Annotated in this window: 48 protein-coding genes, 11 tRNA genes and 1 rRNA gene (1 of these 60 running past the window's edge); 43 read left to right on the forward strand and 17 right to left on the reverse strand. The window is 51.6% G+C overall.

Annotation, left to right across the window (positions count from 1 at the left end; translation table 11 throughout):
* The 31 genes from BM412_RS21170 to BM412_RS21320 form a co-directional block, all read left to right on the forward strand.
* A 23S ribosomal RNA gene (locus BM412_RS21170) occupies nt 1-86 on the forward strand; the annotation flags it as partial.
* A gap of 106 nt (nt 87-192) precedes the next feature.
* Nucleotides 193-268, forward strand: a tRNA-Asn gene (locus BM412_RS21175).
* 4 nt (nt 269-272) lie between these two features.
* Nucleotides 273-348 (forward strand) — tRNA-Thr (locus BM412_RS21180).
* A 17-nt stretch (nt 349-365) separates the two neighbouring features.
* Nucleotides 366-440: transfer RNA gene (locus BM412_RS21185), tRNA-Glu, on the forward strand.
* A gap of 17 nt (nt 441-457) precedes the next feature.
* Nucleotides 458-533: transfer RNA gene (locus tag BM412_RS21190), tRNA-Val, on the forward strand.
* A 6-nt stretch (nt 534-539) separates the two neighbouring features.
* Nucleotides 540-614 (forward strand) — tRNA-Gln (locus BM412_RS21195).
* Between the two features lie 9 nt (nt 615-623).
* Nucleotides 624-699: transfer RNA gene (locus BM412_RS21200), tRNA-Lys, on the forward strand.
* 32 nt (nt 700-731) lie between these two features.
* Nucleotides 732-811 (forward strand) — tRNA-Leu (locus BM412_RS21205).
* 301 nt (nt 812-1112) lie between these two features.
* Nucleotides 1113-1955, forward strand: coding sequence for an ABC transporter ATP-binding protein (locus tag BM412_RS21210; protein WP_091223017.1), 843 nt, complete (start codon nt 1113-1115; stop codon nt 1953-1955).
* A 162-nt stretch (nt 1956-2117) separates the two neighbouring features.
* Nucleotides 2118-2192: transfer RNA gene (locus BM412_RS21215), tRNA-Gly, on the forward strand.
* Nucleotides 2193-2195: 3 nt separating this feature from the next.
* A tRNA-Arg gene (locus BM412_RS21220) sits at nt 2196-2272 on the forward strand.
* A 25-nt stretch (nt 2273-2297) separates the two neighbouring features.
* Nucleotides 2298-2374, forward strand: a tRNA-Pro gene (locus BM412_RS21225).
* Between the two features lie 9 nt (nt 2375-2383).
* A tRNA-Gly gene (locus BM412_RS21230) sits at nt 2384-2457 on the forward strand.
* A gap of 327 nt (nt 2458-2784) precedes the next feature.
* Nucleotides 2785-5592 carry a phosphoenolpyruvate carboxylase gene (gene ppc, locus BM412_RS21235; RefSeq protein ID WP_091223019.1) on the forward strand — a complete coding sequence of 936 codons (2808 nt, stop codon included), beginning with the start codon at nt 2785-2787 and terminating at the stop codon, nt 5590-5592.
* Between the two features lie 212 nt (nt 5593-5804).
* On the forward strand, nt 5805-6728 hold the full coding sequence (locus BM412_RS21240; protein WP_091223021.1) for an EamA family transporter: 924 nt from the start codon (nt 5805-5807) through the stop codon (nt 6726-6728).
* Nucleotides 6725-7291, forward strand: coding sequence for an RNA polymerase sigma factor SigW (sigW, locus tag BM412_RS21245; RefSeq protein ID WP_090986482.1), 567 nt, complete (start codon nt 6725-6727; stop codon nt 7289-7291). Before BM412_RS21240 ends, sigW begins: the two co-directional genes overlap by 4 nt.
* Before the next feature lie 125 nt (nt 7292-7416).
* Nucleotides 7417-8040: a zf-HC2 domain-containing protein gene (locus BM412_RS21250; RefSeq protein ID WP_091223023.1), complete on the forward strand. Its 624-nt coding sequence runs from the start codon at nt 7417-7419 to the stop codon at nt 8038-8040.
* Nucleotides 8041-8179: 139 nt separating this feature from the next.
* A complete protein-coding gene (cdaA, locus tag BM412_RS21255; RefSeq protein ID WP_091223025.1) occupies nt 8180-9019 on the forward strand; it encodes a diadenylate cyclase CdaA in 840 nt (279 codons plus the stop codon).
* Nucleotides 9012-10442 (forward strand): CdaR family protein, encoded by a 1431-nt coding sequence (locus tag BM412_RS21260; protein ID WP_091223027.1) that lies wholly within the window; start codon nt 9012-9014, stop codon nt 10440-10442. The genes cdaA and BM412_RS21260 overlap by 8 nt, the downstream gene beginning before the upstream one ends.
* Nucleotides 10443-10494: 52 nt before the next feature.
* Complete coding sequence (gene glmM / locus BM412_RS21265) at nt 10495-11841, forward strand: phosphoglucosamine mutase (RefSeq protein ID WP_091223031.1); 1347 nt, start codon at nt 10495-10497, stop codon at nt 11839-11841.
* Nucleotides 11842-12622: 781 nt separating this feature from the next.
* Nucleotides 12623-14455 carry a glutamine--fructose-6-phosphate transaminase (isomerizing) gene (gene glmS / locus BM412_RS21270; RefSeq protein ID WP_091223033.1) on the forward strand — a complete coding sequence of 611 codons (1833 nt, stop codon included), beginning with the start codon at nt 12623-12625 and terminating at the stop codon, nt 14453-14455.
* 106 nt (nt 14456-14561) lie between these two features.
* Nucleotides 14562-14750 carry an acetylxylan esterase gene (locus BM412_RS21275; protein WP_256256544.1) on the forward strand — a complete coding sequence of 63 codons (189 nt, stop codon included), beginning with the start codon at nt 14562-14564 and terminating at the stop codon, nt 14748-14750.
* A 374-nt stretch (nt 14751-15124) separates the two neighbouring features.
* Nucleotides 15125-15433, forward strand: coding sequence for a PadR family transcriptional regulator (locus tag BM412_RS21280; RefSeq protein ID WP_305728725.1), 309 nt, complete (start codon nt 15125-15127; stop codon nt 15431-15433).
* On the forward strand, nt 15430-15777 hold the full coding sequence (locus BM412_RS21285; RefSeq protein WP_091223039.1) for a DUF1048 domain-containing protein: 348 nt from the start codon (nt 15430-15432) through the stop codon (nt 15775-15777). Before BM412_RS21280 ends, BM412_RS21285 begins: the two co-directional genes overlap by 4 nt.
* A gap of 11 nt (nt 15778-15788) precedes the next feature.
* Nucleotides 15789-16109, forward strand: a complete 321-nt coding sequence (locus BM412_RS21290; RefSeq protein ID WP_091223040.1) for a DUF1048 domain-containing protein — start codon at nt 15789-15791, stop codon at nt 16107-16109.
* A gap of 36 nt (nt 16110-16145) precedes the next feature.
* Entirely contained in the window at nt 16146-16904 is a 759-nt protein-coding gene (locus BM412_RS21295; RefSeq protein WP_091223043.1) for an ABC transporter ATP-binding protein, read from the forward strand.
* Between the two features lies 1 nt (nt 16905).
* Nucleotides 16906-17664: an ABC transporter permease gene (locus tag BM412_RS21300; protein ID WP_177245995.1), complete on the forward strand. Its 759-nt coding sequence runs from the start codon at nt 16906-16908 to the stop codon at nt 17662-17664.
* Between the two features lie 283 nt (nt 17665-17947).
* Nucleotides 17948-18586: an FMN-dependent NADH-azoreductase gene (locus BM412_RS21305; protein ID WP_091223047.1), complete on the forward strand. Its 639-nt coding sequence runs from the start codon at nt 17948-17950 to the stop codon at nt 18584-18586.
* Nucleotides 18587-18608: 22 nt separating this feature from the next.
* Nucleotides 18609-19292: an NAD(P)H-dependent oxidoreductase gene (locus BM412_RS21310; protein ID WP_371264845.1), complete on the forward strand. Its 684-nt coding sequence runs from the start codon at nt 18609-18611 to the stop codon at nt 19290-19292.
* A 174-nt stretch (nt 19293-19466) separates the two neighbouring features.
* Nucleotides 19467-19670: a hypothetical protein gene (locus tag BM412_RS32605; RefSeq protein WP_091223049.1), complete on the forward strand. Its 204-nt coding sequence runs from the start codon at nt 19467-19469 to the stop codon at nt 19668-19670.
* Between the two features lie 296 nt (nt 19671-19966).
* A complete protein-coding gene (locus tag BM412_RS21320) occupies nt 19967-20740 on the forward strand; it encodes a TerC family protein (RefSeq protein ID WP_091223051.1) in 774 nt (257 codons plus the stop codon).
* Between the two features lie 119 nt (nt 20741-20859).
* Here the strand turns inward: BM412_RS21320 and BM412_RS21325 are convergent, their stop codons facing one another.
* Together BM412_RS21325 and BM412_RS21330 are read right to left on the reverse strand one after the other, a co-directional pair.
* Nucleotides 20860-21336, reverse strand: a complete 477-nt coding sequence (locus BM412_RS21325) for a GyrI-like domain-containing protein (protein ID WP_091223053.1) — start codon at nt 21334-21336, stop codon at nt 20860-20862.
* A gap of 13 nt (nt 21337-21349) precedes the next feature.
* The gene (locus tag BM412_RS21330) at nt 21350-21829 is read right to left on the reverse strand and encodes a hypothetical protein (RefSeq protein WP_091223055.1); all 480 of its coding nucleotides are present in this window, start codon (nt 21827-21829) and stop codon (nt 21350-21352) included.
* Nucleotides 21830-21937: 108 nt separating this feature from the next.
* On the opposite strand from BM412_RS21330, the gene BM412_RS21335 reads away from it, so the two are divergent.
* Both BM412_RS21335 and BM412_RS21340 read left to right on the forward strand, forming a co-directional pair.
* Nucleotides 21938-22906 carry a helix-turn-helix transcriptional regulator gene (locus BM412_RS21335; RefSeq protein WP_256256504.1) on the forward strand — a complete coding sequence of 323 codons (969 nt, stop codon included), beginning with the start codon at nt 21938-21940 and terminating at the stop codon, nt 22904-22906.
* Between the two features lie 116 nt (nt 22907-23022).
* The gene (locus tag BM412_RS21340) at nt 23023-23976 is read left to right on the forward strand and encodes a phosphotransferase enzyme family protein (protein ID WP_091223057.1); all 954 of its coding nucleotides are present in this window, start codon (nt 23023-23025) and stop codon (nt 23974-23976) included.
* Nucleotides 23977-24054: 78 nt separating this feature from the next.
* Here BM412_RS21340 and BM412_RS21345 read toward each other — a convergent pair whose 3' ends face one another.
* From BM412_RS21345 to BM412_RS21365, 5 genes are read right to left on the reverse strand one after another with little or no spacing between them, the layout of a single operon-like run.
* Nucleotides 24055-25119 carry a BtaManbiosPhlase gene (locus BM412_RS21345; protein WP_091223059.1) on the reverse strand — a complete coding sequence of 355 codons (1065 nt, stop codon included), beginning with the start codon at nt 25117-25119 and terminating at the stop codon, nt 24055-24057.
* Nucleotides 25120-25139: 20 nt separating this feature from the next.
* Nucleotides 25140-26099, reverse strand: a complete 960-nt coding sequence (locus BM412_RS21350) for an MTP-1 family protein (protein WP_091223061.1) — start codon at nt 26097-26099, stop codon at nt 25140-25142.
* A gap of 32 nt (nt 26100-26131) precedes the next feature.
* Nucleotides 26132-26971, reverse strand: a complete 840-nt coding sequence (locus BM412_RS21355) for a carbohydrate ABC transporter permease (RefSeq protein ID WP_091223063.1) — start codon at nt 26969-26971, stop codon at nt 26132-26134.
* The gene (locus tag BM412_RS21360) at nt 26958-27833 is read right to left on the reverse strand and encodes a carbohydrate ABC transporter permease (RefSeq protein ID WP_091223065.1); all 876 of its coding nucleotides are present in this window, start codon (nt 27831-27833) and stop codon (nt 26958-26960) included. Before BM412_RS21360 ends, BM412_RS21355 begins: the two co-directional genes overlap by 14 nt.
* Before the next feature lie 14 nt (nt 27834-27847).
* The gene (locus tag BM412_RS21365) at nt 27848-29173 is read right to left on the reverse strand and encodes an ABC transporter substrate-binding protein (protein ID WP_091223067.1); all 1326 of its coding nucleotides are present in this window, start codon (nt 29171-29173) and stop codon (nt 27848-27850) included.
* A 269-nt stretch (nt 29174-29442) separates the two neighbouring features.
* Between BM412_RS21365 and BM412_RS21370 the strand changes: the two genes are divergently transcribed.
* Both BM412_RS21370 and BM412_RS21375 read left to right on the forward strand, forming a co-directional pair.
* Nucleotides 29443-30474 (forward strand): LacI family DNA-binding transcriptional regulator, encoded by a 1032-nt coding sequence (locus tag BM412_RS21370; RefSeq protein WP_091223069.1) that lies wholly within the window; start codon nt 29443-29445, stop codon nt 30472-30474.
* On the forward strand, nt 30464-31099 hold the full coding sequence (locus BM412_RS21375) for a peptide-methionine (S)-S-oxide reductase (RefSeq protein ID WP_091223071.1): 636 nt from the start codon (nt 30464-30466) through the stop codon (nt 31097-31099). The genes BM412_RS21370 and BM412_RS21375 overlap by 11 nt, the downstream gene beginning before the upstream one ends.
* A 39-nt stretch (nt 31100-31138) precedes the next feature.
* Here the strand turns inward: BM412_RS21375 and BM412_RS21380 are convergent, their stop codons facing one another.
* From BM412_RS21380 to BM412_RS21410, 7 genes are all read right to left on the reverse strand, one after another.
* Nucleotides 31139-31471: a winged helix-turn-helix transcriptional regulator gene (locus BM412_RS21380; RefSeq protein ID WP_256256505.1), complete on the reverse strand. Its 333-nt coding sequence runs from the start codon at nt 31469-31471 to the stop codon at nt 31139-31141.
* Nucleotides 31472-31597: 126 nt separating this feature from the next.
* Entirely contained in the window at nt 31598-32119 is a 522-nt protein-coding gene (locus tag BM412_RS21385) for a nuclear transport factor 2 family protein (RefSeq protein ID WP_218163171.1), read from the reverse strand.
* A 46-nt stretch (nt 32120-32165) separates the two neighbouring features.
* On the reverse strand, nt 32166-32828 hold the full coding sequence (locus BM412_RS21390) for an NAD(P)H-dependent oxidoreductase (RefSeq protein WP_091223072.1): 663 nt from the start codon (nt 32826-32828) through the stop codon (nt 32166-32168).
* Nucleotides 32829-33412: 584 nt separating this feature from the next.
* Nucleotides 33413-34150 (reverse strand): PHP domain-containing protein, encoded by a 738-nt coding sequence (locus tag BM412_RS21395; protein WP_091223074.1) that lies wholly within the window; start codon nt 34148-34150, stop codon nt 33413-33415.
* A gap of 51 nt (nt 34151-34201) precedes the next feature.
* A complete protein-coding gene (locus tag BM412_RS21400) occupies nt 34202-35026 on the reverse strand; it encodes an energy-coupling factor transporter transmembrane component T family protein (RefSeq protein ID WP_091223076.1) in 825 nt (274 codons plus the stop codon).
* On the reverse strand, nt 35013-36764 hold the full coding sequence (locus tag BM412_RS21405; RefSeq protein WP_091223078.1) for an ABC transporter ATP-binding protein: 1752 nt from the start codon (nt 36762-36764) through the stop codon (nt 35013-35015). Before BM412_RS21405 ends, BM412_RS21400 begins: the two co-directional genes overlap by 14 nt.
* Entirely contained in the window at nt 36757-37605 is an 849-nt protein-coding gene (locus BM412_RS21410) for a DUF8171 family membrane protein (protein ID WP_256256506.1), read from the reverse strand. Before BM412_RS21410 ends, BM412_RS21405 begins: the two co-directional genes overlap by 8 nt.
* Before the next feature lie 214 nt (nt 37606-37819).
* On the opposite strand from BM412_RS21410, the gene BM412_RS21415 reads away from it, so the two are divergent.
* The 7 genes from BM412_RS21415 (at nt 37820) to BM412_RS21445 (ending at nt 50240) form a co-directional block, all read left to right on the forward strand.
* Entirely contained in the window at nt 37820-38653 is an 834-nt protein-coding gene (locus BM412_RS21415) for a MurR/RpiR family transcriptional regulator (protein WP_091223082.1), read from the forward strand.
* Between the two features lie 350 nt (nt 38654-39003).
* Nucleotides 39004-42720 carry an S-layer homology domain-containing protein gene (locus BM412_RS21420; RefSeq protein ID WP_091223084.1) on the forward strand — a complete coding sequence of 1239 codons (3717 nt, stop codon included), beginning with the start codon at nt 39004-39006 and terminating at the stop codon, nt 42718-42720.
* A gap of 114 nt (nt 42721-42834) precedes the next feature.
* Complete coding sequence (locus tag BM412_RS21425; RefSeq protein WP_091223086.1) at nt 42835-44547, forward strand: extracellular solute-binding protein; 1713 nt, start codon at nt 42835-42837, stop codon at nt 44545-44547.
* 108 nt (nt 44548-44655) lie between these two features.
* Nucleotides 44656-45555, forward strand: a complete 900-nt coding sequence (locus BM412_RS21430; protein ID WP_091223088.1) for an ABC transporter permease — start codon at nt 44656-44658, stop codon at nt 45553-45555.
* Between the two features lie 19 nt (nt 45556-45574).
* Nucleotides 45575-46456 carry a carbohydrate ABC transporter permease gene (locus BM412_RS21435; RefSeq protein ID WP_091223090.1) on the forward strand — a complete coding sequence of 294 codons (882 nt, stop codon included), beginning with the start codon at nt 45575-45577 and terminating at the stop codon, nt 46454-46456.
* A gap of 32 nt (nt 46457-46488) precedes the next feature.
* Nucleotides 46489-47526, forward strand: a complete 1038-nt coding sequence (locus tag BM412_RS21440) for a glycoside hydrolase family protein (protein ID WP_091223092.1) — start codon at nt 46489-46491, stop codon at nt 47524-47526.
* Nucleotides 47527-48074: 548 nt separating this feature from the next.
* Entirely contained in the window at nt 48075-50240 is a 2166-nt protein-coding gene (locus BM412_RS21445; protein ID WP_091223094.1) for a galactose-binding domain-containing protein, read from the forward strand.
* A 45-nt stretch (nt 50241-50285) separates the two neighbouring features.
* Here the strand turns inward: BM412_RS21445 and BM412_RS21450 are convergent, their stop codons facing one another.
* Entirely contained in the window at nt 50286-51917 is a 1632-nt protein-coding gene (locus tag BM412_RS21450; protein WP_091223096.1) for a response regulator transcription factor, read from the reverse strand.
* Between the two features lie 4 nt (nt 51918-51921).
* The gene (locus BM412_RS21455) at nt 51922-53646 is read right to left on the reverse strand and encodes a sensor histidine kinase (protein ID WP_091223098.1); all 1725 of its coding nucleotides are present in this window, start codon (nt 53644-53646) and stop codon (nt 51922-51924) included.
* 263 nt (nt 53647-53909) lie between these two features.
* Between BM412_RS21455 and BM412_RS21460 the strand changes: the two genes are divergently transcribed.
* The gene (locus BM412_RS21460) at nt 53910-56843 is read left to right on the forward strand and encodes a carbohydrate-binding protein (RefSeq protein WP_091223100.1); all 2934 of its coding nucleotides are present in this window, start codon (nt 53910-53912) and stop codon (nt 56841-56843) included.
* A gap of 358 nt (nt 56844-57201) precedes the next feature.
* Here BM412_RS21460 and BM412_RS21465 read toward each other — a convergent pair whose 3' ends face one another.
* Nucleotides 57202-57671 carry the 3' portion of a cache domain-containing sensor histidine kinase gene (locus BM412_RS21465; protein WP_177245997.1) on the reverse strand. It continues 1285 nt past the right edge of the window, so only the last 470 of its 1755 coding nucleotides appear in the window; its start codon lies beyond the right edge, outside the window; it ends in the stop codon at nt 57202-57204.

Genomic DNA, 57671 nt, shown 5'->3' on the forward strand with positions numbered 1-57671 from the left:
GAAAGACGACCAGGTTGATAGGTTCGAGGTGGAAGTGCAGCAATGCATGCAGCTGACGAATACTAATCGGTCGAGGGCTTATCCTACGAACATTCGCTCGGATGTTCAACTTCGGACAAGATCAGCTAAACAAGACCTTCGCAAAGGTTCGTATCCAGTTTTCAGGGTGTTAAATTTCCTGAATAACACTGTTCCCTGATAGCTCAGTTGGTAGAGCACTCGACTGTTAATCGAGTTGTCACAGGTTCGAGTCCTGTTCGGGGAGCCATTACGCTCTCATAGCTCAGTCGGCAGAGTGCATCCATGGTAAGGATGAGGTCACCGGTTCGATTCCGGTTGAGAGCTCCAGTGATTTTTTGCAAGATGGCCCGTTGGTCAAGTGGTTAAGACACCTCCCTTTCACGGAGGTAACAGGGGTTCGAGTCCCCTACGGGTCACCATTATTTTTCTTTATCCCGGAGGCTTAGCTCAGCTGGGAGAGCATCTGCCTTACAAGCAGAGGGTCGGCGGTTCGATCCCGTCAGCCTCCACCAGTATACTGGGGATTAGCCAAGCGGTAAGGCAACGGACTTTGACTCCGTCATCCCTAGGTTCGAATCCTAGATCCCCAGCCATTTTAGTTTGAGTCATTAGCTCAGTTGGTAGAGCACCTGACTTTTAATCAGGGTGTCGTAGGTTCGAATCCTACATGACTCACCATTTTCACCTTATGAGAATGGAATTGAATATGCGCGCGTATGGCGGAATTGGCAGACGCACCAGACTTAGGATCTGGCGGGCGACCGTGGGGGTTCAAGTCCCTCTACGCGCATTACAAACAGAAGGCCCTCGTTGAGGGCTTTTTTGTGTATAACTCTGTAGATAACTATGGCATAAGTGGCGAAACGCTTGCTATCACTGCGTTACTTATCCACAATTCCGCCTGAATGTTGTGACAATTTAAACGATGAATAGATGGTTCTTCACAGATTTGTGCATGGTGTGGGGATATAAATGTAATGACCCCCCGTTAACACTTGACGGATCAACTGAGAATGATTATCATGGTATAGAACGTAATGAGAAATATTATCACAAAGCGGAACAGTCTGTTCTGCAAGGAGCTGTAAACGATGAATTCTTTCATGACATCCAAACTTAATATCGGCTATGAGGAACGCCTTATTGTCGAGAATTTAAATATTATTATTCCTAAAGGTAAAATCACTGCCCTGGTGGGTGCCAACGGATCGGGCAAATCGACGATTCTGAAGACGATGGCTCGTTTGATGTCCCCATCTGCCGGAACGGTGCTTCTGGACGGCAAATCGGTACATAAACAATCCACGAAGGAAGTGGCGAAGCAGCTTGCTATCCTGCCGCAGAATCCTACGGCTCCGGATGGTCTGACAGTGGCTGAGCTTGTCTCCTACGGGCGTTTCCCTTATCAGAAGGGTTTTGGCTCGCTCAGCAAGGAAGACCGCTCTGTAATCCAATGGGCGGTTGAGAAAACGGGGATGACGGAGTTTGCCGATCGGCCTATCGACCGTCTATCCGGTGGTCAGCGTCAACGTGCGTGGATTGCGATGGCATTGGCTCAGCAGACGGATATGCTGTTCTTGGATGAGCCTACGACGTTCCTCGATATGACGCATCAGCTGGAAGTACTGGAGCTCTTGCAGCATTTGAATGAAACGGCTGGCAGAACCATTGTCATGGTTGTTCATGACTTGAACCATGCATCGCGTTATGCCCATCATATGATTGCTATTAAGAACGGTAATGTGGTTGGTGAAGGAACACCGGTTGCCGTTATGAATAAGGATGTCCTCCGTGAGGTGTTCAGCATCGAAGCGGATATCATTCTGGATCCTCGTTCCGGCGTGCCGCTCTGCTTACCGTATGCACTGGCTCGTACCGGAGCTCCTGCGGCGGTTCAGCAAGAGATTCCAAAACCGCTGAGCATGTCGGTATAGCAGCTGCGAGAGCAGCGTAATAAGCGCAGTTCATCGCCGGCCATAGCAGTATGGCCGGCGATTGCAAAGGTATCATATTTTTTTTAGCAAAAGGGTTGCATTTCATAATTCTGCATGATATATTATTACTTGTCGCGCTTGAGAAAAAGCGACTGACACAATGCGGAAGTGGCTCAGCGGTAGAGCATCGCCTTGCCAAGGCGAGGGTCGCGGGTTCGATTCCCGTCTTCCGCTCCATTAGTGCCCTTAGCTCAGCTGGATAGAGCATTTGACTACGAATCAAAAGGTCGGGAGTTCGAATCTCTCAGGGCACGCCATTCTTTAATTGCATTAGATACATAACGGGATGTAGCTCAGCTTGGTAGAGCACCTGGTTTGGGACCAGGGGGTCGCATGTTCAAATCGTGTCATCCCGACCATCTTCTTCTGCGGGTGTAGTTCAATGGTAGAACTTTAGCCTTCCAAGCTAATAGCGTGGGTTCGATTCCCATCACCCGCTCCATAAACGACATTCAAAGCCTTGGATTTCCAAGGCTTTTTATTTTTATATAGTTCGACCCTTATTCTTCCAAGCGTGAAAAAGCTTCAACCGATTGTTAATTTGTAGTATGATGGTTAAAGTTAAAAACCGACAATACGGGTTAAATGGGCTTATGTTGATGATTTTACGACCTGGATTCCGAAAGTAAGTCGTATAAATACACAGTGTAGGTAGAATTCATACGTTAAATCCGAAGATTTGCTTACGAGTGGTTTTGCTCCGTTAAACACAAAGACTATGCTTACGAGGTGGTTTTGCATCATGCGAAACCTGGAGGAGGATTAGGGAATGTCGGAACATGCTGGAACGACTGTCACAACCACAAGGCCGCAATCAAACAACTTGCTTCGCCGAGACGTTCGGTTCTTGGGGAACATTCTTGGGGATGTGCTTGTCCACCAAGGCGGTCACGAGCTGCTGGAGAATGTAGAGAAAATCCGTGAGATGAGTAAAGCGCTGCGCGCGCAATTCCTGCCGGAGCTGTATGATGAATTCACTGCAGTCATTGATGCTTTGAATCCGGAGACGCGCCATCAGGTTATTCGTGCATTTGCGATTTATTTTCAACTCGTTAATATTGCGGAACAGAATCACCGTATTCGCCGTAAACGCGATTATGAGCGTTCAGCCGGAGAAACGGTACAGCCGGGATCGATCGAGAGCGCTATTCAAGTGCTCAAGGATCAAGGTATCGATGTAGACAATGTTAGAAGCATTATTGAAGATATTTCGCTTGAGCTCGTTATGACGGCTCATCCAACCGAAGCTACGCGCCGCGCCGTGCTTGATATTCATCAGCGCATTGCAGCGGATGTCGTGGAGCTGGACAATCCGACGCTGACTTATCGCGAGCGCGAGAAATTGCGTGAGAAGCTGCTTAATGAAGTACTGACACTGTGGCAAACGGATGAGCTTCGCGACCGCAAGCCTACGGTTATCGATGAAGTGCGCAATGGCATGTACTATTTTGACGAGACCTTGTTCGAAGTGCTTCCAAGCGTGTATGAAGAGCTTGAGCGCTGCTTGGACAAGTACTACCCTGAAGAGCGCTGGCATGTGCCTACGTATCTCCGCTTTGGTTCGTGGATTGGCGGCGACCGCGACGGTAACCCTTCGGTAACGGCTAAAGTCACTTGGGAGACTTTAACGCTGCAGCGCGGACTTGTACTGGAAAAGTATGAGGAGCTGCTGAAAGAAGTAATGAGCCAGCTCAGCTTCAGCACGAATATCATTGAGGTTTCACAGGAATTGCTGGATTCGATTAAGAGTGATCGCGAGAAGATCGACACACGCAGTGTAGATCTATGGCGTAACGATAAAGAACCATATCGGGTTAAACTCGGCTATATGCTGGAGAAGCTCGCGAATACATCGAAGGATGCGCTTAAGGGCTCGGTCAAGCGCTATAACAGCGCGGATGAGCTGAAAGCGGATCTTTGCATCATCGACAGAAGCTTGCGTAATCATTTTGCCGACTATGTTGCAGATACGCATATTCGTAAATTGATTCGCCAAGTGGAATTGTTTGGATTCCATCTCGCAGCACTGGACGTTCGTCAGCACAGTAAAGAGCATGAGAATGCGATGACTGAAGTGCTTGCGAACATGAACATTGTGGATAATTATGCGTCATTGACTGAAGACGAGAAGATCGAGCTGCTGCACAAATTGCTGAACGATCCGCGTCCGCTTACTTCGCCGCATTTTGAATATTCCGAGAGCACGCGCGAGTGCTTGGATGTTTACCATACGATTTACCGTGCGCAAGCTGAATTCGGCGTGAACTGTATTTCCAGTTACCTGATCAGTATGACGCAGGGTGCCAGCGATATGCTCGAAGTGATGGTGTTTGCCAAAGAGGTTGGCTTATTCCGCAAGGAGTCAAACGGTCAAGTTCGCTGCACACTGCAGGCAGTACCTCTATTCGAAACCATCGATGATTTGCATGCCGCGCCTGGCATTATGGAGCAGCTGTTTGCATTGCCAATCTATCGTCAATCTGTTGAAGCGCGCGGTAATCTGCATGAAATCATGCTTGGTTACTCCGACAGCAACAAAGACGGCGGCGTGGTTACGGCGAACTGGGAGCTGCGCGTAGCGCTTAATGCGATTACAAGCGCAGCTAAGAAATTCGACGTGAAGCTGAAGTTCTTCCACGGTCGCGGCGGAGCGCTTGGCCGCGGCGGCATGCCGCTGAACCGCAGTATTCTTGCTCAGCCTCCACATACGGTTGGCGGCGGCATTAAGATTACGGAGCAAGGGGAAGTGCTATCGTCCCGTTACTCGATGAAGGGCATTGCTTACCGCAGCTTGGAGCAAGCGACTTGGGCGCTGGTTACAGCTTCGCGTTTGGCGAAGTATCCGGAGCAAGAAGCCGGTGCAACTGCAGAGTGGGATGAGATTGCACGAGGCATCTCGGAGACGGCGCTTACGAAGTATCAGGATCTGATTTTCCGCGATCCGGACTTCATGACGTTCTTCAAAGAGTCGACACCTCTTCCGGAGGTTGGCGAGCTGAATATCGGTTCCCGTCCTGCAAAACGCAAAGGCAGCGATCGTTTCGAGGATCTGCGCGCTATTCCATGGGTATTCGCATGGACGCAAAGCCGCTACTTGCTGCCTGCATGGTATGCAGCCGGAACGGCACTGCAAGGATATGTCGCAGGTGACGAGAAGCGTATGAACACGCTGCGCGTCATGTACGAGAAATTCCCTTTCTTCACCACATTAATTGACAACTTGCAAATGGCGCTTGCGAAAGCCGATCTGCAAATTGCGAAAGAATATGCCGGCATGATTTCAGACACGACGATCCGTGACCGCATCTTCACTCAAATCGAGGAAGAGTACGCCATGACATCTTCGTTCATTCTGCAAATCACAGGCCAAGCGGATATTCTGGACAACGTACCTGTTATCCAAGAATCGATCCGTCTGCGTAACCCGTACGTAGATCCGCTGAGCTACATGCAAGTGCAGCTCCTGAAGGAGCTGCGCGAGAAACGTGCCAACGGCGAAGCTGACGATCCGGAGCTGCTGCGTGAAGTGCTGCTCACGATCAACGGAATAGCGGCGGGACTACGGAATACGGGCTGATCTCGCTGATTGGCTTGCATAAGCCTACGGCTTGTGCAGCATTCAGCGCTCGACCATTTGCTTGCACGCCCCTTAGGGGACAGCAGCATGTCTTTGCCAACTAGCGCATAACATTCATAAAAAGGGCTGGACGCCCGGACAGCTGTTGTCCGCCCGGGGTCCGGCTCTTTTTTCGTTGTGATCCGGTCATCTGGCAAGGGAGGCGGCTGCACATGAAGCGGGATCCGGTCTATTGGTTTTCCCTACTCTGTGTGCTGATGGGGGCTGCGAGCTACGGCTTGCTGTCGGTTATTATTAAGATGGCGTACGAGGATGGCTTTACGCAGGGGCAAGTGACCGTCCATCAGACGGGGATAGGCATGGCGATGTTATGGCTGATCGCGCTGGCGCGGTGGAGGAGATGGCAGAATCCTCTTCGCGGATCATGGCTGAAGCTTGCACTAATCGGCACATGCGGACTCGCGATGACGACAATTCTATATAATGCGGCGCTGCAGCGGTTGGATGCTTCGCTTGCGATAGTATTGCTTTTTCAGTTTACATGGATTACCATCTTGCTAGACAGCATTCAGAAACGGACATGGCCCGGCAAATTTCGTTTGCTTGCGATTGTCATCGTGATGATCGGTACGGTGCTTGCCGCCCAGCTGCCGGAGAGCGGATTAACTAAGGTGAGCATCATCGGTGTCCTAGCCGGATTCTTATCTGCCGTGTCTTACAGCCTGTTCATATGGTGGACGGGGCAGCTTGAGGGGCAGCAGGATGCTGTTATACGCTCCGCTGTCATGGTCAGTGCGGGATTTGTGCTCATTACGCTTCTTTATGGCTCTGAGGCCTTCTCAGCAAGTCGAGAAGCTGCGCTGGTTGGCTGGGGATTGCTGCTTGGTACATTGGCCCAAGTAGTCCCCACCTTGTTGTTTAATATCGGCATTCCCCGGATTGGCAGCAGCTTGTCTGCTTTGCTTGGTGCCGTGGAGCTGCCGGTAGTGATTTTAACGGCATGGACCATCCTGGGAGAGCCGCTTAGCGTATGGCGGGTAATTGGTATCTTGCTTATTGTAGCAGGGATCGGAATAGCCGAATTGCCGACCGGTAAACGGAAGGGGAACTCGGCGCGTTTGGAGGAGAAGCATTGAAATCAGTTGAGGCGAGATTAGCCAAGTTAGCTTTGAAAGGCGATCAACGGGCTTTCGCAGAGCTCGTGGAGCTTTATCAGGACAAGCTTTATCATATGTCTTATCGAATGCTGTACAACCGTCAGGAAGCCGAGGACGTCGTACAGGATGTCTTTTTGCGTGTATACAAAAATTTAGAGCGTTACGATGATACGATGAAATTCTCCACTTGGATTTATCGGATCGCCACGAATTTATGTATCGACCGACTGCGGAAGAGAAAACCCGTGTATTCGCTGGATGCGGAGTCAGGTGAACATGAGGGGCTCGATGGTTATGCCATGATCCCAAGTGATAACCGCACGCCGGAGAGCGAGATGCTGCTGTCGGATACGCAGCGCATCATTCATCAAGCCATTGAGACGCTGCCGGCTAAGTATAAGTCGGTTATGGTGCTTCGCTATTTAGAGGAGCTTTCCTTGCAGGAGATCGGCGATGTGCTCGACATGCCCGTAACGACGGTGAAAACCCGTGTCCATCGCGGCCGGGAGTTCCTTCGTAAGAAATTGGAGCATAAACTGTAGGCAGAAGCGGATGGATCGCAGATGTTAAATATTGGACAGGTGCGGATCTTCAAAAAAAGTGAAACATCGCCGCCTTGAACACGTAACGTATATTACCGTAACTAACGAAGAAAGGAATGGCTGCTATGAATTGCAACGTCGCCGTCATGCTGATGCATGATTATTTGGATGATGAGCTGCCTCACGATGATCTGGCTGAATTGAAACTTCATATAGATTCCTGTGAATCATGCTGCAGAAGGCTTGAGCAACTGGAACGGACGGAAGCGCTGACACATTCGATGATGGACACTCGCGTAACGATTTCGCCGCAACAATCCGCGCAGCTCACCAACCGCATTATGAGCTCGCTGCCCGTGAAACGCCGCAGAATCGGTTTTGCCAGCTGGATTCGCAATCATCCCGCCGTCTCGGTTGCCGCAGTATTTGCCCTTGTGATGTTCTCGAGCTTCCTCGCCATGTGGCAGCAGGATAATGATCTTACCGTACGCGGTGGAGATCTGGCACAGGTTATCATTGAAGGCGATACGGTTACTGTACCGGAAGGTGCCCATTTAAAGGGAGACCTTACGGTTGAGAACGGCAAAGCAAACGTACTAGGCGATGTGGAAGGCGATGTAACCGTGATTTCTGGTTCGTTGTATCAAGCCTCCACCGCACATATATCCGGAGAAGTGAAGCAGATTGACCAGGCGCTGGACTGGTTTTGGTACAAAGTTACGCATTCCATCAGCAGTTTGGCCTATTGATTTTTGACTGCCTCCTCTTGCGGGAGGTTTTTTTTGTGAAAAAAAAAGGATTTGCATCCCCGGTTCTAGAAAATAATAAAGTTAGAAATCCGATAAAAGAATTAAAATGCCCAGGCATTTGGTCTTTGGGGGTTGGCAGATGAACTATTTTGCAGATTTGACTTGGAAAGAATGGATCAAAGATCTCATTGATATTTCCGTTGTTAGCTATATTATCTATAAATTGATTCTGCTTGTCCGAGGAACAAGAGCGGTTCAGCTGTTGAAAGGAATCATTGTCCTGGTTGCGACGTGGGCCATCAGCACCTGGTTTAATTTGTATACGCTCAAGTGGCTGATGAATCAAATGTTTACGTTCGGGGTCGTTACGATTCTGATTATTTTTCAGCCGGAGCTTCGCAGGGCGCTGGAGCAGCTCGGACGAGGCAGTTTGTTTAGTCGGTCCTCTGTCGTGGAGCGGGATATCAGTGAGCGCATTGGTGAGATCATTAAGTCGCTTAATTATATGGCCAAACGCAAAATCGGCGCATTGATCGTCTTTGAACGTAACACCGGGTTGTCGGACTACATTGAGTCCGGGATCCAAATGGAATCCATCGTGAGCTCGGAGCTGCTTATCAATATTTTCATCCCGAATACGCCGCTTCATGACGGAGCTGTTATTATTCGGGGTAGTCAGATTATGGCGGCGGGCTGCTATTTGCCGCTGTCGGAGAATCCTTTTATCAGCAAGGAATTAGGGACAAGGCATCGTGCTGCAATCGGCGTTACCGAGGTGTGTGATGCCGTGTCTATCGTCGTCTCGGAAGAGACGGGGCAGATTTCGCTTGCGGTCGGCGGGATGATTGTTCGCGACATTAAAGAAGAATCGCTGATCTCGAAGCTGTTCGAGGAGCTGAATCCGAACTCCAAAGCGCGTGAGCGTCAAGGCGTGAAGAAACCTTTCTGGAAACGGAAAGGAGGCAAGCAGCATGGATAAGTGGCTTAGCCATCCGACGGCGATTAAGATCCTTTCATTGATGATCGGGATCCTGATGTGGGCCGTTGTGCATTTCGATTCGGAGAAAACGCCCAATACGGTGGCTAACCTGACGGAAACGCAGGAGATCGATGCGGTTCAGGTGACGCCGATTGGAATGGATGATAAGAACTATGCGCTGCGGCTTCTGGATCCGGAAGTCGTTCATTTGACGGTACAGGGCTCGAAGTCGGATTTTCTAATCGCTTCGCGCAACAATGATTATCAAGTCACGGTTGATCTCAGCCAAGCAACGGAAGGGCGCAAGGTGCTTCCGGTTAAGGTGAATTTGCCGCGCGGACTGGAGCTTATTGAAGTGCGACCAAGCAACGTGACGGTCGTATTAGAACGTATCGTTACGAAAGAATATGAAGTTACGGTTAAGACCGACGGTATTCCGGGTAAAGGGTACAAGATCGGACAACCTGTTGTGAAGCCGAACAACCGCGTGCATGTGACACTGCCGAAGGATCAGATGGATTTGGTCGCATCGGTCGGAGGAACGGTATCGGTTGAAGGGGAAGAAGAGACGGTCAACGATAAGAAGATGAAGCTTGTCGCCTACGATAAGGAAGGCAATGAGCTGACTGACGCGGTCATCAGTCCGAGTGTGGTGGAAGTGGAAATTCCGATTACGAAACCGTTCAAGAAGCTGCCGCTGCAAATTGGATTTAAGGGTAAGCTGACGGATGGTTATGCGATTGCTTCCTTTACGCAGAGTGTGGATCAGATTACGGTATACGGACCTCAGGACGTGCTGGACAAGTATGATTACTATGACGGCATTACAATTGACTTGTCGAAGCTGACAGAATCAGGTACGATGGAGCTCGATATTCCACAACTAGAAGGAATTGCCACCGTTGATCCGCTGACAGTCACGTTCGAGTATAAGATTGTGCCTGCAGAGACGAGAGTGATGTCGCATTTGCCGGTGAAGATGATTGGTCTGTCCGAAGGTTTGAACGCCAAAGTAACCGTGCCTCCAAACGGCATGGTGGATGCCATTGTCAAAGGCGCCTCGAACGTTCTGGCCGCGCTTGAATCCAAGGATGTTCAGCTGATTGCGGATTTAAGCGGGTTAGGGCCGGGCATTCATGACGTTCCGCTTGAGGTCCATCTGCCGCGGTTCGTCGATCAAGCTCCAAATGCGCCGATTACGATTACGGTGGAGATTACGGACAGTACGGAGACGCTCGCCGATCCGGGAGGAGCGGGAGATAACGGTGGAGATTCGAATGCAACCGCTCCTGATTCCGAGCCTGTGAATGGTGGGGAAGACGCGATAGCCGGAAACGAGTCTGCCGGTGATGCTAAAGGAAACAGCGACGGCGGCGCAACAAATTCGAGTACAAACTCGAACACGGGAACATCGGTGCCATAGTGCCCGATTGTTGCTTTATGCATATAGAATAGATAAAGGGGATTTTGGAACAATGGGAAAATATTTTGGAACAGACGGTGTACGCGGTGTCGCAAACCGCGAGCTCACGCCTGAGCTTGCTTATAAAATCGGTCGCTGCGGCGGCTACGTACTTGCCGGTCAGGCTGAGAAGCCGAAGGTCGTTATCGGGCTCGATACCCGTATTTCAGGTCCAATGCTGGAGGCATCGCTGATCGCGGGTCTGCTGTCCATCGGGGCAAGCGTTGTACGTATCGGCGTTGTATCGACGCCTGCAGTTGCTTATTTAACACGTGTGCTGGGCGCAGATGCGGGTGTCATGATCTCCGCATCGCATAACCCGGTTGAAGATAACGGCATTAAATTCTTTGGCGGAGACGGCTACAAGCTCTCCGATGATACAGAGCTTGAAATCGAGCGCTTGATGGATGCGGAAGTGGATGAACTGCCGCGTCCGGAAGGCGGAGATATCGGTACGGTTACGGTGGATGAAACGGCAAAACGCCAATTTATCGACTTCTTGAAAACAACGGTTACCCATTCCTTCACAGGATTAAAGATTGTGCTCGACTGTGCGAACGGTTCCGCGCATTCCATTGCGCCGACGGTGTTCCGTGAGCTTGGTGCAGAGATCATTACGGTCGGCGCGGAGCCGAACGGCTTGAACATCAATGACGGCGTAGGTTCGACGCATCCGGAATATTTGCGTGAAGAAGTGTTGAAGCATGGCGCGGATTTCGGTCTTTCCTTCGACGGTGACGCGGATCGTTTGATCGCGATTGACGAGAATGGCGAAGAAGTCGACGGCGACTACATTCTGTGCATCTGCGGCGATGCCATGAAGCGGGCAGGCAAGCTGAAGAACGATACGGTCGTAACGACAGTTATGAGCAACATCGGCTTCTTCAAGGCTGCCGGCAAAATCGGTCTGAACACGGCACAAACGGCGGTCGGTGACCGTTACGTGATGGAAGAGATGCGCCGCGGCGGATTTAACTTGGGCGGCGAGCAATCCGGCCATGTTATTTTCCTCGATTACAATACGACCGGCGACGGTATTCTGACTGCCCTGCAGTTGACGGATACGCTCGTTGGCTCCGGCAAGAAACTTAGCGAACAGAAAACATTGATGCGCAAATATCCGCAAGTGCTGATTAATGTTCGCGTTGCAGATAAGAGCACGTACAAGGACAATCCGGCGATTGCCGCGGTTATCGCTGAAGTGGAGCAGGAGCTTGGCGACAACGGCCGCGTGCTGGTGCGTCCATCAGGCACGGAATCGCTTATCCGCGTCATGGCTGAAGGTCCGGATAAAGAGCAAGTTGAAGCTTACGTAGCTCGTATCGTGGATACGGTGCGCGCAGAGCTTGGTGCAGAGTAGTAAACATCGGCATTATCGTTCATAACTAACTTTATGTGATCGGGCAACCCTAGACATACGCAGCTACTGCGGGCATCTGGGGTTGCTTTTGTCATGGATAGCGTCTTCGAAGCGGAGTAAGATGAGCTATTGGAAAATATGCACCAATTGTAAACGGTTCCCTCAATTATTTGTTGCACCTCAGCATAAAAATGAATATAGTAGGAGAAGTATCATTCAGGAAGCGAAAGTGAGGACAGAGGTTGTAAGCAAGACAAAGCGCCAGAGCTTGCAAGGGTTTCATGCAATTGCTGCACGGTCCATTCGGAAATGGCCATGCGGGTAATCGGTTGTATAAAGCGGCAAGCTGACGAGGTGGAGGTGTTCGGAATGTTCGGCGGGGACCTCCCGGTATTGCATTTAACCGTAAGCCGATACTCAAATAGACCGGGCGACCGGGCTGACAAAGGGTCGGTAAAATGCTCCATAGGATTTTTTGAAGCACCTGCGGCAACGGAGGCCGGAGTGTGTCGATTTTAGAGTATTCATGTGTTTAAGTCTCAGTCACGGGCAGTGGCAGCAACCCATAGAGGGGCTGTCTCTATTGCGTTGTGTTCGGACTCATTGCTTATTATTTTTCAAAACGCACGGATGGTGCGCTTTCTTTCTTATTGTCTTTTTTGATATTTCGAACCTTAGCAGGGACGATGCCGGCGAACCGAGGCGGCTTTGTGCCGACCAATTCAGTAGTCATGGCAACCGTTGAAGCGGGGTAAACTACCCAATACGGAGGTCTATTCATATGTGTGGAATTGTAGGATATATTGGTAAACGGGATTCGCAGGATATTTTGATCGAGGGCTTGAAGAAGCTGGAGTACCGCGGTTATGACTCGGCGGGTATTGCTGTATTCACGAAGAATGGTCTTGAAGTGCGCAAGTCGATTGGCCGTCTTGCAAACCTGGAGCAGAAGTTAGACGGACAGCCGCTTGAAGGATCGGTTGGTATCGGTCATACACGTTGGGCTACCCACGGTAAGCCGTCGGATGCTAACTCCCATCCGCATACAGACAACACGCATAAGTTCTCTGTCGTGCACAACGGCATCATCGAGAATTATCTGGATTTGAAGGATGAGCTGATTGCAAAAGGCTGCAAGTTCGTATCGGAAACGGACACGGAGGTTATTTCCCACCTTGTTGCCGATGAGTACGATGGCGATATCGTGAAGGCTGTACAGCGTGCAGTTAAACGGATGCGCGGTGCTTTTGCGCTTGGCGTATTGACTGAGTATGAGCCGGAGCGTTTGGTTGCCGTACGTTTCGCTAGCCCGCTCGTTATCGGTATCGGCGAAGGCGAGAACTTCATCGGTTCGGACATCCCGGCAATTCTGGAGCATACGCGCAATGTGTACATTCTGAATGACGGTGAAATGGCGATTTTGACGAAAAACGGTGTCGAATTGATGACGACCGAAGGCGAATTTATTTCCAAGGAAATATTCCATGTCGATTGGGACTTGGTAACGGCGGAGAAAGCCGGATTCGATCACTTCATGCTGAAAGAAATATACGAGCAGCCAAAAGCATACCGCGACACGATGATGGGCCGTATTTCGGATGATGGACGTTCCGTTGAATTGACCGAAATCGGCATGACTGCCGACGAGATTCGCGCAATCCGTAAGATCCATATCGTGGCTTGCGGTACGGCGATGCATGCTGGTTTGGTTGGTAAAACCGTTCTTGAGAGCCTGGCTCGCATTCCGGCTGAAACGGATGTGGCGTCGGAGTATCGTTACCGTTCCCCAATCATTACGCCTGACACGCTTGTTATCGTGGTCAGCCAATCCGGTGAGACGGCGGATACGCTGGCTGCACTGCGTGAAGCTAAACGCTGCGGCGCACGTGTTCTGGCCATTACGAATGTCGTTGGCAGCTCGGTTTCCCGCGAAGCCGATGATGTCATCATCACGCAAGCCGGACCTGAGATTGCGGTTGCTTCGACGAAAGCATACACTTCTCAATTGATCGCGTTCTACCTGCTCGGCCTGTTCTTGGCGGAAACGCTGGGTACGAAGGACAGCGCGTTTATCGCTGAAGTAGTTACGGCGATGCACCAGCTGCCTGAGCAAGTGGAAAGCATTCTGGATAACGCGCCTGTGCTGAAGCAAGTGGCAGAGAGCCTTTCCAAGCACAACAACCTGTTCTTCATCGGCCGCGGCGTTGACTTTGCAGTGGCACAAGAAGGCTCGCTGAAGCTGAAAGAAATCTCCTACATTCACTCCGAGGCTTATGCAGCGGGTGAGTTGAAGCACGGTACGCTTGCTCTGATCGAAGAGGGTATTCCGGTAATCTCGCTGATCACGCAAGAAGATCTGTACGAGAAAACACTTAGCAACATTAAAGAAGTGAAAGCTCGCGGCGCGCATGTACTTGGCGTAGTGAACGAAGGTTTCGAAGGAGAAGTTGCGAAGTCCGTAGATGAGCTCTTCGCGATTCCGAAGACGCTGCCGCTTCTATCGCCGGCATTGTCGGTTGTTCCACTTCAGTTGATCGCATACTATGCGTCGCTGGCACGCGGTAATGATGTGGATAAACCGCGTAACCTGGCGAAGTCGGTTACGGTGGAGTAGGGATTACAGGTCGTTTATTTCATAACTGAAGCACTGCACATATGTAAAGGCCTGGGCGTACATTCCCGGGCCTTTTTTGTAATGTAAAAGAATTTGGCGGATCCGAATTCCGGTATTCGTTAGCGTTGGCTTGAAGGATCTGACAACGATGCCGGAAACGATATACGCGGCATACAACCGGATCGCTTCCGACAAAAGGATCGTGCCGTCGCCGTTCTCCGGACATACGGTCACCGGAGACCAAAACCGCAAAGCGATGCAGTTCATCGCGGAGCGATTGGTACGTAATAAGTAATGATGATCCTGCAGAGTGATCTGGGTACTATTTTGCTCTTTAAAAAGTACCACATTCACATATGTCCGTTGGAACCGGAAAAAAGTGCGGAACTACGGAGAGGCCGTGAGTTGTGCGAAAAACAAACAGTGAAATAGTTAAACGATAGTTGTATGTACTACAAGAGGGCAACCAGGAATTCATTCCGGGTGCCCTTTTTTTAATTCGAATAACGAAATCTGTTGACACGCACACTACTACGTGTTACTTTATAGATGTAGTCAGTAACACTGAATACAAGTAACACTGAATACCAGTAACACTGAATACCAGTGATACAGAATACCAGTGATACAGAATAGCGAGAGGTGATCGTGTTGGATAATCTGACGGAAATGCTCAAAGGGGTGCTCGAGGGCAGCGTCCTCGAAATTATAAGCCGCGAAGAAACGTACGGGTACGAAATCACGCGGCGGCTGAACACCCTCGGTTTTACGGATGTGGTGGAGGGTACGGTGTACACGATCCTGCTTCGGCTGGAGAAGAACAAGTTGGTGGAGATCACCAAGAAGCCGTCTGATATGGGACCGCCGCGAAAATTCTTCTTGATCAACGAAGCGGGGCGCGAGGAGTTGCGGAAGTTCTGGGAGAAGTGGGCGTTCGTCAATTCGAAAATGAGCGAGTTAAAGGAGAGAAAACAATGAACTTCTGGGACAAAATTACCGGCAACGACATGAAGAAGGAAATGAAAGCTTTTGAAGCGCGAGTCCACAAGCTTCCGGCCGATTATCAAGCGGCATGGAAAGAAATCAATGTTCAGCTGTGGCCGCACACGGACTTCACCGGTCGCAATCTGATGCCCATCTTCGACGGCGTGCTTGGCTTGCTCGAAGAAACGGCGGCGGACGGCCAGAGCGTGCAAGAGGTTCTGGGCGACGATATCAAAGGCTTCTGCTCGGCGCTGGCCGGCAATGAAGGAGCCAAGTCATATCGCGACAAGTGGCGCAAGCAGCTCAACGATAACATCGCCAAAAAATTAGGCAAATAGGAGTGATTGATATGGGAATCCGAGAGATCATCGAAGGTAAAAAAGAATGGCGCGCACACGTGGCGCGCGTCAAAGCGCTCCCTAAGGATTATCAGATCGTGTATAAGGAAATTCAAAAATATCTGTTCAAAGTCGGACCTGTCGATCTCACCGAAGGGGGGTTGCTCTCGGACATCGTCGACCTGTTCGAAGAAGGCGCGGCATCTGGGAAGGGCGTGCTTGAAGTGACGGGCAACGACGTGGCGGCGTTCTGCGACGAACTCATCAAAGATTCGAAGACATACGCCGACCTCTATCAAGAGTCGGTTGACCAGAAGAAGAACAAGCACTAAGTTGCGGCTTATAAATTAAAAGGAGGGATATCCGGTATGGAAAAAGCAATCGAAGTGAAAGGCTTGCGAAAGTCTTACAAGGACACGGAAGTGCTAAAGGGCGTAGATTTTGAAGTGAAGCGGGGCGAGATCTTCGCCCTGCTGGGCTCCAACGGCGCGGGTAAGACGACGATTGTCAGAATTCTAACCACTCTGCTTAAGCAAGACGGAGGCACCGCCGCCGTTCATGGCTTCGACGTCGCATCGAAACCCGAGAAGGTACGGCAAGCGATCAGTCTGACCGGGCAATTCGCCGCCGTGGATGAGATCTTGACCGGCCGCGAAAATCTGGTCATGATCGCCAGGCTGCGCCACCTGCCCAATCCGCGAGCTGTCGCGGATGAGCTGTTGAATCGCTTCGGCTTGAATGACGCCGCCGATCGCAAGGCATCCACCTATTCGGGAGGCATGCGCCGCAGGCTCGACATCGCGATGAGCCTGATCGGCAACCCGCAGCTGATCTTCCTCGACGAGCCGACCACGGGACTAGATCCAGAGGCGCGCATCGAGACTTGGAAGATCGTCAAGGCACTGGCTGACGGCGGCACGACGGTGTTTCTGACGACGCAGTACTTGGATGAAGCTGAACAGCTTGCCGATCGAATTGCCATTTTGCATAAGGGTACCATAATCGCGAACGGCACGCTCGAGGAGCTGAAGAAGCTGTTCCCGCCCGCCAAGAAGGAGTACGTGGAGAAACAACCTTCTTTGGAAGAGATCTTCCTCGCAATCATCGGTTATAAGGAGGGTGCATAAGATGAATGAACATTTCTTCAGCGACATGAGCGTCATGCTCGGACGATCCATGCGCCACATTATGCGAAGCATGGATACCATCATCACGGTGTGCATCACGCCGATCGCCATGATGCTGCTGTTTGTCTACGTGCTCGGCGGCGCCATCCAGGCCGGTACGGACAACTACGTGAACTACCTCTTGCCCGGCATCTTGCTGATGGCGATCGCTAGCGGAATATCTTATACGGCTTACCGCCTGTTCCAGGATAAGCAACGGGGCATAATCGAACGATTCCATTCCATGCCGATCGCGCGTTCCGCCGTGCTGTGGGGACACGTGCTGACCTCTCTGGTATCAAACGCCCTATCGGTTGTCGTAATCATTCTCGTCGCGCTCATCATGGGCTTCCGCTCGTCGGCGGGGGTACCGGAATGGCTGGCCGTAGCCGGCATACTCATGCTGTTCACGTTGGCTCTGACTTGGGTCGCGGCGATTGCCGGACTGGCCGCGAATTCGATGGAAGGCGCTACCGCGTTCTCCTATCCGCTGATCTTCCTGCCGTTTATCAGCTCGGCGTTCGTTCCGACCGAATCGATGCCTGCGGTCGTACGCGCCTTCGCCGAGAATCAGCCGGTGACCTCGATCGTCGAGTCCATTCGCGCGTTATTATCGAATCAACCGGTTGGCGATGAGATCTGGGTCGCTCTCGCGTGGTGCTTAGGGATTCTGGTAGTCGCTTATTTCTTCGCGGTGCGCGCCTACAAGAAGAGAAATTAAACGAATAGAACAAATGCCGCAGTAGAATTAGCACTGCACTTGTAAAGGCCTGGGAGAGCATTCCCGGGCCTTTTTTGTAATTTAGATAAGTCGAAAACACCTAAATTCGTAAAAGAGTCAAACCTGGTGTTTTTGCGGTAAGGAATAAATTTGTAATTGACCGATTTATATATTATATAGTAACATACAAAAAGTAAGAAGCTTAACAAAAGAAAATACGTTCTATAAGTAATGGACGTGAACGGATAAATTCCGAATAAAAAATGAAAGAAGGATTATGATTATGTCCACTGTTTTGTATATCACCGCACATCCGAATGAAACCGAAGCCTCGTATAGCTTGGCGGTTGGCAAACAATTTCTCGAGGCCTATACGGCTGCCAATCCGAACGATGAAATCGTCCATCTCGACCTGTTCAATATGGACATCCCGCGCATCGATGCTGACGTATTTAGCGCTTGGGAGAAGCTGGGTTCCGGTACGGCATTCGATCAATTAACAAGCGAGGAACAAGCGAAAGTCGCTCGACTTGGCGAGTTGGTGGATCAATTCGTAGAAGCAGACAAATATGTATTCGTGAACCCAACATGGAACTTCTCGTACCCTCCGGTCCTGAAAGCATACATTGACTCGATTTGCGTTGCCGGAAAAACCTTTAAATATACGGAAAAAGGTCCTGTCGGTCTTCTGGACAACAAAAAAGCCATCCACATTCAAGCTAGCGGAAGCGTGTTGTCCCCAGGCTCCGATTATGCTGATTTCGAAATCGGCCATCGTCATTTGGACGTGATTATGAAATTCATCGGTGTCCCGAGCTTTGAGGCTATCTTCGTAGAAGGCATGGCGGCTGCAGCGGACCAAGCTCGCCAAATTAAAGAAAATGCCATTCAACAAGCTTGGAAGCTGGCAAAAACATTCTAAGTATTGAAGGAGTCAAGTTAACGTGATTCAACTTCTAAAAAAAATATTCAGCTCTAACAATGGCAATGGCCGAAAAGAAAAAGTGTTGTATATAACGGCTCATCCCAAAAATGAAGACACTTCATATAGTATGTCCGTTGGCGCTGCATTTATAGAGACTTACCGAAAAGCAAATCCTAACGATGAAGTGATTCACCTTGATCTTTATAAATCGAACATACCGGAGATCGATGCCGATGTAATGAACGGTTGGAAGAAAGCGGGGGAAGGCAAGCCATTATCCACTGCAGAACAAACCAAAATCGATCGTCTGAACGAGCTCGTTAATCAGTTTGTGGAAGTAGATAAATATGTTTTTGTGAATCCGATATGGAACTTTTCATTTCCGCCTGTGTTAAAGGCTTATATCGATTCCATCTGCGTAGCAGGGAAAACATTTCAGTATGTCCCCGGAAAAGGGCCGGTTGGATTATTAAACGATAAAAAAGCGGTTCATATCCAAGCCAGCGGAAGCGTATTGTCGCCGGGATCGGACTTTGCCGCTTTCGAAATGGGGCATCGCCACCTGAACGTGATCATGAAATTTCTTGGTGTCCCGACCTTGGAAGGGATCTTTGTGGAGGGCACGGCATCAGCTTCCAGTCAAGCGAAGATGATTATTGACAAAACGATACGAAAAGCGCGCGAAATAGCAAAGACGTTCTGACCGCAACTGAATATTCGAGCTTCTGTACCAGAAATCAGAATCAAGCCGGGTCGACCTAGTCGATCCGGCTTATTCTTAAACTCTAGCATTTTTGTGCGATCAGCTCGTTTATTCATGCCATAATTCGGTAACTCTAGTAGTAATACCAAAATGCCAAGAAAGGAGCACTTTCCAATGAAATGTATTAATTGCAACTCAATCGATATCGGAAGGATTGGTCCTCATCAATATTTCTGCTGGAATTGTTGTATCGAAATGAGCCTCCACGGCGAGAAGCTCGATGTGTATCAGGTTGAAAAGGATGGATCGCTAAGTTCATTGAATGATTTATTCCTGCCGCAAGAGGTTGACTTGCCAACACATTCTACGACCACCTGAACCTGCCAACCTGAATATTGTGCAGTAAATAGTAATAGTAACTGAAAATAGTCCGGATGATGCGTTACGATCATCGGGACTTTTTTCGTGCTGTCCGGTGAAAATGGAATGATGCGAAATCATGGCTAAGGATTGAACATGTTGGCTAAAATAGGTGAAATGTTTAAAACGATCGTCGAAGGTTTTTGGATCGTTTTTATGAAAAAGTTGAAATCAATCGGCGACTTTTACGTATAGCTATTGCACATATATCTTTGGTGGTTGAAAATTGACCATGGTTTAGGGGGAGAATCAAGTTGGACTCATTGTGGTTGGAGTATGCATGGGCGTTACTCATTCTTATCGGTTTGGAAGGTTTGTTGTCGGCCGATAATGCTCTCGTGTTGGCGGTCATTGCAAAGCAGTTGCCGGAAGAACAGAAGAAACGAGCGATCAATTATGGGATCATTATGGCGTTTGTTTTTCGTTTTGCCGCTTTATTCGCGATTTCCTTTATTGCTAATGTGTGGCAGGTGCAGGCGATCGGCGCAGCCTATCTGTTATACCTGGGCCTAAAGCACATCATTCAGGCGAGATTCGGTAGAAAGAATGAAAGCATGCACAAGGAAGAAAAGAAAGAAGCAGCAGGGAAAGGCTTCTGGCCGACGGTAGGAAAGATTGCGCTGGCCGATCTCGCGTTTGCGATTGATTCCATTCTCGCCGCTGTCGCGCTTGCACTTGGCCTGCCGGATTCCCCGCTCAGAGAGTTTGGAGGCATGGACGGAGGGCAATTTATTGTAGTGCTGCTTGGCGGAATTGCCGGATTGGTATTAATCAAATATGCGGCTACTTGGTTTGTAAAACTGCTCGGTCAACGGCCGGCGCTGGAGACAACGGCTTATGTGATCGTAGCTTGGGTGGGGGTAAAGCTTGCTGTAATTACGCTGGCCCATGACGATATTGGCGTTTTCGATCACGATTTCCCTCATAGCACGGGGTGGACTTTAACCTTCTATGCTGTCTTGGTTGCAGTCGCCGTTATTGGTTGGTTTGCACCCGGCAACAAAGCTACAGAGACGAGCCATACTTAAGGCATTAAGGAAGACAAGAGCATAGATGAAGAAAAAAGTATGGAACCAGCGTATTATTCGCACTGGTTCCATACTTTTTTTCGGATAGATACGATTTCGATCATCGAAGGTCGCGGAACTTATTTTTTAACCACAGGCACCCAAAATTCGCCGTAGAACGTGCCATCGCCGTTATCTTTGCGATAAGTTGCATTTGGACCGCCGATGTAAGCATAATCAGTGATTTGCGCCAAGACTTCGCCAAACGCACGGTAGGTCAGCTGATCAAACAACGTTTCCTTGTCGCCATTTCCTGCGAGCACGATATACTCGCTCTCCGGAAACTCGATGATGCGCGTTGCGTCAACCACGGATTTGCCGGCTTCTACCGCGAAATAATTCCACGGTTTGCCTTGATACACCTCGTTGACGGACCATTCGCGATCGTCTTTTGCGGCGTCTTTGAGCTTATTGAAACGCCCGTCGGCTTTGAGTTTGCCCCAAAACTCGGCTTTTTCCTTTTGCATAGCCGGCATATCTTGAAAATTCGACTGGATTGAAAACCCATAGGCGGTCAATGTGAATGATTTTTTGTGTTCAAGTGTGTATGCTGCCATACGTGTGCTCCTTTTACTCTTCGACTTTTTTTACGCGAAGCCACATCTCGCCGTAGAATTCACCGTTTTCATCTGTTTTGACGAACGTCGAGTTACCGGGACCAACGTATTTGTATGCTGTGATCTCTTGCAGCATGCCGCCGAAAACGCTGCCTGTAATTTCGTCTGCAAGGCGATCTCTGTCGGCGCCGGTGCCAGGCACGACGAGGTAGTCGCCGGCGAGGAAATCGAGGACGACCGCGCCTTCCACGTCGAACTCGCCCATCACGCCGAATCCGCGCCAAGCCTTGCGGTCGATGGCGTAGTTGATTTGGTATTCTTGCCCGTCGGCGAGCGCGAGAAGTTCAGCAAGCTTGCCGTTTTCCGTGATTTCAGCTTTTTTCGCCGCGGTCTTTGCTGCATTGCCTGCCCAATCGTTGTAGTCTTCAAGTGTAACACCGAAAGCAGTCATTTTGTAGTTTTCTGATATGGTTCGGATGGAGTAGTTAGTCATATTGTTCTCTCCTCTGTGGGATTTATTTTCTACAAGACTGATTCTATTTCCCGAATGTATCAAAAAGTGATACATTTAATTTTGCTACATTTTTGCTACAATAAAATCATGAAGAAAACAGAACGAGTGAACCTGATCATGCGCTACATCAATAACCGGGCGCATTTTACGATTGCCGAGATTCAGCGGGAGTTCAAGATTTCCCGTGCGACGGCGATCCGCGACGTTAACGAGATACAGGCGATGGGTTTCCCGCTGACGACCGAGCTTGGGCGCGGCGGCGGTTACAACGTCCTGCAAAATCAGTATCTGCCCGCAGCCCGCTTTACGACGGAAGAGCTGAAAGCGATATTCATCAGCTTTATGGCCTCGAAGAATTCACAGCTGCCTTATCTGCAGAACCGTCGCTCCATCACTGAAAAACTCATTGGCATCGCATCGCAAACCCAGCAAGACGAGCTGATCGAGCTGAATAATATCTTGCTTTTTGAAAATACAAACCCTGCCAATCCGCACCTGTTGGAACTCGATGACGCGGCGCCTGCGGAGCTGAACCAGCTGATTTCGCTTGCTGTGCGGGATAAGCATTTGCGCGTGACCTATGAGCTGAGTCTGGGCTGGCCGCAGCTGCTGGACGTTTATTTGCTGCATATCTTCAACTCGAACGCGCAGTGGCTGGTCGAGGTTTACGATTTGGATACGGACGAGTTTCGCTATTTGCCTGTTGAGATGCTCCGGGATTCGGCTATTTCCGAGCGGGAGATGAAGTGGTCCGAGCAAGAAATTTTGAACAAAAAACGGCTTCGCGCGCGCGAGGCCAATCTTGCTGTGAAGCTTGATGCGACCGGGATTCAGCGCTTTAAGCGTATGCACCCGCCGGGGATCATTTTATCTCTTACCGGGATGTTTCAGTCGAGCGGGAATTTCAATGTTCAGCTGGATGTGACGGATGACGAGGCGCTGGCGTATTATGCGGATTGGCTTTTGTTTCTGGGGAAAGGGGTCGAGTTTATGCGGATTCCTAAGGAACTGCGCGTGATTCTGGAAGAGCGTTTAGGCAATTTGAAATTTCATTGATTTTTGACGAAGGGCAGCCTTCTCCGGCAGGCAATAAACTGTATCTTACCTATACGTGGAAGCGGGATCGGATCGTATTTTGGGAAATAGTGTTACAGGAAGGGATAAACTAAGCAATGCGAAATTCACCGAGGCTTTCAGAGGAACACCTTCTATCCTGTCTAAAGGAGCAGTATGATTGGACTCCCGCGACAATAGCGTTCCTTCCACGGGGACTTGATTACAGTTCCGCAGTATATCAAGCGGTTAGCGAGCAGGGGGCTGCCTATCTGGTCAAAGTCACGTCCAGATCGTTATATGAACCGCAATATCTCGTTCCTCGCTATCTCAACGATCAGGGGATTATAGGTGTCGTGGCGCCTATTTCGACTGGGAGCGGTGCCTTATGGACCCATTTAGAGGATTGGACGGTCGTGGTTTATCCCTTTATCGATGGGGATTCAAGCTTCGAAGGGATGACAGCAGAGCAGTGGAGTAAGCTGGGGGTCATTCTGCAAAGGATTCACAAGATCATGATCCCGCCTGAAGGATGGATGTCCTTCCGAGAGGAGACCTTTGATCCCGCGGAATTTGTGCGATGGATACGAACCTTCGAGGAGCAGCTTGCGCGCTTTGAAGGCGGAAGCACATTGGATCGTATCCTTCATGCTTCATGGGTAGAGCATAGGTTGACGATCCACACGAAGTTGACCGCATTGGAACAGCTGGCAGAGAAGCTTCAATCTCGAAAGATCCCGCATGTCATCTGTCACGCGGATCTGCATCCGGCCAATGTGATTCGAGATCAGGCAGGGCAAGTATTTGTTATCGATTGGGATGAGGTGATGCTCGCTCCCAAAGAGCGTGATTTCATCTTTGTCGGCCATCCACATGCCCAAGCTTTTTTCGAAGGGTACGGAGCCGAAGAGGTGGATGAGGAAGTGCTCGCCTATTACCGCTTAGAAAGGGTTCTTCAAGACTTGATTGAGTGTGCTCGAAACGTGTGGATGAAGGATGATTTAGGAGAAGAAACCAAGGCGGAAGCGCTCAAGTTGTTTCAAACTATTGCGGCGGCGGAAGCTGCACGGTAGAGGACTGCCTTCCCTTCAGAAACAAAAGAACCTCAGGGACACCATCGTCCCTGAGGTTCTTCTTCTATTAACAGTATATTATACGACCGGTTCCAAGCTGTCCAAAATCTCCTGCAGGCTCAGCTCACAGGCCGCCATGGACGTATCCGCGACGCCATAATACATCTTGACGACATCGCCTTCCACAAGTGCGCCGCAGGCGAAGACGACATCTCCGAAGAAGCCTTTTTTCTCGTAGTCGGCTTCCGGCTCCAGAATCGGTTTGCCTGAGCGGGCGATCACTTTCGACGGGTCGTTCAAATCAAGCAGCACGGCCCCCATGCAATAGCGATGCTCGAGCGTCGCGCCATGGTAAAGCTCCAGCCAGCCGCGTTCGGTTCTGAACGGCACGCAGCCGCCGCCAATGCGGCCGCTGTCCCACATGCCTTCGCGAAGACCGATCAGATGCTTGTGATTGCCCCAGTACAGCAGGTTGTCCGACTCGGCGATCCACATTTCCGGATTGCCGGTGCTCTTGGTCGTCGGACGGTGAAGCGCGTAATATTTGCCGTTTACCTTCTCCGGGAAAATAAGCACGTCTTTGTTATCCGGCCCGAAAATCATGCCATGGTAAGTGGTGTTCACAAAGTCGGTCGTGGATACCATCGACTCGCCTACACCGACCGGACTTACGGCGGAGTAGTAAATGTAATACGTGTCGCCGATCTGCGTAATGCGCGGATCCTCGACCCCGAACGTTTCAAGCGAATGCGACGGATACAGGAACGGTTTCTCGTCTACAGTGAAACGGTGGCCATCCTTGCTGCGCGCGATCCGCAAGTAGGAAATCGAGGTAAGATACTCGAACGTTGCGCTGTGCGACTTGTTTCTGATGACGCGCGGATCGGAGAAGTCGTAGCGCTCGTCATCCAGCCGAAGCTCGATCAGATCCAGGTCTTGGGTTGCCGTGTTATAGACCGGTGCCAGCACGATGTCCGGATCAGGGCTGATCGGACGTTCTGCCACGCGGAGCAGCATAATGATTTCATTATTGTAGGACGCGATGCCGGCGTTGAACGCGCCGATGACCTCGAAATTGTCACGGTGCGGTTTCACGTCGAGCGGCGTCAGCAATGGGTTTTCTTCATAGCGGTATACGTTCATCTGAATCGATAACTCCCTTATCAAGCAATTTCGTGTTCAAACCGTGCGAACGGATCTGCGATGGTGATCCGCTGCGCTTCTGCGTCGCTTATACCGGCGTACAGGACTGCTGTTCCGTCTCCCTGGCGTACAAGGCCGCCGCTGAAGACAACGTCCTGCAGGTCCGGGCGCTTCGACGGGCCAGGCAGAAATGCGGCGCGAACGGCAATCAGCTCCATATCCGAGAAGGTTTCGTTCGCTGGATCGAAGACGAATGCCATCGGGTAATAATGACGGTCCCCTTGTTCGTCGAAGGAAGCGATGTGGCCGAGTACGCCAACCAGACCGTTCCGAAGCAAGTGGGCTTCATTGGCTCCGCCCCATTCTTCGTCGGTGAACTGTCCGTCAAGCAGCGGCGCTTCGTTAATCCGATCGATCGTTAGTTCATCCAGAGACGCGACTCGGACGAAGCCGATTTTTCCCCGGCCGCCTTTTGCGCCTTGCGGACGCGTGAAGACACCGATCGAACCGTCCGTGAGCCCGATGAGGCGAATATCCTTCATGCCGTCAGGCCCTTTGAAGAACGGCTGCAACGAGGCGATATTCTCTCCGCGGTAGAAAACGGTTCGCCATTTCAGCGCATCCGGCTTCACCGGATCAGGGAAAATTTCCACGCCGCCGAGCACGAGCTCGCCGGCGATTCGCGTAAAGAAAGGATCTTGCAAGCGGAATGTCGGCGCACAGGCGCGCGGCGACCAGCTTCCGTTCTGCTCCGTGAAGAACAGAATATCCGAATGCTCGCTGTCGCGCGACTCTACGCGTCCCGCAATAACTTGTTCGCCTTCGTCCGTGAACGGAGCGGTAATATTGTAAACGTCCTTGCCTTCAACGTCAGCGCCGGTAAAGACGATTCGCTGCGCATCGCGCAGCGTGGCGCTCGAGGACTGGAACGTTCTTAGAAGCTCTTCGCATGTTTTTACAGCTGTTTTGTTCAAACCCAAGTCGTTCGACTCCTCTCCCAGGTAAATCGCTATTATTTCAAGTTAAATTGCATGCCTTCTTGGAATTTCTTGCCGAAGAAGATGAACAGAATGATGATTGGGATCGTCAGCAGCACGGATGCGGCGTAGAGCGGCCCCGGGTAGGTACCATACGGGCCGAACATTTGCGATAGCAGCACGTTCAGCGTTAGCATATCGTCGCTGCGCACAATGATCATATCCCACAGCAGCTCCGTCCAGCGTTCCATAATCAGGAACAGGAAGATGACGGTCGTGATCGACTTGGACATCGGGAGCATGATGCGGTACATAATTTTGAAATCGCTGGCGCCGTCCAGCTTAGCCGCTTCGATGAACACCGACGGAATCGCCTTGAAGAAGTTCGTGTACATGAAGATGGCCCACAGGCTGACCGCCTTCGGGAGTATCATCCCCCAGTACGTGTCGTACAGGCTGACCTTCTGCACGATCAGAAACGTCGGAATGAGCAGAATGATCGCCGGGAAAAACATATGGAACAAGACGAAGTTGTTAATCGTGTCCCGCCCGCGGAAATTCAGCTTGGAAAGCGCGTAAGCAACCATGATGCCCGACATCATCATCAGGGCAGTCGAAGCGATCGACACGAGCACGCTATTGAAGAACGAGCTTACCCAAGGGCGTGTAATACCTGTCTCACCGCCGGAAAACAGCCAATTGTACGATTTCGTCGAATACGAACTCGGTATGAATTTCTGGTCGACCTGGCTCCAATCCGCGAACGAATTAAGCACCATGTATAAATACGGGTAGACCATAATGAACAGAAGGATGACAGCCAGCCCATAGCGGACAGTCAGCTTGCTTTTACTGTTTCGGTTAGTCCCAACCATAGCGTTTCCCCCACAGTTCCAGCAGTTTACGGATGATGAAGATCGAGATGAAGGTTGCAATTGATGCGAGCAGCGCCACGGCGGATGCGTAGCCGGCTTTCAAGTTTTTGAAGGCTTGGTTAAAAATCTCCATCTGCCACGTGTTCGTAGCAAAATTCGGTCCACCGCCGGTTAATTGGTACACTTCCGTGAAAATACCAAACGTGACGCCGAATGCTAAAATGAGCGTCGTATAGAATGCCGGGTAGAGCAGCGGCAGTGTAACGCGCCAAAATCTCTGCCGTTCCGTGATGCCGTCGATCGCGGCGGCTTCGTAGATCTCAGCGTCGATGCTATTCAGTCCTGAAGTCAGAATCAAAGCGTAATATCCTGTGAATTTCCACGCCAAGATCAAACCGACGACGAACAACGCTGACATCGGAGTGCCGAGCCAGTCGATGTTTATGCCTGCCTTGCGAAGAACCGTATTGAGCGGACTCGAATAGGAAAGGAACCCTTTCACAATCAGAGACGATACAACCCCGGAAGACAAGTAGGGCAAGAAGAAACCGATTAGAAACAGGCTCTTAAATCGTGGCAGGTTGTGCACGACGACCGCAACGCACAATGCGAGAACCGTTACGAGCGGGACGAAAATCATCATGAATTTATAAGTCACCCAGAACGCGGCGTGCACGCCGGGCGATTTCAGGGCATCCGTAAAATTCTTAAGCCCAAGAAAGTTGTAATCCGGCGCGATCAAGTCCCAGTCCGTAAAGGAAAGGTAAAACGACCAGATCAGCGGACCAAAGAAAAATATCAACGAATAAATGAGGTAGGGGCTGGTAAATAACCAGCCCAACCGATTGTTTTTTTGATCCATTAGGACAACTCCCTCTATTGAAGAGCGGCTTCAATGGCTTTCTTCATATTAGCCCAACCTTCGGCCGGTGCGATTTCACCGCGTACCACTTTGTTGAAGGCTTCTTGACCGATAAGCGTCTGTAGGTCGTTATATTTTGCATTGTCCATTGGCGGCACGGCATTCGGCACATTCTCCGCGTATGGCTTCAATTCCGGATTCGCATCGAGCACGGTTTTGAACGATTCATTTGTTGTTAAATCGTCGCGTGCCGGCGGCAGTTTTGTTTGCTCCAGCCATTTCACGTCATTCTTCGGATCGGAGTAGACCCACTTGATGAAGTCAACAGCCGCTGTTTGTTGCGCTTTCGAAGCTTGGGCGAAGATGACGAGGCCTTTCGTATCCGCGAACGTCTTGCTTGTAGCCGGGTCAGTACCATCTGGTACGATAGGCATGCTCAGCGCGAACGTTTCGTTTATTTTAAGCTTAGGGAACTTCTCTTTCCACATGTTGAACGTCCAAGGACCGATATCGGTAAAGACGCCAACGCCGGTTTCGAAAGGATCGGTAACGGTTTGTGACAGAATACCTTTTTCCTTGCGCAGGTTATCTACGAACGTCAATACTTCCGTGCCTGCTTTGTCGTCACCGACAAATTTGCTGCCTTCGACGAAGTGGTTGCCGCCAGATGCTGCATTGTACAGCATGAAGAAGTCGAACCAACGTTTCCAAGCAGTCGGATCAGCTAGATCCGGTTTAGCCCATACGTATTTATCCGGGAATTTAGCTTTCAGCTTCTTGGTTGCATCCAGCATTTCACTATAGGTTTTCGGAACTTCATTAACGCCTGCTTGTTTTAGAATGTCGATGCGCCAGCCGAACAGCATCGGGTTGGAGTAGATCGGCAGCACGTATTGATGGCCATCGGAAAACTTCCAAGGCTCAATCGTGTTTGTCATGTTACGGCCTTTGATGATGTCCTCGAATCCCGGCATCGATTCTAATGGAAGTAATGCTTTGCTGTTAGCCAGCTGAGCCGCGAATCCGCGGTTAATGTTCTCCGATATCGTAGGCGCGCTCTTACCGGCAATAGCCGATTGAATGCTCGCCTCAGAAGTAGGCGATTCTTTAATGGCACTAACGTTGATTTTTACTTTGTCATTGACTTTCTCGTAAGCTTTGGCTAAATCAGCCCAGTATGCTTGCTGAGTCGGGTTGGGAGCAGCCCAGAACTCGATTGTGGTTACGCCATTTCCTGAATCAGCGCCTTGATTTTGGTTATCGTTGCTTTTGCTGCCGCAGGCTGCGAGCATCGAACCGGCTATTGCGGTGATGAGTAGGGTGGAAGCGAGCTTTTTCATTGTGTGGAAATCCTCCTTTGATGTGGTGACACGAAAAAGTAATGAGGCTTGTAATGACTTTAGTAACGTTACAATAAATTTGTAAGCGCTTGTGTCATCAATTATTGATTATTTGTAACGCAAAGTCAAGTGATTAATTCGTTTTCCAATCCTCTGTCAGAGGACACAGTATTTACTTTATTATTTTGTAACGTTACAATATATAAAGGTGCTGTAACGGTAGAAAATTTTATGTAAACGTTAGGCTGCGCTCGAAAGGATGTTTGGTCATGAAATCGAAAGTTACGATGCAGAATATCGCCGACGAGCTGAGTTTGTCCAAAAATTCGGTCTCGCAAGCGCTGACCGGTAAAGACGGCGTCAGCGAAGACACGCGCAAGCTGATTATCGAGACGGCCCAACGAATGGGTTATGTGTATAGCAGGGGCAAGAAGGAGGAGAGCAGTCTCCCGAAGAGCGGCAAGTTCGCGCTGATTGCCTCGGATTTTGCCTTTAGCATGCACAGCTTTTTTGGCCAAATCTATTTGAGTGTGGAGAGGGAAGCGAAGCTCCAAGGTTATGAGCTGCTTATTCAATCGATCGGCCCCGATTCGGTAAAGGAACTCCTTATGCCTGACTTCGTGCAGAACAGGTCAGTGGATGGCATGATTATCTTGTCCCATATTACGACGGATTATATTAATGCCCTTCTGGCTACAGGCATACCTGCCGTTCTGATCGACCATCACCATCCGCAAATCAAGGCGGACTGCATTCTGACTAACAATCGTTTCGGTGCCTATGAAGCGGTAAGGCATTTAATTCAATTAGGGCATAACAAGATTGGTTATATAGGGGATATTTCGATCTCGCCAAGCTACTACGAGCGTTTGGAAGGCTATAGACTGGCGATGCATGAATTCGGCCTTCTTGTACAGGAGGAATGGGTGCATACGTCGGCAGTGGAAGACGGCACGTTCATGTGTTCCTATATCAATGGGCTGAGCGAACAGCCGACCGCCTGGTTCTGCGTCAACGACGGTCTCGGCTTCTTCCTGAACGCCTCCGTACGGAAGAAAGGACTGTCGGTCCCTGATGACGTCTCGATCGTAAGCTTCGATAACGGCTACTTGTCCCGTATCTCCACGCCGCCTTCCACGACGGTAGAGGTGGACCTGAAGCTGTATGCGGTCAAAGCCGTGGAACGGCTGATCGAACGTATCCAATGTCCGGACCAGCCCTATACGGAGCTGCTGCTGCCGACGCGACTGATCGTGCGGGAGTCGACCGTCGGTCCTCGAGGTGAACGCGATGAACGATAACAACACGCAAACGATTACGCTTGGCATGGGCTGCTTCTGGAGCCCCGACGCTTTGTTCGGGCAACTGGCGGGGATCACGCGAACGCGCGTAGGCTTCGCCGGAGGAACGACCGATAATCCAAAAACTCGGCATACGGGGGATCACACCGAGATGGTCGAAATCGAGTTCGACCCCGCTATCGTGAGGTTGGAGACGATCCTGGCGTTGTTCTGGAACAACCATAATCCGGCGAATATAAATAACTACAGGGACCGTCTATACAATTCCTTGGTATTGTATCGTGACAAGGCTCAGCTAAGCGTCATTCAAGAGGTTATGAAGAGCAGAGGGGAACAAGGAAAAGGAGTACCGGCTACCGAGTATATGCCCTATACCGTGTTTTACCCTGCCGAGGATAGACATCAGAAGTATTTTTTGAAACGATTTCCGGATGCTATAGCCAAGCTGAGAACGCTCTTCCCAACCGATGATGAGCTGACCCAGGCAACGCTGGCCGCTCGATTAAACGGAATTGCGAAAGGGTTCGCCAATATGGATCAAATCATTCAAGAGATTCGGACTTGGCCGATCGGTCGCGAGGAACAAGAGGAGATCATCCATCTCATCAAGCAAATTAGATGGTAGGGGGTTGGTGCGAAGTAAATCCGACCCTTTATGAGATGATTATTGAACAGGTGGATCCCATGCGGTTTTCCATTGATTAATGTGCTGAAACACTTCCGAAAAGGATGCTCCCTTTGCTGTGATTGAATATTCGACCGTCACAGGCACGGTAGGAAATACTTGGCGTTTAATCATTTGATGTTCTTCTAAATTTCGTAATGTATCTGTTAAACCTTTCGTATTCACGTTACCTAGATTTCTTCTTAATTGGTTAAAACGCTGAGGCTCCTTTAGTAACTCCGTTATGACTAGAAAAGTCCATTTTCCCGAAAGAAATTGCAAAACTTCAGAAATCGATGCAATGCAATTTGGTTCAAACTTCGTTGATTCCACGTTCATCATCTCGCATTATTTTTTTATCTATTATCGGGTTTTTGATGTTTTCTTATGTGACGGGAATCGAAAAATGGGACAGTGCAGGTTGAAAAATCAATCTGCACTGTCCCATTTTTGGTTTTATTATCGTTCAGCGATTACTCCGGTCACGGGGTCCGTGTTTGGATCCCAGTTCTTAAGAGGATCCATGCGGAATCGCGTCAGAACCGTGCTGCTGATTTTCCAGGCGCCATGCTCTTTTCTGTATGTTTCGCGATATTGGCCATACCCGTGATGTCCCGGATAGGCATCCGTCGCGTCAGGGAAGGTTAACAAGTCCTCCATGGCCCAGATTCCCTTGGCATTATCCTTATCGATGATCTCAATCTCAGGCATATAACCATGGTGAACCGTAGGAGCTCTACCCACGAGATCCCCGATCAATTTACCGTAAGCTGCACCGCCGCGTTCAGAAAAATCTTGGCCTTGTGCAATAATCGTGGCGTCTGACGTAAAGAGTTCCCCAAACTCCGTCCATTTCTTCTCATCCACATAACGGAAATAACGGGCTTTTACTTGTTTGATTTGTTCCATATCTTCTATGCGCTGATATCTCTCTTCAAGCGCTGCGATTTTCCCGGTTAAATGCTGATTATGATCCGACATACGGACACATCCTTTTTTTTCTTATTTTTTAGTAGACGGATGATTATTACACGAATTGAACGATATCTTCCATGCGACGTCTTGTTTTGGCACGCTTGGGTTGACTGGAACGGTAGCCGAATGCCGTCATCACACTCAAGCCGAATTCGTCGTTTCCAAGCAGCCCTTTTTTATCGAGCAGCTCCGTGACGGCATCCATATCGAAGCCTTCGATCGGACATGAATCGACGCCGATGTGCGCCGCTGCCGTCATCATATTGCCCATTGCCAAGTACGTTTGCTTCGAAGACCAGTCCAACAGCTCGCGTTCAGAGTTCAGATGAAGGTCATCGTAAAATTGCGCATAAGCCGGCTCCATGCTTTTATAAACTTCTATAGGCATACCCTTCACTTGGGTTAGTTGTTCCAGGAGGTACGAATGACCATGAGTGAGCCCTTTTCTCGCCAAAATGATAACGAAATGGCTCGACGTAGGCAGAGACCGCACTGCACCGGATACGTGAGGCGCGAGCGCTTTCCTGAATTCCGAATCTTGTACGACAACGAATTTCCAAGGTTCATTGCCTCCCGAGCTTGGCGAAAGGCGGCCCGCCTCGAGGATGAATTGAAAATCCTCATCGGATATTTTCTTCGTCGGATCGAATTCTTTGGTTGCATGCCTGAAATAAAATGCAGACAACAGATCCGATTTTTTTGCTTCGATATTCATTGGTTAGAAATCACCTCACGAGTTGATTATTTAGGGCGGGAATTGAAGCTTCAATTGCCTTGGTGACAACTATAGCAGGTATAAATCTTTTGCATAAGGAGACTATTTTTTTAAATCTACTTTATAAAAGTAAAGTTAAGAGCCTATAAACAGTGAGAGGCCGTTTGTCTTGAAGGACAAATTCTACAATGGCGGAGAATAAATCAAATCTTATACGATTTCGACAAAAATCATCGTAATCTCACAGACAGTATGACACTCTTTTTTCATCGGACATCATAGAATGTAGGTACGCAGTAATTCCTACTTTCTCTATTACCGACAATGGGGGGATGGGCCGGTGGACGAGCAGTTCCTGAAGAGATTGCATACCTTGAATCGTCGCGATGAGTTGAGATCGAGACTATTAATTGATGGGGCTAAGTTTATACTGGAACGAAATAAGAAGATGAGTTGGTTCGGGAGATATTTAAAGAATAAGAAGAAAGCCACTACCCCCGCTAAGTATTAAACGGGGATGGCGCGTACCGTTCAAATAAAAAGACCCGAAGCAGCTGCTTCGGGTCTTTCTCATGCCATCGCGTTTAAGCGCGGCCCATAAGCTTAATCGTCCGTTTGATCAACTTCGCCACGCCGACACGGAGGTTGACGGTGGAGGAAACCTCGATGCCATAACGCCCATTAAGGATGCAGTGGCGGATATCTTCGATCGTCAGGCAGTCGTCTCGCAGGATGTTGCGCACGACGCCGAATTGGACGGGGAGGTGGGAATCGCTGCCGGCTACGATCGGTTTGCCGAGGCGCGCGGCGAAGACTTCGAGCTCCCGCCTTGTCGCTGTCTCGCGCCCGTTGAGATCCAGGAAATCCAATCGACTTAGCAGCTCTACGGGCAGATGCGTAAGCGGAGTTGAGATTCGGGTCGGATGAGCGCCGATCTTAATGACGTTGTATTGCTCGGCTTTATCGAACAATTCTTGTCCTGTCGGGAAATTGTCCTTGCTGGTCCGGTTTTGAAAGAACTGCTGAATCGCCCGAATATCCGAACGTTCGCCGACTAACAGAATGTGCCCTTTCTCCTTGATGTCTACCTCGATGCCGCAAAACACTTTAAAGCCGTTAACGTCATAATAGTGATGCTTGTAAGGAAACTCGCGGTCAAGCGTATCGTAAATCTCGTGGAAATTGCGGGTGTTGAAATGTTCGGTGAGCGCTGTGGCATGAAGCCCGGCTTTGCGCGCCGCAGCAATCATTTGATGAAAGTAGTCCAGCGAGAAATCCCTTTTTTTACTGAGTTTGGTATGGGTATGAAAATCGATAATCATCCGGTTTCCTTCTTTCCGTGTTCGTGAATGGTAACGTCCAACGTCCTCAACCTAAAGCAGTAATTGGGTTCCGAGCCATGCGGCAATGGCAGCATAACCGATGGTTAACCCGCTGAACAAATAGTCGCGAGTTTGAATGCGCATTTTGGCGAGCTTCAGTTTTCTCGCGCTGCCGCTCTCGAGCGCATAGTTGAATCCGCGCAGCTCCAGCGCTTCTACTGTCGTCCGTACGCGTTTGGCTGTATTGAGCAGAGTAGGGTAGAATGCGAGCACGCACAGCTTGCAGAAATAGTAGCCGACTCTCCAAGAGAAGAGCCCTTTGTTCTTGGGCGGCATGCCGCGGAGTCGATAGGAGGCGAACACCTCTTGATATTGCTCGACCAGGAGCGGGATCATCCGGTAGCCATATGAAATGCCAAAGCTGAATACGGTAGGCGCCTTCAAGGCGAGCAGCGCGTCGCTTAGTTTCTCGGGATCCAGGCTGGAGAAGACGGCGATGCTGGCAAGCGCCATCGTAAGCAGCTTCAGCGTTAGCGTCGCCAGCGCGATAAAGGCATTCAGGTCACCGCCGAGAAACATAGCGAGAATGACGACATAGACAATGTTCATGAATGTACTGAATGCGAGAAGGCCGAGAATAAGGCCGCTGACGCGAGACGTTAATGCGAGCCCAAGCGCCAGTAAGAGATAGGCTGCCAGTACCGTCTTGTTATATGTGAACCAAGGAATGATCGAGAATATCGCATACCAGATAATCAGCATGCGAGGATCCATACGGCCGAGAAGCGTTTGCTTATTGCCGTACGCCGTTCGCATGAGCGTCATTTTTAATTGTTCCAGCGAGAGCCGGGACATCCATCTTTCAATGAGCGACATCGATCTGCGCCTCCTCTCCGGCATTCGGAATGCCTCCCGCGAATGCTGCAACGAACCGGTCAATCGTTAGCAAAGGATGCTGTAAGCCGAGTGAATGAGACAGCTCGACCGTCTGCGGCGGCCGGAGTCCGAAGCGGGCCAGCGCATCGCGATCAGAGAAGAGCCGGGCAGGCGTAAGGTCGGCGGCGATTTTGCCTTGGTGCAGGACAATTACTCGATCGGCCCACTCGGCGACGAGCTGCATATCGTGCGTGGCGGTCACGATCGTTTCGACCTCGCCGCCGATTTGATCCAGCAAAGCGATCATTTCCTTACGGCTTACAACGTCAAGGCTTGCGGTCGGCTCATCGAGCAGGAGCATCTTCGGTTTCATGGACAATCCAATGGCCAGAGAAACGCGGCGTTGTTGACCGCCGCTAAGCAGGCGGGCATCTCTTGACTGCAGCTCCTTTAGAAGGAGCCTGTCAATCAATAAATCGGCGAATGCATCGGCGCCCTGACGCCGGCGCGCACGGCCGAAGTACGAAATCTCGTCTCGGACGTTATCGCTGATGAACATGCTCTCCGGTTTCTGATAGATATAAGCCGCGAGACTTGCCGCATCCTCGGGCCGTTTCACGGTATGCCCGAATAGGCTCACGCTGCCTCCGGAAGGTTTGATGAGGCCGGTCATCATGCGCAGCAGCGTTGACTTGCCGGCTCCGTTGCCGCCGACTAACGCAACGCGTTCGCCGGAGTGTATCGTCAAATCTAACGTTTTGAATACCGTATGCGGAACCTTATTCATAGTCGGATAAGAGAACGAAATATCGGATAGTTGAACGGCAGAAGCAGCTTCCCCCTTACGAATAGCGAGCCCTCCTGTAAGACCCGTAGCATGTTCGAAGAGGGCTGGTGCCTTCAACTTAAGAGCTTGGATACCTTCTTCAACTGTCATCGGGTACAAGTCCGTGTCCAGACGTAAACCGAGTCGTTCCCCAATCTGCGTCACTTGCGGCGGGAAAATCTGATGGGCGCGCAGCTCTTCCACGCAAGACAATGCTTCCGCCGTCGGTTTCTTCCACATTGTGCGGCCTTCCGCTACCAGAATGACGGAATCGCAATATTTCGCGATCCATTCGGTATGGTGTTCGATGACGACGATCGTCTTCCCATCGTTCTCATTCAGCTTCCGCAGCGTGGCGTATACGGCCTCCGCATGGAAAGGATCCAGCTCAGCCGCGGGTTCGTCGACGATGAGGATCTCGGGATCCAAAGACAGCACAGCGGCAAGGGCGGCAATATGCTTCTGCCCGCCGCTCAGCTGCCAGATATAGCGGTCGCTGAGATGGGCGATGCCCAGCTTCTCCAGCGTTCGAGTCGCGTGCTCTTCGTAATTGAGGTGCTCGAAATTCATAGGTGCGAATTCAACTTCTTGACGCACGGTCGGACGTACAAGCTGGTTCTCGAAGTCTTGGCTGACATACCCGACTTTATGGGCGAGGCCGGATACGCTCGCTTGCCGCGTATCCAGCCCGGCGACATGAACCGAACCTTCCATTTCCCCTGTGTAGTAATGCGGAATTAACCCGGTTAATGCTTTGCATAAGGATGATTTTCCGGAGCCATTGCTGCCGATAACAGCGACGAATTCCCCTTGCTCGACTTGTAAATCCAGGCCGGTCAAGGAAGGCGTTTCGGCGCCCGGATAGCAGAACGCTAGCTGCTGAACGTGGATGACAGATCGGGAATCAGCCATGCGTGGTCTTTGCTCCCGCAATTGGATTGCGCTTATTCGAGCGACGCATAAGGATGAAGATGAGAAGCGCGACCAGCGCGGCAAGACCAATGCCGCCCCAGATGAAGCCTTTGCCGAATTGATCGACGAAGTCCGGTGCCCACTCGCCCGGATCATCCATCGCGGCACTCATAAGAGAGAAAGCAACCGAGAGACCGATGACGATGATTGCCGTAATTGCGACCGCAACGCCGGCGCCAACAAGGGAGACGTCTTGCGGCTTACGAGGGCGAATGCCCATTAACGGCTCGATTTTGCCATGCATTCTTGGCACCATATACAGCGCCGGGATGATGCCGAACAGTACGCCGGAGACGAGCCATTCGATGCCGTTCTCGATGAGTTCAAGCACGATAATACTTTCCGGGAGACCTTCGACGGCCTCGAATTCTTCAATACCGAAAGCAACCTTCATGACATCGAGCGCACCGCTGAGCGCTTGGTCAATGCCGATCCCGATTAAACCGGCCACGATAATCTGTTTGCGATTGGATGGATCCCGAACGAGCAAGCCTGCAACGCATAAGCCGAGGAAAAGGACGAGGAAACCATCGATTTCGCCGAGTCCGCCAAAGTCGCCCATGAGCAAATCCCCAAAAACAAGCTCCCCGAATGCAGCTCCGAGCGCCGCGTACAGCGGGTTAAACAGCATGACAAGCACGAGAGCGACGAAGCCGAAATAAGGAATACCAATTTCGACCGGCCCGATTTCCACGTCGGGGATCAGTTCCGTCACGAGGTCGGACAGACCGAATACCGCCATAGATAAGACAAACACCATTAATTTTTGCGCCTGCTTCATGAACATGCTTCCTCCTTATTAAAGTGGACTATCTCCTTTATACCGATGGATTGTTTGCGTGAGATTATGTAATGATTGTCATTTTGTAAAAAAAGTTTCATAAATACAAATCTATTAAAATTAAATTACATTTCGATCATTGCTCTCAAAATGTTGACGGTGTTATGATGAATATCATCATTACGGCGCATGAAAGGAAAGGAACGTTAACCTCATGAAGCCTTGGCTTGCTAATCAGGACAGCTTCACCCCCAGTGAAAGGAAGCTTGCCGACTATATCGTGAAATACGAGTATCGGCTTTCATTCCAGACGGAGAGGGATATCGCGGATTTGCTTCAGGTCAGCATCGCGACGGTATCCCGTTTTTGGCGGAAGATCGGCTATGCAAATTTCAAGGCTTACAAGCTGGAGCTCGCGGATAAAGTCGATGCGTTCCCGACTCCGGCGGAGAAGCTAAAGAGCATGTTGGAGGATCCGGTAGAGGATATCGCGGCGAAGATGCTTTCCAGGGAAATCGGCTATGTGCAGCAGACGCTGCAGCGACTGGATCGCGCTGCATTCGATCGCGCCGTTCAAACGCTTGGCAAGGCGAAGCGCGTTTACGTGTATGGCTCGGGCCCTTCGGCCAGCCTATGTGAGCTGCTGCGGTTCCGGCTGAATCGTTTCGGTAAAACGGTCATCGTGCTGCCGAGGTCCGGCTCGGAGTTGTTCGAAGCGCTTGTCCATGCGACGGTTGAGGATGCTTTCGTCGTTTTCGGCTTTTTCCGGCAATCTCCGGAGATCAAGGTTATACAGGAAGTTGTTCGCGGGCTGGGCAGTGAGCTGGTGCTGTTTACGGATTTGACCTCATCGGCCATGATCGATGCGACGACGTGCGTGCTTTATGTGGATCGGGGAGAGTCCGGGCAATTTCATTCCTTAACGGCTCCGGTTGCGCTGCTGGATGCGTTAATCGTCGCGATGGCGCAGCGGGAACAAGCATCGGTCGAGCAGCTCAACAAGCTGTATGAGCTGCGCAAGAAATATTCCGATATTTTGCCTCATTAAGCTTCTCCTGCCATAACGATTTAACAAGCTGATCGGTTCAATCGATCAGCTTGTTTCTGTTGTACATAGAACATGCATAAGCCTCCGGCAAAAACGTCGAAATGGGGATAGCGCCCGGGAGCAGAATTGCGGGGAGGCGGGTTAATGGTTCATATCGTTAATAAATTGCAGCTCCTTCCGATTACAGGTAGGAGCTTCTTTGCGTTTGCTCGAACAAGTAAAGAATTGTAGATTCGATGTCGGCAACGGATGATATTCGCGAGCCGAGCCCTCCCGTAAGATAAAGTTATCGGCGTTCAGGGCCCTGAATGCCGTTCACCTTCTGAGGAGAATGGAGTGGTCTAAACGCAATGAAACGGCAATCCGTGCTCAAATGGTTCTCAATGGTCATAACCTTAGGTTTGATCGTAAGCTGCTTTCCGATGCTGCCGGCGGCAGCCGCAGGGGATTCCGCGGCTGTGTTAACTGCATCTTACACGTATCACGGCGACCGTCTGGAAGATGCGAACGATGGCATTGTTTCCTATGACGACAACCCGAAGAGTCGCTGGACCTCCTATGAATCGGTCAACCCGCAGGATTGGGTACAGTTCGAATACGCTGCCGCCACATCGAAAAACACGGCGGGCCTTTATATTTTCGACGACGGCGGAGGCATTAAAGCGCCCAGCTCGTATGATGTTCAATACTGGAACGGCACAGATTGGGCGAGTGTCCCGAACCAAACGAAATCACCTGCGGCGCCTACCGGCAACGAGCTGAATCTCGTTACCTTCGATTCGGTTTCTACTACGAAATTCCGCGTGCTCTTCACGCATTCCGGCTCCAAGAGCGGCGTGTCGGAAATCGTCTTCGCGGATTCGAACACCGAGCCGGTGCCCGGTGCGGAAGTATCGCCGCTTGGCAATGCATCGGCATCCTACACGTTCCGTCTCGATCAGGTGAGTCACGTCAACGATGGAATCGTGTCGTACGATGCGACTCCTGCCAATCGCTGGACTTCGTACGAGTCTCCGAACGAAACCGATTGGGTGCAGACGAACTTCGGCGCACCGAAGCGGAAGGATGCGGTCGGCATTTATCTCTTCTCCGATGGCGGAGGCATCAAGCCGCCTGCTTCGTACGATGTTCAATATTTGAATGAAAGTAGCGTTTGGGTGAGCGCCGCGAATCAAGTGAAAACGCCGGCAGAACCTGCAGGCAATGCGCTGAATCTCGTGACGTTCACTTCGGTGGAAGCGCAGAAGTTCCGAATCGTCTTTACGCACAGCACGGCTAAGACCGGCGTTACCGAAATTCAGTATGTGGATTCCGTCACGCAGTCGCTGCCGACGGAGCCTTCCGCGGGCGAGGCGACGGCTTCTTACTCAAACAACGGCGATGACGCTGGCTTCGTTAATGACGGCATTATCTCGTTGAACGATTTTCCGCGTAACCGCTGGACTGCCTACGGTTCTCCGAATAGTTCCGATTGGGTGCAGACGGAGTACGGGAGTCCACTCTCCAAAAATATGGCCGGCGTCTATCTCTACGACGACGGCGGCGGCGTGAAATCCCCGGCATCGTTCGATGTTCAATACTTGAGCGGCAGTGAATGGGTGAGCATTCCCGGGCAAGTTCGCACACCTGCCGAACCGGTGGCAGGCTTGAATCTCGTTGCGTTTAACACGGTCATCGCGAGCAAGTATCGCGTCGTGTTCACGCACCAGGGAGACGCCAAATCCGGGGCGACCGAAATTTCGTATGTCGACACGAACAAAGAACCGGTACCGACGGCCCCTCCGGTTGTGGAAATCGAGCCTGCAATCGAAATCATTTCCCCCGCGATCGGTTCGACGGTGTCGGGTAATGTGACCATTACCTTCAAAGCCCCGGAGATGAAGAATGTATGGGCGAGAGTGTGGCATCAACCGGATGAAGCGCATCCGGATCCGAACGGCTATGACGCTTGGCTGCAGCACGCTGCACCGGATGCGGAGGGAAATGGCTCGATCCAGATCGATGCCGATACCTTGCCGCACGGTCCGCTCACCGTCATGCTGAATGCTTGGAATTCTCCGGAAGGGGATCCGAACTTCACGAAATCGACGACGAGCTACTTGCAGCTGTACAACGAAGGCGGAGTCGTGTGGAAGCAAGGGCTTCCGGCCGCGCCGCCGCAAACGGCAGGCATGCATGTGCTGTTCGAGGACGATTTCACAGGTCCGCTGTCGGTATCCAAGACGGGCGAAGGCACGCGCTATGCGTCGCTGAAACCGGACTGGCCGAACGGCTCGGAATTCGGCGAGGCCATCTTCGCGGATCCGACCGATGCGGTTAACCCGTTTGCCATTCTCGGCGACAATCATTTGCGCATTCGGGTAACGAAAGCCCCGGAAGGTTACGCCGACCCGCAAGGGTGGAACCGCAAATATATCGGCGGCTTGCTCTCGTCCGTAGGCTTGGACGGAACCGGCATTGCCGCGACGAACGGCTACTTCGAGGCGAGAATGCAAATGCCTGCGGGTAAGGGAGCATGGCCGGCATTCTGGTTAATGTCCCGGAACAGCACGGGACCGGATCATCTGCCATCGACTGCCGAGCTTGATACGGTAGAAGCATACGGTCACGATCCAAGCGGAGCATGCCAAGCCAAGCACTGGTGGTCGGGCAATCCGGAGTCGCATCAGACGAACTGTTCCTCCACGAATTTCGCTTACGGGGATAATGCGTCAACATGGCACACCTATGGCACGAGAATCACCGAGGCGGAAGTGATCTATTACATCGACAACGTTGAGGTATGGAGACATGCTTCCTTCGAGCAAGCCAATACGCCGATGTACTTCATGATCAATCTCGCGCTCGGAGGAGGCTGGCCGATTGATCTGGCGAAATACGGGGATCAGATCGACTTGTACGTCGACTACGTAAGGGTGTTTGAACCGGATGCGGATGTTCCGCCGCCATCGTCCGGCCCAACTGCACCTGCGTCAATCCCGGCAACGAAGGTAGTGGGAGATACAGTCGTCGTTGTACCTGCTGTATCGACGAATGCCCATATCACGACGTTAGCCGTGAGCAAGGACATATGGAAGCAAGCCCAAGACAGTGCGGCAGCCGGCGGTATCCATAAAATAGTACTCGAAGCGCCTTCATCGCAATCTCAAGAAGGTGCTCCAGCCTACGAGCTCAAACTGCCTGCAGACGCTTTATCAGGCGGTTCGTCGCTTTCGATCGCCTTGAAAACGCCGCATGCTTCGGTCGTGCTGCCAAGCGATATGTTAAAGGGGCAGCCGCTCGCTTCAAGCGAGGTCTCCATTCAAATCAGCCGCATCGATGCCGATACTTTGCGTGCAGCGACGAAGCAACAAATCGGCAACCATCCCGTTATCGAGCTGACCGTCCTGGATGGGAATAAAGTGATTTCGTGGAACAATCCGCAGGCTCCGGTCCGGGTCAGTATTCCTTATGTGCCGACGGCGGAGGAATTGCGAAATCCCGAGCATATCGTCGTGTGGTACGTGGACGGAGCAGGTAATATCCATGCTGTGCCGAACGGACATTATGATGCCGATGCGGAAGCGGTCGTCTTCACGACAACCCACTTCAGCACGTATGCCGCTGCCTACGTCCACAAGACATTCGAGGATATCGGCGCATCGCCTGCGAAGCAAGCCATCGAAGCATTAGCTTCCAAAGGCATTATCAACGGTACATCGGATAACCGCTTCAGTCCGGACCAACCGATTTCCCGCGCCGACTTCGTCGTGCTGCTGTCACGGATTCTCGAATGGAACGGCCAACAGGCCGGCGACAGGTTCTCCGATGTATCAGCCACTGCTTATTACTCGGATGCCCTGCGCACCGCCAGAGCATTAGGCATCGTCCTGGGTAGCGGAAATAACAAATTCCATCCGGCCGCCTCCATCACGAAAGTCGAAATGACGACGATCGCGAAGCGGGCATGGGCGGTTTCTAAGCTCGATGCTTCAGCGATTGGCGGCTTATTCGACCAGCTTGGCAACACGCCGACTCGCGCGGAGACAGCGGAGCTTCTCTACAGCCTATACAACGCAAGAAGTTGAAATCGGTCGATCCGATGTCAACAACGGACGATAGGCTGGGAAGAAAAGCTGCTTTATCATTAAGCACATAAGGAACGATTCCTTACGACACACATATAATCGGGGAGGCACAGTATGAACAAGAAGCTGCGCAACAGAAGCTTGACCGCATCCGTTGCTCTTTTGCTGGCGGTTACGACCGCATGCGGCAATAATAGCGACAATACCAACGGCGGGACGAACACCAAGACCAACACGGCAACAGCATCCGAAACTACGAACACGAACGAACCGGCACCGGCCGAGACGGAAGCTCCGGCAATCGATCCGAACGCCAAATACGATCCGCCGATCGAAGTGTCGGCCGTTCGCTACACCGACCCTACTTACAAATTCAAAGACGGCGATACCATCGAGAACAACGTATGGACGAGAGCGTACGAGAGCGACCTCGGCATCAAGATAAAGTACAAATGGATCGTCAACGGCGACCAGTACGGACAGAAGATGAACCTGACCATTACATCGAATGATTTGCCGGACATCTTCCAAGTCGACTCCGTGCAGTTCCGCCAATTGGCAGAAGGCGGCCAGCTTGAGGATTTGACGCAGTACGTCGCGGACTACGGTTCCGAATTGACGAAAACGATGATCGACCGCGGCACGAATGCCAAATCAGCCGCCATGTACGACGGTAAACTGATGGGCATCCCGCCTGCGGAAGATTACTTAGGCGGCGCTCCGCTGTTGTATGTCAGAACGGATTGGCTCAAGAAGCTGAACCTGCCAGAACCGAAAACGATGGACGACTTCATCAATATCGCCGAAGCGTTCACGACCAAGGACCCGGACGGCAACGGCAAGAACGACACTTACGGTCTCGCTGCTTCGAAGGACTTGTTCGGCGGATACCCGGACTTCTCCGGTTTCATGAACGGGTTCCACGCTTACGCGAACATCTGGATCAAAGACAGCTCCGGCAAGCTCGTCAACGGCAGCACGCAGCCGGAAATGAAAACCGCCCTCGCGAAGCTGCAAGAGCTGTATAAAGCAGGCGTGATCGACAAGGAATTCGGCGTCAAAGACGGCGGTAAAGCAGCCGAGCTGCAAACGGCCGGCAAAGTAGGCATGAGCTTCGGCGCGATGTGGAATCCGCTGTGGCCGCTGCAGGACGGCGTAAACAAAGATCCAAACGCCGAGTGGGGCGTGTTCCCGATTCCTTCCGTGGACGGAACGCCTGCCATGGCGCAATCGAAAGCGGATTTCAACGCCTTCTGGGTCGTTAAGAAAGGCGCCGAGCATCCGGAAGCGATCGTGAAGCTGTTCAACTTCTACAATGAGAAGATCATTGGAGAAACGGCTGAGCCTGCTAAATACCACAGCGCCGATGGGATCGAGTTCTTCAAATACGCGCTGCTGCAAGGCGGCTTCGGAACACCGCAAGGCCTGCTGTCCGTGCATAAGAACGTGGTTACGGCTCTTCAAGCCAATGATGCAGCCAAACTGACGCCGGAAGAGAAAAGCTATTACGACAAAATCGTGCTGTTCAACGGCGGCGACAGAACGAACTGGGCCACGAACAAAGTATTCGGAGCCGGCGGCTCGTGGGAAGTCATCGGAGCGAATTACGTCGATCAAAGCTTGCTGATGAAGAGCGAGTTCTTCGGCGCTCCGACGCCGGGCATGACGGACAAACAAGCGATCTTGGATAAATTGGTGCTGGAGAAGTTTACGAAGATCATCCTTGGCGCGCCGATCTCCGATTTCGACCAATTCGTATCCGATTGGAACAAACTGGGCGGCGAACAAATTACGCAGGAAGTTAACGATTGGTACGCCAAAAAATAATAAACACCATGAATCATTCATCATCTTAAGCCATACACGTAATCGGGAGGTCGGGACTTGCTTCCGGCCTCCCTTCTTTATCTTGTGCCGGGAAGGCGGTGTCCGTAGATGTTGAAACCGAAAATGCGCCGACAGCTGCCTTTGCATCTGATGGTGGCCCCCTCGTTCCTGCTGGTGCTGGTGTTTAGTTACGGCCCGATCGCAGGACTCGTTATCGCGTTCCAGAAATTTTCCGTCGTAAAGAGCTTTGCCCATTCTCCGTTTGTGGGCTGGGATAATTTCGACTATATGTTCAAGCTGCCGGACATCTGGCAGGTCATTCGCAATACGGTCTTCATCGCCGTGATGAAAATCGCAGCAGGCTTAGTCGTGCCGATCGTCGTATCGCTTCTGCTCAACGAAGTGCGTAAGCACGTATTTAAACGTTCGATTCAAACGCTTATCTATCTCCCTCACTTTCTTTCGTGGATTATTCTGGGCGGCGTGCTCATCGATATTCTGTCGCCGACTTCAGGCATTGTGAACCAGTTCCTCGGCGTGTTCGGCATCGAGCCGATCTTTTTCCTTGGCCATGTGAAGTGGTTTCCGGCTGTCGTCGTCATCTCGGACGTGTGGAAGGAGTTTGGTTTCAGCACGATCGTCTACTTGGCCGCGCTTGCGGGCATTAACCCGGCGCTTTATGAGGCTGCCGTTATCGATGGGGCGAACCGTTGGAAGCAGATGCTGAATATTACATTACCCGGCATGGCGCCGGTTATCGTACTGCTTGCGACTTTGAGCTTGGGCAACGTGCTGAATGCCGGGTTCGATCAAATCTTCAACTTGTACAGTCCGATCGTTTACGAAAGCGGAGACATCATCGACACGCTCGTGTACAGGCTCGGTCTTGAGCAAGCCCAGTACAGCCTGGCAACGGCCGTAGGGTTGATGAAATCAGGCGTATCGATCGTTTTGATATCCGTTTCCTATTATCTCGCTTATCGCTTGGCCAACTACCGAATCTTCTAAATAAGGAGCGGAACCCATAATGAAGACGACTTCCGTATCCGGAAAAGTATTTAACGTCTTTAACGCACTCTTTCTCATCCTGCTTGCCTTTCTCTGTTTGTTCCCGCTCGTTAACGTGCTTGCGGTGTCGCTCAGTTCGAGCACCGCGGCGAGCTCCGGAGAGGTGTCGCTGTGGCCGGTCGATTTCACCTGGCAATCGTATCATTTCGTGCTGCAAAAGCCCGAGTTCGTAAAGGCCCTCGGCGTCAGCGTGGAGCGGGTGCTGCTCGGGACCGCGCTAAACATGCTGCTGACCATTACGCTCGCATACCCGCTGTCGAAGGAATCATTCGCATTTCGGGGCAGATTGTTTTACGTCTGGTTCTTCGTCTTGACGATGCTCGTCGGGGGAGGCATTGTTCCCTGGTACCTCGTGATTCAGAAGCTTCATTTGCTCGGCACGATGGGTGCGCTCATTCTGCCCGGAGCGGTGAACGTGTTCAACGCCGTATTGCTCCTTAATTTCTACCGCGGTTTGCCCAAAGAGCTGGAGGAAGCGGCTTTCGTTGACGGAGCAGGACATTGGAAAATTTTATGGAAGGTATATGTACCGCTGTCGATGCCGGCAATCGCCACGCTGATCTTGTTCTCCATGGTCGGGCACTGGAACTCTTGGTTTGACGGTCTCATCTTGATGAACTCGCCGGACAAATACCCATTGCAAAGCTATCTGCAAACGGTCGTCATTAACCGCGATCTCAGTCTCGTCTCGATGGCGGACGCGGAGGCGCTGGCGGATATTTCGGACCGTACGTTGAAAGGCGCGCAGATTTTCCTGGCCGCCTTGCCGATCATTTGCGTGTATCCGTTCCTGCAGCGATTCTTCATTAAAGGCGTTATTGTGGGCAGCGTGAAAGAGTAGCTGAGTACAAGGAGAGAGGAGCCCCGAAGCGAATGGCTGGTTTCGTACTAGGTGAATTTGAGCATCTGCGCACGCCGTATAAGCGGGAAGTGCCGGTGCTTCAAGGTTCAGGCAAGGCCGGCACCTATAATGCGATGTCGGTGGATTGTCCGTTTGTTTTCTTCCACAACGATAGGTTTTATATGATGCATATCGGCTTTGATGGCTTAGGGTATCGGACGGCGCTGGCTACGAGCGACAACTTAGTCGAGTGGAAGCGCGAAGGCGTGATTTTGGACCGCGGGGAAGATTCCTCGCGCTGGGATTATGTAGGTGCCGCCTATTCCTGGGTGCTGCTGGAGAACAACGATTTATACGAACTTCCCCGTTTGAAGAAAGTCGGCGGAAAGTACTGGATGATCTATCATGCGTATCCCGAGTTCGGTTATGAAGCCGGGGGAGCGAAGATGGGGCTTGCTTGGTGCGAGAACGAGAGCTTGCTGGACTGGCATCGTCTCGATAAACCGATTCTCTCCTATGAGAACGGTGGAGATTGGGAGCGAGGCGGCTTGTACAAGTGCTGCTTCGTCGAATTCGAGGGACGGTATTGGATGTTCTACAATGCCAAGGACAAAACGGATTGGCCATGGACCGAGGAGACGGGGCTGGCGGTGTCGGACGATCTGCTGCACTGGACGAGGCTCCCCGGCGGTGAGCCGGTTATGGGTGTGAAGGCGGGGACGTTCTACAGCCAATACGTGAGCGATCCCCATATCCGGTTCGATAGCCGGACCAGCAATTGGGTGAACTTTGGTTTCGGGTTCGACGGCGGGCATGCGCAGGGGCTGCTGGCGACGTCGAAGGATTTAACGAACTGGGAAATCGCAGATGAGCCGTGGATTCCGCATGGAGAACCGGGCGAGGTGGACGAGACACATGCGCATAAGTCCTCGGTCATCTATTGGAAGGAGCGATTCTACCACTTCTACTGTGCGTGCAGGCCCGCTAAGCCCGGGGACGCCTCCACTGTAGCGGAGGGTGAAGGCGAATTCCGATGCATCATGCTGCGGACCAGCTCGCCCTTAGCGTAACTTAGAAGCGCAGCCCGCTCAGGGCTGCGCTTTCAGCTGCCTGAGAAAGCCCGAAAGTCTGAGAAAGCCTCGAAAGCCTCGAAAGCCTGGAAAGCCTGGAGCCTCTCCCTGTTTGTAGAGCACCCCAACGTTTTTATAACGCCGGGGTTCTTCATTTTCGGTTTATCTGAGAAGGGCAATATTTCTAACGGTTGTCAGCGTGGCTATTTCATGAAATGAACGACTTTTAGTAATCTAACGGTTGTGGGGATCGTTATTTACTGCATAATGGTTGATTTCTATTGGAAAATGTCTAAATAAGCTCGCTCACAACCGTAAGAAAATAATAGCGGGCATTTGAGGTCAAATAACCACTGTCACAACCGTTACAGGTTGGAAGATGAGTAAGCGCAGCTCGCCAAGGGCTGCGCTTTATTTGACCTTGATCGGACCGGCTCCAAAGAAGTAGAAATCGGTAGAGCGAAAGTAGCGAACGGCTGATGGCAGCGAAGCGCGGCTTCGCTATAATACACTTGCAACCTAAATTAGCGAAAAGGTAGTGATGATTAATGACAAAGAAGAGATTAAGGCCGAGGAGAGCGTTCTTATCGCTTCTAATTGTAAGCGTTCTCTTATCCACGCTGTTCTCCGGCATGCAAGTCTTTGCGTATGACACCGGGGCCACGGTCACGGCATCGTACACGTTCTTCATGGACGCAACGAGTGAGGTGAATGATGGAACCGTGTCTTACGACGATACGCCGGCTAACCGTTGGACGGCATATGAATCGCCGAACGCGACAGACTGGGTACAGACGGATTTCGGCTCGGCAGTAACGAGAAGCAGCGCTGAAATCTATCTGTACGATGACGGAGGCGGCGTGAAGGTACCGAGCTCCTATAAGGTGCAATACTTAAACGGCAGCACATGGACGGATGCCGGCAGCCAAGTGAAGTCCCCGGCTTCTCCTACCGGTAACCAAGTCAACGCGGTAACGTTCACGTCCGTGTCGGCAAGCAAATTCAGAATCGTCTTCACGCATCAATCCGGCTCCAAATCCGGTGTAACTGAAATTGCGTATGGCACGGGTTCTACCACACCTCCTACTGATCCTCCGGTCGACCCTCCAACTACGTCGCCGCTGGCCGGAACATCGACAGCGTCTTATACGTTCCACATGGATGAGGCAGACGATGTCGATGACGGAATAATCTCGTACGTGAACGCGCCGCATAATCGCTGGACCAGCTACCAATCGCCGAATGCAACCGATTGGGTGCAGAAAGATTTAAGCGCAAGCAGCACCGTATCGCAAGCTCAAATTTATATTTACGATGACGGAGGCGGCGTTAAAGCCCCGGCTTCCTATAACGTGCAATACTGGAACGGTACGGCCTGGACGAACGCGGCAAGCCAATCCAAGTCGCCGGCTGCACCGACGGGCGGTCAGGTCAATACGGTCACATTTACGGCCGTTACGACCTCCAAGATGAGAATCGTCTTTACGCCGCAATCCGGTTCGGCTTCCGGCGCGACGGAAATTAAGTATTACGGCACCGGAGGCGGAACGACGCCGCCAACGGAACCGCCAACAGGGGAATACCCGAATTACCAAGTAAGCGTGATTTCGCCATCTTACGGTGCTTCGATTAACGGGACAATTACGATCAAGTTTTACGCGCCCGGCATGCAGAACGTATGGGCAAGGTCTTGGCATCAGCCCGACACCGCGCATCCGAACGCGAACGGCTATGATAGCTGGTTCCAGCGGGTAACGCCTGCTGCCAACGGATATGGCGAAGTGACCTTCCCGGCCGCTGATTTCCCGCACGGTCCGATCACGGTCATTCTGAGCGCATGGGATTCGCCGGAAGGCAATCCGAACTATGCGCACTCGGATAACTGCTATGTACAGCTGTATAACGAAGGCGGCGTCACATGGAAGCAAGGCATTCCTTCCGCGCCTTCGCAAGCGTCCGGCATGAGCGTGCTTTTCCAAGATGATTTCACGGGTCCTCTGTCGGCATCCCGCACGGGCGCCGGAGCTACCTATGCAACATCGAAACCGGATGCGCCGAACGGCACGGAATTCGGCGAAGCGATATTCGCCGATTACGGAAGCGCGAATGATCCGTTTGCAATACTCGGAAGCAACTACTTGCGCATTCGCGCCAAGAAAGCGCCGGCCGGAACGGTCGATCCGATGGGCTGGAACCGCACCTACACCGGCGGCCTGCTGTCTTCCGTTCGTACTAACGGAACCGGCGTCGCAGCAACCTATGGCTACTTTGAGGCTCGCATTCTGATGCCCGCAGGCAAAGGAACCTGGCCGGCGTTCTGGCTCATGTCGCAGAACAGCATTTCGCAAGGCGTGCCATCGACGGCGGAGATCGATACGGTCGAAGCATACGGGCAGGATCCGAACGGCGCTTGCCAGGCGAAGCACTGGTGGGCGGGTAACCCGGAAATGCACGACACGCATTGTTCTTCCTCTAACTTTGCGTTCGGCGACAATGCGTCTACCTGGCATATTTACGGCACCAAAATAACGCCGACCGACACCATCTACTATATCGATAACGTAGAGGTATGGCGCCATACGACGTTCGACCAAGCCAAAACGCCGATGTATTTCATGCTCAACCTGGCACTTGGCGGCGGTTGGCCGATCGATCTCGCCAGATATAACAATCAGGTCGACATGTTCGTCGATTATGTCCGCGTGTTCCAATAAACCAATAACAAAGCCGCCGGTGAAATAACAACCGGCGGCTTTCCTTTATGATACGGATGCGCGCTCCCGATATTCGTGAGGCGTCGCGTTCATTTCTCTCTTGAAGAACCTTCCGAATGACGTCGCGGAATCGAAACCGACCTTGAGCGCGATATCCTGTATTTTCAGATTCGAGAACTTGAGCAGATCACAGGATTTCGTCAGACGAAGCTCGGCGATATATTCGGAGATCCCTTGGCCGGTCTGCTGCTTGAACAGTCGCGACAAGTAGGTCGGATTCAGGTAGACGGTTTCCGCCAGCCGGACGAGCGACAGGTCTTCATTCAAGTGGCTGTCGATAAAGGATTTGAGCTTGGCGATCAGCAGGTGGGCACCTGCCTCGCTCTCTTGATTGCGAATGTCGAGCAGCCGGCGGATGATATCCCGCATATAGTCGAGCGCCTCCTCCCACGAGGAGTGGGCATCCAGGGAGACGAGCTTGGTCAGCCAATCGGCCGGAAAGGCCTCCGTCCGGTGCTGATGATTAATGGCGGACAACAGCATGTAGGCGATGCCGTTGTACATTTCGTACAGAAAGGGATGATTGCCCGTCAGCTTGCGTGAGTGCGCGGCGATCTCATCGAAATCGGCGAGCAGCCGATTCTCCAGCGCCATCTCGGAGGATAAGAGCTGCTTTAAACGGCTTTGAGCTTTGATGATCGTCTCGTTGGTTTGCGGGCTTCCCGAAGCAAAATTTCGATTGACGTCATCCGTGAGCAGCATTTCGGTCCGCTGGCCGAAGCCGTAGAACAACATTTGCTTAAGCTCGGCATATTTCAAGTGAACGTCAGCCCAAGGGACGGTCTCCGAGCTGGCGACGAACGAGACCGGAAGCTTCAAATATTGTTTGCAGGCGGCTTGGATCGTTTCCAGCTGACCGTGCACGAACCGGATCCATCGCTGGCTGACCGTCTCCCACTGACTATTCGTGACAGGCTGGACAAACGTAACCATCGCGGACGGATCAAGCATGACGCTGAAAGCCCGGCAGCCTGCCCAGAACTCGCCGGCAATATTTTGCAGCGCGTAGTACATGAGGGTTTTATCCGAATCGGAATGCGACGGGGCAAAGCGGTCGACGCGCGAGATCAGAAGAAGCGGAGGGACGGATACGTCCATCGCCATCTTCAGCTCATCCATCCGCTCCTGCTTGGCAGGCGCAAGCCCATGGATCAGCTGGCTGACATAATCTCTCTGCAAAGGGGTAAGCGACTGCTGCAGCTTATGTTTCGCTTGGTCCATCAATTGGTTCATGGAGCTTGCGCGAGACAGCTCGTCGATCGCCTTCTGGATGGCAGCTATGATGGCTTCATCGCCGTCCATCTTCAGCACGTAATCGACGCCGCCGTTTCGGAAAGCGGTCTGGATATAAGAAAAGTCGTCGTAACCGGACAGGAAAACCACTTTGCAGTCCGGCCATTGCTCGACAATCTTGGCTTGCAGCTCGAGGCCGTTCATCCCCGGCATGCGGATATCGAGCAAAGCGATATCGATCTTCATGATGCCGAGCAGCCGCAGCGCCTCTTCCGCCGAATGCACGCCATAGACATCGAGCTCGAAGGGTGCCTCTTCTGCCAATAGCTGCTGAAGTCCTCTTACGATAATCGGTTCATTGTCCACGAGTAACAGTCGATACATCGCCTTATGCCTCCTTAAATGGAATGATGATGGTCATCCGCAAGCCTCCGAGCGCACCCCGATCGGCGAGCAGATCGGCATGCTCGCCGAAGTTCAGCCGAATGCGCAGCTGAACGTTACGCAAGCCTTCGCTGTCAGATTTGTAGTCCGCATCGGTCAACAGAGCGACGATATGCGCCAGCTCTTCCTCTTCCAGTGCCCCGTTATCTTCCACCGCGATTTGGGCATGATCCCCGCAGTCCTTGAAGGTGACTATGACGAGTCCCTCTTCCACTTGGTCCTCCAGTCCATGCTGGTAGGCGTTCTCGACAAGCGGCTGAAGCAGCAGCTTGGGCACGGCCAGCGAGCCGACGCGTTCCGGAACCGCGCCGAATTCGACGCGGACATGATCGTCGAACCGAATGCCTTGAATGGCAGCATAGGATCGGCAGAACTTGATTTCCTGATCGAGCGGCACGAAGTCGGCGTTCTTGGTGACGTATTTGAAGTATTCGCCTAAATGCTTGGAGAAGGCGACGACTTTGTCATTCTCTTGGAGTTTGGCCAGCCGATGAAGGTTGAAGAAGCTGTTGTACAAGAAGTGCGGGTTAATCTGCGATTGCAGCTGCTTGAGCTCGGCAACCTTAATCTGGTATTGATGAACGTAGGCTTCGTTAATGAGATCCTGCAGTCTGGACACGGTGCGGTTGTACTGCAAATACAAGTAATTGAATTCGTCTCGGGAGCGATAGTTCAATTGGGCCGAGAGGTCGCCTTTCTCCAGTCCTTTGAAGGCGGCGACAAGTCGCTTCAGCGGCGTATGGATGACCTGGTAGAGCCGATAGGAAAACAGCAGAATGAGAATCGGGGCGACAATCGAGATGGCCCATAACCATATCGCGTATTGTTTAAGCGGACCGATGAAGCTGCTTTCTTCCACGAATATCGCGAGCGTCAGCCCTAATTTCGATGATTTCTCAAAAAAACCGTAGTACGTGGAGTCCCCGTCCTCGATGATTTCGTACCCGCTCTTCTGTCCGGCTTGCAGCTGATTGCGGATAAGAGCTTGCAGCTTGGCACGATCGGAAGGCACATTGCCGCTCGTCTCGCTCCAGGATAAATCCCGGTCCATGAGCATGGCGCCGCCATTGCCGTCGATGAGGAAGCCGGACAGCGAATCCTTGATCGCAGCGCTCGAAATTTCCAGCGCAATCGTGAATCCGCGGCCGACCGTCAGATTGTTCGGATAGGGCAGACTCATCCACAGCCGATTCCGATAGAGCAGGAAGGGCGATTCGAACGTATCGGCGATTTGGTTTAAAGCGGCTGCTTCCTCGTGATTCAATTCGTTGAAGGATAATGCGGATATTTTACGGTCGAGCACGGGGAAATTGACGAAGGCGTCTTCCACGTAAGGACTCATATTTTTCAGAATCTGCAGCTTCTTCTGGACATTCCTGACCGCATTCGTATACTGCTCGCTGGTCATGATGATCGAAGAATAGGCGAGATTAAAGATGTCGTCGTCAACCGTATATTGCTGCTCCAGCGTAACCAGAGGTCCGAAATCATCCTCCAGCGCGTTGATATAATAATTGACCTTGGCTTGCATCGAACCGGTGATCTCGTTGCGGACGAGACGCTCGCTGCGGATATTCATCAGAAGGCTGATCGTAACGAGAGGAATGATAATGACCAGAAAGGTCAGAACGAGCTTGGGATACAGGGTGAGCCGGCGCAGAAAGCTCATTCGGAACCTTCTCCTTTGGTGGATTTTCTTTTAAGTATAGCGTGTAAACGCTATCTTACAACGAACATTCCGAAAGAAGTTGAGGATGGTAGATTGAAAGTAGAGAACGGATGATGACTTGCGTTCGTCGGCTCCGATAAATGACTGGCCCTCACGATTCCTTTGTTTTGCCGTATGTTTCGTAAGATATTTGGATTGTACGGCAATACGCGCTGCATTAAATTGAGAGATGTATTCAAATAAAAGGTTGGAAGGAGTTCATTATGAAAACGCTAACATCTTGTTTGGCACTCATCCTATTTATTTGTAGTTTTTCATTCGGCACCTCTTCGCTCTCCAATGCGGACGCCACGGCAAGCGCCGCGAACGAAGTCGTCTACAGTTACGAAGCGGAAGCGACGGGGAACACGATGACGGGAAATGCCTCGATCGCCGACTGCAGCGGCTGCTCGGGCAGCAAGAAGGTGGGGGGCTTGTACCAAGGAAGCAGCATGCGTTTTACCGATATTGAGGTGCCGGAAGCCGGCTCGTATAACGTTGTTTTCTCCTACATCTCCGGAGATCCGAGAAGTGCGGACATCAGCGCGAACGGCGGCACTTCCCGCCATATCGACTTCGACAAGACGGCAGACTGGAATACGTTAGCTACGTTAACGATCCCGATGACCCTTGTTCAAGGCAGCAACTATATCGACATTTCCGATGGTAACGGGTACTCGCCTGATTTTGATAAAATCGACGTTTATCCGATTGCACAAGGTTATGAGGCGGAGGCTTCGGGGAACACCTTGACAGGCAATGCTGCCGTGTCCGGTTGCGGCGCTTGCTCCGGCGGGCAGAAGGTAGGGAATCTCTATCAAGGTGCTTCCCTGCAATTTAATGCGATTAACGTTCCATCTGCAGGCAGCTATAACCTGACGGTGTATTATATTTCCGGAGATCCGCGTGCTGCCGATGTGAGCACGAACGGCGGTCCGGCGCAGAACGTTCTCTTCCAGAGCACGAAGGATTGGAGCACCGTAGGCTCGCAGACCATCAGCGTCAACTTGGTGGCCGGAAGCAACACCATTCTGTTCTCGGATGGAGGCGGGTATTCACCGGATATGGACAAAATCGTCGTAACCCCGATAGATGCGGATCAAGTGAAGCCTTGCGAGCAGGTACTTGCGGATGTACCGGCCTTTGGAGCACAGGTGTCCAAGAAGAAGTTCGGGTCGATCAAGATTTCCGAATATGCCGATGCCGTGGTGATCCAAAATGGCGACTATGCCGTTACTTACCGCACGGACAGCGGCATGGCGGACTATGCCTGGAAGGATAAGACGATTGCCAAAGGCGTATACAGCAAGTTCGAAGACGAGGCGAGCAGCTGCTACGACAGCCACAGCTTCTCCATGGCGGATGTCGCTCCCCTGAAGGATGGCTTCGGCAAAGGCGTTAAGGTGAAGTTCGTCAACAGCCAAGCCGGAAGTCCGACGTTGAACCAGTGGTACAGCTTCTATGAGGATAAGGCTTATTTCTTCACCCGAACTGAGGCGGTTTCGGCTGCCGAATTGCAAACGAATTATATGGCTCCGCTTGTAACGAATACAACCGGCGGCATCGACATCGGCAGCTACACGGACGGGCGGGTATTATCCGTTCCTTATGACAACGATATGTGGATTCGTCACCAAGCGGTGCCGATCAATTCGGCAGATACCAGCTACGAGGTGTCCGCGATCTACGATAATGCCAACCGCAACGGACTTATTGTGGGTTCGGTGACCCATGATACTTGGAAAACGGGAATTCGCTTCACCGGCGAAAATAACCGCTTGAATCAGTTGGAAGTATTCGGCGGCGCTTCGACCGCGAAAACGCATGATTCGGTGGCACATGGCAGCATCAAAGGAACCGTGCTGACATCGCCTATGGCATTCGTAGGCTTCTATGGCGATTATCGGAAGGGCATGGAAGAATACGGGAAGGCAAACGCAGTAATCGCTCCGCCGCTCGCTTTCGGCAAAAAAGTACCTGAAGGCGTGCCTGTCGGCTGGAACAGCTGGGGTGCTTTCGGCAGCAATTTGACCTATCAGGATGTGCTGGACACGTCCGATTATGTGAAGCAGCATCTGCAGATGGAAGGCTTCAATAATAAGAAAGTCACTTATATCAATTTGGATTCGTACTGGGACAATCTAACGGAAGCGCAATTAGCGGACGTTGTTGCCAAGATTCGCAAGAACGGACAGAAGGCCGGCATCTATTGGGGACCGTTCGTTTACTGGGGCGACAATATGGAGCAGCAGGTCGAGGGATCGAGCTATAAATACGGCGATATCATCCTGCGCGACGAGTCGGGCAACCCGCTGCCTAAATTGGACGGCGCTTATGCGGTAGATCCGTCTCACCCGGGGGCTAAGGATCGGATGACCTATTTCCTTAACCGGTTTAAGAACCTGGGCTTTGAGTATATCAAGCTGGATTTCCTTACCCACGGTGCCTTGGAAGGCAAGCATTATGACCCTGAGGTCCAAACCGGAACGCAAGCGTATAACCAAGGAATGGCTTACGTCGACAGTCTCATCGCGGATAAAATGTTTATCAGTGCCTCCATCGCGCCGCTGTTCCCAAGCCAATACGCGCACAGCAGACGCATCGCTACCGATACGTTCGGCAGCATCTCCGACACGGAGTTCCAGCTGAACGCCTTGACGTATGGCTGGTGGCAGAACGGAACGATCTACCATTACACGGATCCCGATCATATGGCATTGTCCAGAGCGGGTTCCTTAACCGAAGCCAGAAGCAGAGTCAACTCCGCCGTTATTTCGGGAACGGTGTTTATGGATTCGGATAACGTTCACGATGCGAAAGCGCAGGAATACATGACGGCGCTGTTAACCAATAAGGCGGTGCTGGAAGTCGCTCAGATCGGGAAAGCATTCCGTCCGATCGAAGGGAATACCGGTGCTAAGGCTGCGGAAGCATTCGTACTGAAGGATAAAGGCGATTACTACCTCGCGTTCTTTAATTATGGCAGTGCGCCTGTCGACAAAACCGTAGATTTAGCAAGGGCGGGTCTGGACAGCGGTGCGGCTTATAAGCTGAAGGATCTCTGGACGGGGGCTGTTTCCGGGGACGTACAAGGCTCGCTGCAAGTAACGCTTGAGCCGATGGAATCGAAGCTGTTCCGCTTGACGCCTAAGAATTAGTGCATTCACGAGGAAAACCGGAGGCCTGTGCCTCCGGTTTTTTTGATGCTGAGAGTCGGGTTTCGCGACTTTCAGCATCGTTTTGCGGCGTTTACGCCGTTGAGAGTCGCATATTGCGACTCACGGCTTTCGGCGTGAGCCGGGTCTTGGGTTTGTTGGAGCTGAGAGTCGGGTTTCGCGACTCTCAGGATCTGTTTGGCGTTTACGCCATTGAGAGTCGCATTTTGCGACTCTCGGCGTCCGGCGTGAGCCGGGTCTTAGGTTTGTTGGAGCTGAGAGTCGGGTTTAGCGACTTTCAGCATCCTTTTGCTGAGAGTCGCACTTCGCGACTCTCAGCCTCCGGCTACTTCCTTGCTTCCTATAGAGGTCCCCGGCAAGGGATAAGGATTTGAACGGCGGTGCCAATGCCCAGCCGGCTATAGATATGAACGCCGTAGTTGTCTCCGAACGTCAGCTTGATGCGGCGATCGACGTTGCGGATGCCGTAGCCGGAAGCCCCGTCGCCATCCTCTTCGCCGAGTATCCGTTCGAGCTTCTCCGGCCGCATGCCCATGCCGTCATCGACGACATGGAGCACAAGCGTGTCTTCTCGAATGCACGCCCTAATAATCACGTTAATGCCGGCTTCATCGTCCCAGATCCCGTGATTGATCGCATTCTCGATAAAAGGCTGCAGCATCAGCTTGATAACCGGATAAGGCAGCGCGGCTTCTTCAATGTCATAGTGGATATGAAGAAGTCCTTCGAAGCGCAGCTGCTGAATGGCGATGTAGGACTTCGTCAGTCGCAGCTCTTCGGCGAAGCCGACAATGGTTTTCCCTTTGTTGA

This window comes from Paenibacillus sp. BC26 (assembly GCF_900116125.1).
Lineage (GTDB): Bacteria > Bacillota > Bacilli > Paenibacillales > Paenibacillaceae > Paenibacillus_Z > Paenibacillus_Z lignilyticus.

Coding starts and splice junctions, on each gene's coding strand:
- BM412_RS21400 (WP_091223076.1), bottom strand. CDS start 35,026: ATGTCGCTCATTGAAAGATGGATGTCCCGGCTCTCGCTGGAACAATTA.
- cdaA (WP_091223025.1), top strand. CDS start 8,180: ATGAACTATTTTGCAGATTTGACTTGGAAAGAATGGATCAAAGATCTC.
- BM412_RS21365 (WP_091223067.1), bottom strand. CDS start 29,173: ATGAAAAAGCTCGCTTCCACCCTACTCATCACCGCAATAGCCGGTTCG.
- BM412_RS21435 (WP_091223090.1), top strand. CDS start 45,575: ATGAAGACGACTTCCGTATCCGGAAAAGTATTTAACGTCTTTAACGCA.
- BM412_RS21340 (WP_091223057.1), top strand. CDS start 23,023: ATGCGAAATTCACCGAGGCTTTCAGAGGAACACCTTCTATCCTGTCTA.
- BM412_RS21370 (WP_091223069.1), top strand. CDS start 29,443: ATGAAATCGAAAGTTACGATGCAGAATATCGCCGACGAGCTGAGTTTG.
- BM412_RS21285 (WP_091223039.1), top strand. CDS start 15,430: ATGAACTTCTGGGACAAAATTACCGGCAACGACATGAAGAAGGAAATG.
- BM412_RS21335 (WP_256256504.1), top strand. CDS start 21,938: ATGAAGAAAACAGAACGAGTGAACCTGATCATGCGCTACATCAATAAC.
- BM412_RS21440 (WP_091223092.1), top strand. CDS start 46,489: ATGGCTGGTTTCGTACTAGGTGAATTTGAGCATCTGCGCACGCCGTAT.
- BM412_RS21460 (WP_091223100.1), top strand. CDS start 53,910: ATGAAAACGCTAACATCTTGTTTGGCACTCATCCTATTTATTTGTAGT.
- BM412_RS21345 (WP_091223059.1), bottom strand. CDS start 25,119: ATGAACGTATACCGCTATGAAGAAAACCCATTGCTGACGCCGCTCGAC.
- ppc (WP_091223019.1), top strand. CDS start 2,785: ATGTCGGAACATGCTGGAACGACTGTCACAACCACAAGGCCGCAATCA.
- BM412_RS21290 (WP_091223040.1), top strand. CDS start 15,789: ATGGGAATCCGAGAGATCATCGAAGGTAAAAAAGAATGGCGCGCACAC.
- BM412_RS21450 (WP_091223096.1), bottom strand. CDS start 51,917: ATGTATCGACTGTTACTCGTGGACAATGAACCGATTATCGTAAGAGGA.
- BM412_RS21330 (WP_091223055.1), bottom strand. CDS start 21,829: ATGACTAACTACTCCATCCGAACCATATCAGAAAACTACAAAATGACT.
- BM412_RS21295 (WP_091223043.1), top strand. CDS start 16,146: ATGGAAAAAGCAATCGAAGTGAAAGGCTTGCGAAAGTCTTACAAGGAC.
- BM412_RS21430 (WP_091223088.1), top strand. CDS start 44,656: ATGTTGAAACCGAAAATGCGCCGACAGCTGCCTTTGCATCTGATGGTG.
- BM412_RS21455 (WP_091223098.1), bottom strand. CDS start 53,646: ATGAGCTTTCTGCGCCGGCTCACCCTGTATCCCAAGCTCGTTCTGACC.
- BM412_RS21410 (WP_256256506.1), bottom strand. CDS start 37,605: ATGAAGCAGGCGCAAAAATTAATGGTGTTTGTCTTATCTATGGCGGTA.
- BM412_RS21305 (WP_091223047.1), top strand. CDS start 17,948: ATGTCCACTGTTTTGTATATCACCGCACATCCGAATGAAACCGAAGCC.
- BM412_RS21385 (WP_218163171.1), bottom strand. CDS start 32,119: ATGTCGGATCATAATCAGCATTTAACCGGGAAAATCGCAGCGCTTGAA.
- BM412_RS21260 (WP_091223027.1), top strand. CDS start 9,012: ATGGATAAGTGGCTTAGCCATCCGACGGCGATTAAGATCCTTTCATTG.
- BM412_RS21405 (WP_091223078.1), bottom strand. CDS start 36,764: ATGGCTGATTCCCGATCTGTCATCCACGTTCAGCAGCTAGCGTTCTGC.
- glmM (WP_091223031.1), top strand. CDS start 10,495: ATGGGAAAATATTTTGGAACAGACGGTGTACGCGGTGTCGCAAACCGC.
- BM412_RS21240 (WP_091223021.1), top strand. CDS start 5,805: ATGAAGCGGGATCCGGTCTATTGGTTTTCCCTACTCTGTGTGCTGATG.
- BM412_RS21300 (WP_177245995.1), top strand. CDS start 16,906: ATGAATGAACATTTCTTCAGCGACATGAGCGTCATGCTCGGACGATCC.
- BM412_RS21210 (WP_091223017.1), top strand. CDS start 1,113: ATGAATTCTTTCATGACATCCAAACTTAATATCGGCTATGAGGAACGC.
- BM412_RS21250 (WP_091223023.1), top strand. CDS start 7,417: ATGAATTGCAACGTCGCCGTCATGCTGATGCATGATTATTTGGATGAT.
- BM412_RS21395 (WP_091223074.1), bottom strand. CDS start 34,150: ATGATTATCGATTTTCATACCCATACCAAACTCAGTAAAAAAAGGGAT.
- BM412_RS21390 (WP_091223072.1), bottom strand. CDS start 32,828: ATGAATATCGAAGCAAAAAAATCGGATCTGTTGTCTGCATTTTATTTC.
- BM412_RS32605 (WP_091223049.1), top strand. CDS start 19,467: ATGAAATGTATTAATTGCAACTCAATCGATATCGGAAGGATTGGTCCT.
- BM412_RS21420 (WP_091223084.1), top strand. CDS start 39,004: ATGAAACGGCAATCCGTGCTCAAATGGTTCTCAATGGTCATAACCTTA.
- glmS (WP_091223033.1), top strand. CDS start 12,623: ATGTGTGGAATTGTAGGATATATTGGTAAACGGGATTCGCAGGATATT.
- BM412_RS21425 (WP_091223086.1), top strand. CDS start 42,835: ATGAACAAGAAGCTGCGCAACAGAAGCTTGACCGCATCCGTTGCTCTT.
- BM412_RS21280 (WP_305728725.1), top strand. CDS start 15,125: ATGCTCAAAGGGGTGCTCGAGGGCAGCGTCCTCGAAATTATAAGCCGC.
- BM412_RS21415 (WP_091223082.1), top strand. CDS start 37,820: ATGAAGCCTTGGCTTGCTAATCAGGACAGCTTCACCCCCAGTGAAAGG.
- BM412_RS21355 (WP_091223063.1), bottom strand. CDS start 26,971: ATGGTTGGGACTAACCGAAACAGTAAAAGCAAGCTGACTGTCCGCTAT.
- BM412_RS21360 (WP_091223065.1), bottom strand. CDS start 27,833: ATGGATCAAAAAAACAATCGGTTGGGCTGGTTATTTACCAGCCCCTAC.
- BM412_RS21445 (WP_091223094.1), top strand. CDS start 48,075: ATGACAAAGAAGAGATTAAGGCCGAGGAGAGCGTTCTTATCGCTTCTA.
- BM412_RS21375 (WP_091223071.1), top strand. CDS start 30,464: ATGAACGATAACAACACGCAAACGATTACGCTTGGCATGGGCTGCTTC.
- BM412_RS21325 (WP_091223053.1), bottom strand. CDS start 21,336: ATGGCAGCATACACACTTGAACACAAAAAATCATTCACATTGACCGCC.